We start from the raw sequence: 57,538 nt of genomic DNA on the forward strand, positions 1-57,538 counted from the left end.
CGGTCCACACCGCGTTCAATGGGCTCGAAGGCTTCGACCTGCTGGCCAATGCCTCTCCGGTAGGCATGGGCAGCCGTGCCGAGTTGCCATTGTCCGCCGCCTTGCTGGCCACCTTGCTGCCCGAAACCCTGGTAGCCGACGTGGTCACTGCGCCCGAGATCACCCCGCTGCTCAACCGCGCCCGGCAGGTTGGCTGCAAGATCCAGACAGGGCCGGAAATGGCCTTTGCCCAACTCGGCCATTTGGGCGCCTTCATGGGCGTGACGCCGCTGGAGATCTGAAGCCATGGCGACTCATGAAGCAGCTTCACATAGCTACGACCTGGTTGTGCTGGGCAGTGGCGCCGGCGGCTTTGCCACCGCCGCTACGGCCGCCTACCGTGGGCTGAAAGTGCTGGTGGTGGAGAAGGCCGGGCACTTCGGTGGCACTTCGGCCATTTCTGGCGGCGCCGTGTGGCTGTACGGCACCGACCAGGCGCGCGCGGCGGGGGCCGAAGACTCCCCCGAGGCCATGCGCACCTACCTCAAACACGTAATTGGTAACGGCTACGACGCAGCCTTGGCCGACGCCTTCATCGAGCAAGGTCACCAGGCGCTGCGCTGGCTGGAGCAACACACCGACTTGCGCTATTCCGTGCGCCCGCACTCGCCGGATTACTACCCGCACGCCCCCGGCGCCACCGAGTTTGGCCGCGCGCTGGAAATGGTCGAATACGACGGCAGGCGACTCGGTGCACATTTCAAAGCGCTGCAGATGCCACCGCCGGGCATGCTGCTGTTCGGCGGCATGATGGTCAACCGCGTGGACATCCAGCACTTTCTCAGCATGCGCCGCTCGCCCCGGTCACTGTGGCACTGCCTGAAGCTGTTGGCCCGCTATGGGCGGGACAGGCTGCAGCACCCGCGCGGCACGCGGCTGACGACCGGCAACGCACTGGTCGCCCGGCTCGCCACCAGCGCCTTCGCCCATGGCACGCAACTGTGGTTGAACAGCGCCGCCGTGGAGCTGATCACCGAGTGCGGCAGGGTCACCGGCGTGGTGATACAGCGTGACGGGCGCCGCGAACGGGTAATGGCCCGTGGCGGCGTGGTGTGCGCCATGGGTGGGTTCGCCGCTGGCGCGCTGGCCGCCAGCTACCGCCCAGCGCAAGCGGGCGCGCACCTGAGCATGTCACCGCCGAGCAACGACGGTGCCGCACTGCGCCTTGGCCAGGCAGTGGCCGCCGCGGTTGGCGACGGCCTGGCGGCGAACTTCTTCTGGGCACCGGTTTCCGAACTGCGCCATGCCGACGGTCGCCGCGAACGTTTCCCGCACCTGGTGACCGACCGCGCCAAACCGGGCGTGATTGCGGTATACGCCAGCGGCCGGCGCTTCGTCAACGAATCCGACTCGTACCACCATTTCGTGCAGACCATGTTCGCCAAAGGCATCAGCAGTTGCTGGCTGGTCTGTGATGGCCAGGCGATGCACCGCTATGGCCTGGGCCTGGCGCGGCCCAGCCCCGTGAACAATCAGGCGCTGGTCGATGCCGGCTACCTGTACCGGGCGACCACAGCGCAAGCCCTGGCCCAGGCCATCGGCGTGGACCCGGAGGGGCTTGCCCGCACCCTCGAGCAGTTCAACCGTGATGCCGCCACGGGCACCGACCGTGCGTTCGGCAAAGGCGGCAACAGCTACAACCGCTACATGGGCGACCCGCAGCACCAACCCAACCCCTGCCTGGCGCCGCTCACCCGCGCGCCGTTCTACGCCATCCGCCTCCACACCGGCGACCTCGGTTCGGCCTGCGGCCTGGTCACCAACACCGATGCCAATGTACTGAACCGCAACGGTCAGCCCATCGCCGGGTTGTACGCGGTTGGCAACGACATGAACTCACTGATGAAAGGCACCTACCCCGGGCCCGGCATCACCCTGGGCCCTGCCCTGACGTTCGGCTGGCTCGCTGCCAACCACATCGCTGCGCGCCTGCAGGCGCCCACCACCCCCACGGAGACCCCAGCATGTACTACGAACTGAGAACCTACACCTTCGACCCCCTGAAAATGGCCGACTGGCTCGCGCTGTACCAGAGCCACGCGCTGGAGGTGCAAAGCGAACATTTGGGCAACCTGGTGGGCTTTTTCACCAGCGAGTTCGGCGACGTCAACCAGGTGGTGCATATCTGGGGCTATAGCAGCCTGGACGAGCGCATGGCGCGCCGGGCGGCCATGGCGGCGGACCCACGCTGGGCGGAATTCTCGCGGCGCAACCGGGAGCTGGGGGCAGTCGTGCGCCTGCACTCACGGTTGATGCGGCCGACCGGTTTTTCGCCCTTGCAGTAAACCCTGCACCCCCCTTCTCACCGCCCTTACGGAACCACGCTATGCAACCTCTGCAATGCGACGTATTGGTCATCGGCGCTGGTGCCGCGGGCCTGGCGGCCGCCGTGACTGCGGCACACCATGGCCAGCAGGTAATCATCGCCGAAAAGGCCACCCACCTGGGTGGCACCAGCGCCTGGTCGGGCGGCTGGCTGTGGATACCCCGCAACCCGCTGGCCGTTGCCGAGGGCATCGTCGAGACGGGCGACGCCCCGGAGCGCTACCTGCGCGCGCAAACCCATGTCAGTGAACTGGATGCGCGCCAACAGGCGTTTCTGCACCACGGCCCGGAAATGGTGGCGTTTTTCCAGCGGCACACTGCCGTGCAGTTTCAAAGCGGCAGCCGCATGCCCGACATGCACGCAGGTGACGGCAGTGCGCACGGCGGCCGCTCGCTGTGCGCACTGCCCTACGACGGGCGCCGGCTGGGGCCTTGGCTGCGCAAGCTGCGCCCGCCGCTGGACATCGTCAGCCTGACCGGCATGGGCATTGCCGGGGGCGCCGACATGGCCGCCTTCTTCAACGCCACCCGCTCGCCCAAGGCGGCCATGCATGTCGGCAGGCGGCTGCTGCGCCATGGCCGCGATCTGCTGCTGCACCGTCGCGGCCAGCAGCTGGTCAATGGCAACGCGCTGGTGGCACGCCTGCTGCGCAGTGCGCTCGATCTGGGCGTGACCGTGCTGACCGGCAAAGCGGCCACGCGCCTGCTGGGCTCAGGCCGGGTCGGCGGCGCACAGTTTGCCGACGGCCAGGTGATTCATGCGCGCCGTGGCGTGGTGCTGGCTTGCGGGGGCTTTCCGCATGATCGTCAGCGTATTGCGCAACTGGTGCCGCATGCGCCGCAGGGTCACCAGCATTATTCTGCCGCGCCCCGGGAAAACACTGGGGACAGCCTGCGCCTGGGCGAACAGGCCGGTGGCCAGGTACATAGCTGCGGTGCCCATGCCGGGGCTTGGGCACCCGTGTCGCAGGTGCCACGCCGCGATGGCAGTCATGGCCACTTTCCACACCTGGTCGACCGCGCCAAACCCGGTTTCATTGCGGTACGCAGCGATGGCCGGCGCTTCGCCAACGAGGCCGATTGCTACCACGACTTCATGAATGCATTGTTCGCCGCCACGCCGCAGGGCGAGCCGGCGCAGGCCTGGCTGATCTGCGACCATGCCGCGCAACGGCGCTATGGCATTGGCTGGGCCAAACCCTTTCCGTTCCCCACCCGCATCTACCAACGCTGTGGCTACTTGCACAAGGGCGACAGCCTGGCCCAACTGGCGCAGCGCTGTGGCATCGATGCGGCGCAGTTGCAGTGCACGGTGGCGGCGTTCAACCAGCATGCGGCCCAAGGCCTGGACCCCGTTTACGGCCGCGGCGCGTCAGCCTATAACCGCGCCCAAGGGGAACCCTTGCACGGGCCCAACCCCTCGCTACGGCCCCTGCTGAACGGGCCGTTCTACGCAGTCAAGCTGTTGCCCGGAAGCCTTGGCACGTTTGCCGGCCTGGCGACAGACGCGGCGGCCCGGGTGCTGAACGAGCAGGCGCAGCCTATTCCCGGGCTGTATGCGGTGGGCAATGATATGCACAGCGTGATGGGCGGGCACTACCCGAGCGGCGGTATTACCCTGGGGCCGGGCATGACCTTTGGCTATATCGCTGGCAAGGCGTTGAGCAGTTCCGGGGCGGGTTTGCCCGACCTGCTGCATCCCTTGCCAGCGCCATTCAACGCTGTGTAAAGCCGCTATCAGGCGAAGCGGGCCCGCGCCGCATGCAGCTTCTTGTAGCTCTCGATCAACCGCAGGTGCCGGTCGAGGCCTTCGAGCTTCATGCTGGTCGGGGTCAGGCCATGGAAGCGGACACTGCCGTCAACCGAGCCCAGAACCGCGTCCATGCGCGCATTGCCGAACATGCGGCGGAAGTTGGCTTCGTAGTCGCCCAGCTCCAGTTCGTCATCCAGTTGCACCTCCAGCACCACATTCAGCGCCTGGTAGAACAGACCACGTTCGACGGTGTTGTCGTTGAACTGCAAGAACGCCTCGACCAGTTCCTTGGCCTCCTCGAAACGTTGCACGGCCAGGCAGATCAGCAGCTTGAGTTCAAGAATGGTCAGCTGGCCCCAGGCGGTGTTTTCGTCGAACTCCACGCCGATCAGCGTGGTGATGGTGGTGTAGTCATCGACATCGCAGTTGTCCAGGCGCTTGAGCAGCAGTTTCAGCGAGCGGCTGTCGAGGCTGTGCAGGTTGAGGATGTCGGCACGGAACGCCAGGGCGCGGTTGGTGTTGTCCCAGATCAGGTCTTCGACCGGGTAGATCTCGGAATAACCCGGCACCAGGATACGGCAGGCTGTGGCGCCCAGGTTGTCGTACACCGCCATGTACACTTCCTTGCCCATGTCTTGCAGAATGCCGAACAGCGTGGCGGCCTCCTGCTGGTTGGAGTCTGCGCCGTGGCCAGAGAAGTCCCACTCTACGAACTCGAAGTCGGCCTTGGCGCTGAAGAAACGCCACGACACCACCCCGCTGGAATCGATGAAGTGTTCGACGAAGTTGTTCGGTTCGGTCAGCGCATGGCTTTCGAAGGTCGGTTGCGGCAGGTCGTTCAGGCCCTCGAAGCTGCGCCCCTGCAGCAGTTCGGTAAGGCTGCGTTCCAGCGCCACTTCCAGGCTTGGGTGGGCACCGAACGAAGCGAAAACGCCACCGGTGCGCGGGTTCATCAGGGTCACGCACATGACCGGGAACTCCCCCCCCAGCGAGGCATCCTTGACCAATACCGGGAAGCCCTGCGCTTCCAGGCCCTGGATACCCGCGAGGATGGCCGGGTACTTGGCCAGGACCTCGTGCGGCACATCCGGCAGGCACAATTCGCCTTCGAGGATTTCACGCTTCACCGCCCGCTCGAAGATTTCCGACAGGCACTGCACCTGCGCCTCGGCCAGGGTGTTGCCAGCGCTCATGCCGTTGCTGAGGAACAGGTTTTCGATCAGGTTGGACGGGAAGTACACCACTTGCTGGTCAGACTGGCGCACGAACGGCAGCGAGCAGATCCCGCGCGCGGTGTTGCCGGAGTTGGTGTCGTACAGGTGAGAGCCGCGCAGCTCGCCATCGGGGTTGTAGATTTCCAGGCAATGCGCATCGAGAATCTCGGCCGGCAGCGCGTCGCGCGGGCCGGGCTTGAACCACTGCTCGTCGGGGTAATGCACGAACGCGGCATTGGCCAGGTCTTCGCCCCAGAACTGGTCGTTGTAGAAGAAATTGCAGTTCAGCCGTTCGATGAACTCGCCCAGCGCCGAGGCCAGTGCGGCCTCCTTGGTAGCGCCCTTGCCGTTGGTGAAGCACATGGGCGACTGCGCGTCGCGAACATGCAGCGACCACACATTGGGGACGATATTGCGCCATGAGGCGATCTCGATCTTCATCCCCAGCCCGGCGAGAATGCCCGACATGTTGGCGATGGTCTGCTCCAGCGGCAGGTCCTTGCCGGGGATGCAGGTGCTGGTATCGGACACCGGCATCAGCAAGCCCTGCGCATCGGCGTCGAGGTTGTCGACTACCTCGATGACGAACTCCGGCCCGGTCTGCACCACTTTCTTCACCGTGCAGCGGTCGATGGAACGCAGGATACCCTGGCGGTCCTTTTCGGAAATGTCCTCGGGCAGTTCCACCTGGATCTTGAAGATCTGGTTGTAGCGGTTTTCCGGGTCGACAATGTTGTTCTGCGACAAGCGGATGTTTTCTGTCGGTATGTCGCGGGTCTGGCAGTAAAGCTTGACGAAGTAAGCCGCACACAAGGCCGAAGACGCCAGGAAGTAGTCGAACGGGCCCGGGGCCGAACCATCGCCTTTGTAGCGGATCGGCTGGTCGGCGATCACCGTGAAGTCGTCGAACTTCGCTTCGAGGCGCAGATTGTCGAGAAAGTTAACCTTGATTTCCATGCGGGATTACCGTGATTTAAGCGTGCAAGACGAAATTGGCCGGCATTATCCGGGTTTTTACCGCGCACGTCCTGCCTGGCTGCCCAGTTGCGCATTTCAACGGATTACTTGCCTGATTCTCTGAACCTGCCACCCGGTTCAAACCGGGGGCCGCTGGCCTGTGCTAGCGTTTCCCCACCGGGGAACAATGTATTCCCCACCCGACATGACCCCGCGACAACAACCGATGACTGGCAGGTGAACCATGGAACTACGCATCAACCAGAAGACCTACCAGGTCGAGGCGGACGCCGACACGCCCCTCTTGTGGGTGATCCGCGATGACCTGGGGCTGACCGGCACCAAGTATGGCTGCGGCCTGGCCCAGTGCGGCGCGTGTTCGGTACTGGTCGACGGCAACGTGGTCCGTGCCTGCGTCACCCCGGTGGCCGGCGTGGTCGGCCGCGAGGTCACCACCATCGAAGCGATCGAAGCCGACCCGGTCGGCCAACGGGTGGTCACGGCGTGGGTCGACCACCAGGTGGCTCAGTGCGGCTACTGCCAGTCCGGCCAGGTGATGGCGGCCACCGCGCTGCTCAAGCACACGCCCAAACCCAGCGCCGAGCAGATCGACGCAGCCATGGTCAACCTGTGTCGCTGCGGCACCTACAACGCCATCCATGCCGCCATGCACGACTTGGCCCAAGGGGAGCAGGCCTGATGAATACACCCGTCGATACCCCTGCCGAACTGCTCGCCCTGCAGCACGGCGAAACGGTCAACCTGTCACGCCGTCGCTTCCTCGCCGGCACTGCCGTGGGCGCACTGGTGCTGGGCTTCGGCCTGCCGGTGGGCGTGCCGCGGGTGCAAGCCGCCGCCGTGGCCACAGCAGAACGCGGCACCCAAGTGCCGGCGTTTCTGGAAATTCGCCCAGACGGTACGGTGCGCCTGCTCAGCCCGTTCATGGAAGGCGGCCAGGGCCCGTTCACCGCCATGGCCCAGATCGTCGGTGAAGAGCTGGACGTGGACCCCGCGCACTTCGTGGTCGAAAGCGCGCCACCCGGCGAAGCCTATGTGGTGATGGAAAACGGCATGCGGATTACCGGCGGCAGCATGTCGGTACGCATGAGCTACCCCACCATGCGCCGCCTGGGCGCCCTCGCCCGGGCCATGTTGCTGCAGGCTGGCGCCGAAAAACTGGGGGTGCCGGTGGCCGAACTGTCGAGCACCCCGGGTAACGTGGTACATACCATGAGCGGCCGCTCGGTGCCTTACGGCGAACTGGCCGGGCGGGCCATGGACCTGCCGGTACCCGATCCGGCCAGCGTCGAGCTGCGCGACCCTGGCCAGTTCCGCTGGATCGGTAAGCCGGTTCGGCGCCTGGATGCCTACGACAAATCCACCGGCAAAGCCCAATACTGCATCGACATCAAGGTGGACGGCATGCTCCACGCCGCCGTACAGCATGCGCCGCGCCTGGGCATGACCGTTGGCAGCCTGCGTAACGAAGGCCAGGTCAAGGCCATGAACGGCGTGCACTCGGTGCATCAGTTGCCAGGGGCGGTAGCGGTGGTCGCTGAACGCTGGTGGCACGCCAAGCGCGCCGTCGAAGCCCTTCAAGTCGATTGGCAAGAGCCAGCCGCCGACAGCACCCTGCGGGCGATGCCGGCTGATTTTTCCAGCGACGGCTGGCGCGAGCACCTGGCCACGGTCGATGGCCCGGCGCGCGATGAAGAAAACGAAGGCGATGTAGCGGGTGCCTTGGCCAATGCCAAGACCCGGGTCGAGGCCAGCTACCACAACCAGTACCTGAACCATGCCCAGCTGGAGCCACCGTCGGCCCTTGCCCGCTTCAATGCCGATGGCACGCTGGATGTCTGGCTGCCCAACCAGGCGCCGGACATGTTCCGCGACGACATCGCCCAACGCACCGGCCTGCAAACCAGCCAGATCAACCTGCACTCGCCACTGTTGGGCGGCTTCTTCGGCCGCCACTTCCTGTACGAATCGGCCAATCCCTACCCGCAGGCCATTGCCCTGGCCAAGGCGGTGGGCCGGCCAGTCAAACTGATCTGGAGCCGCGAAGAAGAGTTTCTGCGTGATGTACTGCGCCCGGTCGCCGTGGTGAAGTTCCGCGCTGGGCTCGATGCCGACGGCCTGCCGGTGGCCATCGAAGCGGTCAGCGCCACCGAAGGCCCGACCGAGGCCCTGGCGGGCAAGCAGGGCGACAAGGTCGACCCCACCGCGCTTGAGGGGCTGTCGGGCAAGGCCTATGCCATCGCCAACAAACGCATTGCCCAGGTCTATGTCAAAGGCCCGGCCATGCTCGGCTACTGGCGCTCGGTGGGCAACTCGCTGAACGACTTCTTCTATGAGTCGTTTCTAGACGAACTGGCCGACAAAGGTGGCAAGGACCCGTTCGAACTGCGCCTGCACCTGCTGCGCGACAACCCCCGGCTGACCACCCTGCTGAACGCGGTCGCCGACTTGTCCGGTGGCTGGAAGCGCGGGCCGTTCACCGCCGAAGATGGCAGCAAGCGGGCCCGTGGCGTGGCCATGGCCTCGCCCTTCGGCTCGCACGCTGCCGTCATCGCCGAAGTGTCGATGGAGAACGGCCAGGTCAAGGTGCACGATATCTGGCAGGCCATCGACCCCGGCAGTATCGTCAACCCGGCCATCATCGAGCACCAGGTCAATGGTGCGGTGGCCTTGGGCCTGTCGCAGACGCTGGTGGAAGAAGCGGTGTACGTGGATGGCAAGCCGCGCGCGCGCAATTACGACCTGTACCCGATCCTGCCGCCTTCGCGCATGGCACGGGTACATGTGCGCATTGTCGAAAGCGGGGCGAAAATGGGCGGCATTGGCGAACCGCCACTGCCCGCAGTCGCGCCGGCAGTGGCCAACGCGGTGGCGCAACTGACCGGCCAGCGCGTACGCAGCCTGCCAATGAGCCGCCATACCTTCAGCTGACGCACAAGGATTGCCCCATGACCCATCGTTTCGCAAGAACCGCTGGTTGGCTGGCGCTGCCGTGCCTGATCGCGGCGGGCCTGCTGGCCTGGTATGTCACCCGCGAGCCCACTTCGCCGTTCACAGACGCGCAGGCGGACACCGCCGCCGCAGCGCTGGTCAGCCGTGGCGAATACGTGGCCCGGCTTAGCGACTGCGTCGCCTGCCACAGCCTGCCAGAAGGCCAACCGTTCGCCGGCGGGCTACAAATGGCCACCCCGCTGGGGGCCATTCATGCCACCAATATCACCCCCGATCGCGACACTGGCATCGGCGCCTACAGCCTGGCGGACTTCGACCGCGCCGTGCGCCACGGCGTGGCGCCCGGTGGCCGGCGCCTGTACCCGGCCATGCCCTACCCCTCGTACGCCAAACTCAGCGATGACGACGTAAAGGCGCTGTATGCGTTCTTCATGCACGGCGTGCAGCCGGCCAAGCAAGCCAACCTGCCCAGCGATATCCCGTGGCCGCTGAACCTGCGCTGGCCCATTGCGCTGTGGAACGGCCTGTTCGCCCCGACGGCGCCGTACACCGCCCAGGCGGGGCAGGACGCGCAGTGGAACCGAGGTGCCTACATCGTCCAGGGCCCTGGCCACTGCGGCAGTTGCCACACGCCGCGTGGCCTGGCGTTCAACGAAAAGGCCCTGGACGACAGCGGCACAGCGTACCTGGCCGGGGCATTGCTCGATGGCTGGTATGCACCGAGCCTGCGTGCGGACCACAACACCGGGTTGGGGCGCTGGAGCGAAGCGGAAATCGCCCAGTTCCTCAAGACCGGCCGCAACCGCCATGCCGTGGTATTCGGTTCGATGACCGAGGCATTCAACAACTCCACCCAGTTCATGACTGACGACGACCTGGCCGCCATCGCCCATTACCTGAAGTCGCTGCCCGGTGACCCTCAGCGCGATGGCGCGCCCTGGCAGTACCAGGCGGTGTCGGCTACCGAGCGGCTGGACGCCCCCGGGGCGCACACCTACGTGACCCGCTGCGCGTCGTGCCATGGCCTGGACGGCAAGGGCCAGGCGCCATCGATGCCACCACTGGCCGGGGCTACATCGGCTTTGGCCAAAGAAGACGCGTCGGCGATCAATATCACCTTGAACGGTTCACAGCGGGTAGTGTCTGCTGGAGTGCCTGATGCTTACCGCATGCCGGCCTTTCGCGAGCAACTGGGGGACAAGGAGATCGCCGAAGTGCTGACGTTCGTGCGCTCGGCCTGGGGCAACCAGGGCGGCGCGGTGGACGCGCAGGCGGTAAGCAAGTTGCGCGGGCACACCGACCCGGCCAGCAGTAGCCCCATCATCTTGCATATGCGCTGAAGGGGGCATGCCTGAGCCAACCTTCTCGACAGTGTTGTAACGGAGTTTCCATGGAAAGCATCGACCTGCTGGTGCTGCGCACCACCCGCGACTGGCTTGCCGGCGGCCACCGCGCCCTGCTTGCCACGGTCGCCCGTACATGGGGCTCTTCACCGCGCCCGGTCGGCTCGATGATGGCGCTGCGCAGCGATGGCCGGGTGGTTGGCAGCGTATCCGGTGGCTGTATCGAGGACGACCTCATCCACCGCTACACCAGCGCCTATGGCGGCCCCGGCATGCCCAGCGGCCAGCCGCAGGTGGTGCGCTACGGCGTCAGCGCCGACGAAGCCCACCGTTTCGGCCTGCCCTGCGGCGGCACCCTTGAACTGGTGCTGGAGTTCGCGCCCGCGTTGTCGCACCTGGAACAACTGCTGGCCAGCCTGGACAGCGGCAACCTGATGTGTCGCGAACTCGACTTGCACACGGGTGCTGCCAGCCTGGTTGCCACCGCCACCCCACAACTGTTCAGGTTTGATGGCCAGCGCCTGTGCAGCACCCTTGGGCCTGGTTACCGCCTGCTGCTGATCGGTGCTGGCGCCCTGGCCGAGTACCTCGCAACCATGGCCCTGTTCAACGGTTTCAGTGTCTCGTTGTGCGACCCGCGCCCGGAATACACGGCAGGCTGGAGCATCCCCGGCGTTACCCTGCTGCCAGGCATGCCAGACGATGTGGTCCGTGCCTTCAAGGCGGATGTGCGCAGCGCCATCGTTGCCGTCAGCCATGACCCGAAGCTGGACGACCTGGCCTTGCTCGAAGCCTTGCACAGCCCGGCCTTCTACATTGGCGCCATCGGCTCGCGGCGCAACAGCCAACTGCGCCGTGAGCGGCTGATCGAGCATTTCGGCGAAAGCGAAGCGTCGCTACAGCGTTTGCATGGACCGATAGGCATCTATATCGGCAGCAAGACCCCGGCGGAAATCGCCGTCAGCGTGATGGCCGAGCTGCTGGCGGCAAAAAATGATGTGCATTTGCCTGGCGCGGTCAACGTCAGCAACGCCAAGGAAGCCGAGCAGCTGGCCCACGCGCTGTAGCAACGGCCTGCGCACGGCCTGTCATTGCCATTGCTCCATGTTCTGCTTCAACAACTGCTGCGGCATGGCTCCGCCCACGATCCTGGCCATTTCCCGGGCCAGTGCTGCGCGCAGCTGTGGTTGGTTGCAGGGTGAATTATGCGAAATGGCCAGGTACAACCCTTCACTGGAGACCGGTGGCTGCAGTACCTGCACGGCACCGCCAATACCCAGTGTGCGCGCCAGGGCCATGCCAGGGTACTGTTCGTAAACCACGTAGGCACTGCGCTTGTGCACCAGTTTTTCGAACGCCTGGCGAGCAGTGGGTACCGCTTCGAGCGTGAGATGAGCCTGCGCGTACTCATCGAACTGCTGGCCATGGCTGTTGTTCACCAACGTACCGCCCTTGCGGCCCTTCAGGTCCGCCCATTGCCGGTAGGCAAAGGCGTCACCCTGGCGCACCCAGACCACGCTGGGGGTGGCCAGGAACGGTGGCTCGATGAAGTCCATGTGCTGTTGCCGCGCCTCGGTGCGAAAGTACCCGGCCAGAAGGTCGATCCGCCCAGTGCGCACTTCTTCCTGCGCGCGTGACCACGGCCCCGCGTAAACCACGTCGATCTCCAGCCCGAGCTGCTTGCCCAGGTGCTTGAGCAAATCGGCATTGGCACCCATCAACTGCTGCGGGTTGCGCGGATCGCGCCACAGGTAAGGTGGGTATTCCGGGTTACCGGTGGCGGTCAGCCGCCGGCATGTGTCATCGGCTACCGCCGCCAGGGGCAGCAGCATCAGGCACAACAAGGGCAAGGCGTGGCGCAGGCAACGCTTGATCATCAACGACCCTCGGCAGTTGTAACTTCGCCGCCCCGCTGGGTGACCAATGGCTTGAGCAATGCTGGTCGGCTGCATCAGGTGTGGGGCTGTATACAGTCTGGACCATCAGAGGCCGACTAGCGGACCTTTTATGGGCAAAAAAAGGAGTGCTGCCCATCGCCGGCAAGCCGGGCTCCCACAGGAGCAGTGCAGACCTCAAGCTTTGCGCCCCCTGTGGGGGCTGATGGGCTGCCAGCAGGGCCTAACTGACCTGCCGCTTGGCCGCCTTCTTGGCGATGGCCTTCATGCGCGTGGCCGCCCGCTGCACGGTCGCCATCTTCTCGGGGCGCTTCATGCCCCGCCATTTGCGGATTTCCTCGCGGGTACGACCGCAGCTCACGCACAGCTCACTGTTGAGCTGGCACAGCGAAACGCAGGGGTTGTCGATGTCTTTGGCCATATGCCGTTCAGCCGGGCAATTCAGCCCGCGCGCGCGCGCCAGCATCCTTGAACACTTTGCTCACTTCATCGGCCTTGACCTTGTTGACCGAGTAGGCGGCCACCAGCTCGTCGACAACGCGTAGGCCTTGCTCCAAGGCCGTCTGCAATTGGTCGGCGTCGCAAGCGTCAGCGATATCCCCAAGGTAAGGCGCGATGAGGTAAACGTAACGGTCTTGCAGCTTGAGCGCTTCCAGCGCATCGAGAGCATGCTGGAACCGCTCGGCTGCGGCAGGGCTCATGCTCAGTTTATCGAAATGAATCAGGCTCACACGGTCAGTGGCCATTATTACGAATCTCCGTTTCCTGGTACGGCCGGGCCCGCACGCGACAGCGCTTCTACGGTGCTTGATGTGCGGCCCCGGGTAATGCTCACCAGCGTACCAGAAGCCGAGACAGAAAGGGCCAATGCCCCCAGAACTAAAAGTATTTGCCAAGTCGCGCAAGGGCAGCCCCAGGACGCTATCGGGACAGGTGCCGGCGCCGACCGCGCAGGATAATCCCGCCAGCACTCCACCCGGCCGAGGCGCCAACGCCCTCGGTAGCTCACACAACTACAAGCCTGCACGAACAGGCAAGCCACACAGGGGCCTCAGCATTCATGGTAAAGGAACACATCAACGAAACACTTGACCTTGGCGTTACCGACCCCTCGAAAACCGCAGAAGCCCGCCAGGACCGGCGCTTCGAGGGCAAGCTGGACTGGGTGGTCTTCGGTTTCACCAGCATCCTGGCCATCGCTTTCGTGCTTTGGGGCTTCATCAACCAGGCCAGCCTGGCGCGCAGTGCCTCCACCGCTCAATCGTGGGTCATTCTCAACTTTGGCTGGTTCTTCGTACTGACCTCCACCCTGTTCGTGGTGTTCGTGCTGTGGCTGGCCGCCAGCCGTTACGGGCGGGTACCGCTTGGCCGTGATGGCGAACAGCCAGAGTTTCGCACGGTGTCCTGGGTGGCGATGATGTTCAGTGCCGGCATGGGTATCGGCCTGATGTTCTTCGGCGTGGCCGAGCCGCTGTCGCACTACGTGTCACCGCCGCCCGGCTCGGCCAGCGGGCAGACCAGCGAAGCGATGCAGGTCGCCATGGCGACCACCCTCTTCCACTGGACCTTGCACCCTTGGGCCATGTACGCCATCGTCGGCCTGGTCATCGCCTACGGGACCTTCCGCCGGGGCCGCTCACAGTTGATTTCCGCGGCCTTCCGGCCGTTGATCGGCAAGCACGCCAACGGCCCGCTTGGCCGGCTGATCGACATGATGGCAATCTTCGCCACGCTGTTCGGCTCGGCGGCCTCGCTGGGCCTGGGCGCCCTGCAGATCGCCGGCGGGTTGGAATACAACGGCTGGATCGAAAGCCCTGGCAAGCTGTTCTACATCTCCATCATCACCCTGCTGACCATCGCCTTCGTCTCGTCGGCGGTATCGGGCATCGGCAAGGGCATCCAGTGGTTGTCCAACATCAACATGGTGCTGGCCCTGGTGCTGGCGCTGTTCGTGTTCATGGTCGGGCCGACCCTGCTCATGCTGAACCTGCTGCCGACCTCGCTCGGCATCTACATCAAGATGCTGCCGGAAATGATGGCCCGTACCAACGCCAGCGGTGGCGAGCAGATGAACAGCTGGCTGGCCGGCTGGACAGTGTTCTATTGGGCCTGGTGGATTTCCTGGACGCCGTTCGTGGGCATGTTCATTGCCCGCATCAGCCGTGGCCGCACCATCCGCCAGTTCGTTACCGGCGTGCTGCTGGTGCCGAGCCTGGTCAGCCTGGTGTGGTTCACCATCTTCGGCGGCGCGGCCGTCGATGCCCTGCGCGAAGGTGCTTTCCAGCTGGCCAACGGGGCAGTCAACAGCAACCATGCGTTGTACCAGTTGCTGGACAGCTACCCACTGGCCTCGGCGACGTCAGTGCTGGTGATGGTGCTGGTGGGCATCTTCTTTGTCTCGGGCGCCGACGCGGCGTCGCTGGTGATGGGCACGCTGTCGGAGCACGGCACCACTGCACCTTCACGGCGCACGGTGATCTTCTGGGGCGCGCTGACCGGGACGGTCGCGGCCATCATGTTGGCGATCGGCGACCCACGGGACCCTGGCGAAGCGCTGACCGGGCTTCAGAACCTGACGATCGTGGTGGCCCTGCCGTTTGTGGTGGTGATGGTGCTGCTTTGCCTGGCGCTGTACCGCGACCTGCGCAAGGACCCGATGATGCTGCGCCAGCTGCGCGGCAACGAGCTGATCGAAAAAGCCGTGCTGTATGGGGCGGTGAAGCATGGCGAAGAGTTCTATATCGTGGTGCAGGAGAAAAAGGCGTCGGTCAAGACGGCGCAGGCTGCGAGCGAAACCGCAGACACCTGAACCCGCGCAGCGGTAACGGCTACTGCCCAAAAAAGGCGCCCCACAGGGTAATGCCTGTCAGTTGAGCGTTACTGGGGCTGCTTTGCAGCCCTTCGCGGGCACGCCCGCTCCCACAGGTTTGGCGCTGAACTCAAGAACTGCGCGATCCCCTGTACTGCCCCAAATTACTTAACTGACTTGCATTGCCCAAGGGGCGCAAAACATTCACCCAAACCAAAGGAGCTGGAAAGCTACCAAGGTGAATTCACAGGATCGACAGTGGGTACTCGACGATCAGCCGCACTTCGTCCAGGTCCGACTCGAACGCCGTGGCGCGGGTGGTGGCCTAGCGTACGCGCAGCGCCAAGTCCTTGGCCGCACCGCTCTGCACCACGTACTTGACCTCGATATCGCGCTCCCAGCGTTTCTGATCGGTCAGCGGGTTGCCATCGGCACCCCGGCGCATATATACGGCGTTGGCGTTGCTGTAGTCCGCGTCGCTACCTTTGCCGTAGCGGGTCATGAACGACAACCCAGGCACGCCATAGGCCGCCATGTTCAGGTCATAGCGCAGCATCCACGAACGCTCCTTGGGCGAGTTGAAGTCGCTGTACTGGATGGAGTTGTCGAGGAAGATCGAGTCGGCCTGGCGCAAGTAATCGAAGTCGTCGTCGCCATTGTTGCGCTGGTGGGTGAGCGCAAGGGTGTGGGCACCGAAACGCACGCCCAGCTTGGCACTCCAGATATCGTTGTCGAAAGCACCCAGGCGCTGGCGCCCCTCGTCCACGGCCTTGTAGTAATTGAAACCGCCAATCAGCGCCAGTTGCTCGCCAAGCGGCCAACTCAGGCTGGTGCCGGCGTAGTACTGGTTCCAGACATCCTTGAGCCGGCTGCTGAACAGGCTGACACTGGCATATTCGTTGAGGGTGTAGTCGCCGCCGCCGTAGGCGATCCAGGGCGAGTCCACCGGGCCGCCGTAGAATGTGGCGAAGTTTTCCCGCATGCCGCTGGACATGGGCTGGCTCATGGCATGCAGGCGCCCCGCCTGCAAAGTCAGGTCCTTGATGCTGGTGTTCTCCAGGGTCACGCCCCGAAAGCTCTCGGGCAACAGCCGTGAGTCGCCTGCGGCGACCACCGGGTTAACCGGAAACACATCGCCCACCTTCAATACCGTATCGAAGAGGCGCACCTTGGCCGCGCCGCCAACCTTGGTGTATTCATCGCGCGCCTGGCCGTCATGGTCTACCGGCAATACATCGAACGAACTGCGCCCGCCGTTACGGCCGCCGCCGGTATCGAGCTTGAGGCCGAGCATGGCAAACGCGTCCACGCCGATACCGACCGTGCCTTCGCTAAAGCCCGACTCGAAGCGGGCGATCACGGCGTGAGCCCAGGCCTCGGAGTAGCCATTGTCAGCCGCTTTGCGCGGGTTGTGCGTGGGCGCTGCAGCGTCGCGGTTGTCACGGTTGAAGTAGAAGTTGCGGTTGAGCACATCGAGGGTGCTACCTTCGATGAAGCCGTCCGTGTTCTTTTCGGCGGCCAGTGCCTGGCCACCGACGCTGGCCAAGGCCAGGCATGCAGCCAGTTTAAGGGGGTATCTGCAAGTCATCGGATGCTCCTTGAACGTCGCATTTGTTTTTATGTCGGCGTTGCGAGATTGCCCCTCGGCAGATAACGCCAGGATGATCCCCGCATTACAATTGCGTCATCGGCGGCGCCCCGGCACGGCTTGGGCGCTGCAACATCCTGCAGACATTTCCGACGCCAGGCAGTGAACCTGCTGACAAAAAAAAGGTCATTCGCTGACGGTCAACTCACCGACCGGTTCATCGGCCCAGTCACCGGCCTACTTTTTCTCCGTTGCAGCGAAGACCAACATGCCCGATTCCCGCCCAACCGCCTCCGCCCTCCCTGCCCTGCGCGGCAGCCTGATCGCCGCCCTGCTGGCGCTTGCCGCACCCGTGCATGCCGAACAGCCCGCCAGCGACGCACGCTGGGTCAGCGACAGCCTGAGCACCTATGTGCGTAGCGGGCCGACCGACGGCCATCGCATTGTCGGCACCCTCAAGTCCGGGCAAAAGCTGACCCTGCTTGGCAGCCAGGGCAAGTACAGCCAGGTGCGCGGCCAGAATGGCGACGTGGTGTGGATCCTCAGCGATGACCTGCAGGCGGTTCCCGGCCAGAACGAACGGCTGCCGCTGCTGGATGCGCAGGTGACAGAGCTCACCGGCCAACTGAAGACCATCGACGACAGCTGGAAAAACCGCGTGCAGGGCATGCAGGAAACCCTGGACGCCCGCAAGAAGCTGATCGACGAGCTGGAGGCACGCAACAAGGCGCTCAACGAGCAATACGACCAGAGCCAGTCGGAGCTGCGCGACACCCAGGCGCGCCTGGGCGATGAGAACAAACAGGTGATGATGCGCTACATGGTCTACGGTGGCAGCATCGCCGGCGCGGGCCTGCTGGCGGGGCTGATCCTGCCGGCGCTGACCCGCGGGCGCAAGAAGAATGACCGCTGGTTCTGAACGGCGTCAGGCACCGCGCTGCGACTGCAGATCTTGGAACTTCGCCAGCTCTTCGCGGCAGAACGCCACGAACAACTGCGCCGGCTTGGTCAGCTGTACACGCTTCAACCAAGCCGCGGCCAGCCCCGACAGCGCCACCGGCTCGGTGATGTCCAGCATGACCAGGCGCTGGCCGTCGTAGGTGTAGGGCGAATGCGGCCGGGTGACCAACAGCGAAAACCCGAACCCCTGCCCGACCATGCCGCGCACCATCTCGATCGAGGGCGAACTGAAGACGATGTTCGGCGTGAGGCCCAGTTCGTTGAACAGGCTGACGAAGTAAGTACGGCTGGGCGCCACGTCCAGCAAGATCATCGGCTCCGGGCACAGGTCGCGCAGCGAGACCTGGCCCTGGCTGGCAAAACGGTGGTTCTCCGGCAGCAATACGTACGGTTTTTGCGGCGGCATCAGCGGCTCGGCCTCGATGGTGCCATCGAGGTCGTGATCATAGAGAAACGCCAGGTCGAAGCTCCCTGCGGTCAGGCCCTGGATCAGGTCCTGCTGCTCGCCGTCGCGCAGGCGGATATCGACGCCAGGGTAGCGCTGGCGGAAACCGGCAATCAGCCGTGGCAGGTACAACGGCGCCACGGTTTCGAAGCAACCGATATCGATTTGCCCGGCAACGGTGTCATTGTCGGCCAGGGCGTTTTGTTCGAACTCATGGGCCATTTGCAGCAGCGACTTGGCCTTGGCGTAAAAGCGCTTGCCGCTGGGCGTCAACGACACACCCTGAGCATGGTGGCGGATGAACAACTGCACCCCGAAGCTTTCCTCCAGGCCTTTGATGGCCGTGGAAATCGACGGCTGGGCGATGTAAAGCTGGCGCGAAGCCTCCGCCACGCTACCGGCTTCTACCGTGGTGACGAAGTACTTGAGTTGTCGCAGGGTATAGGCAGCCACGTTTACCTCTCTGGCGCCGGCCTGGGCGCACGGGAATCGGGATCATGGCTGACACTTTACCCCCGCAGGCGCCCGGGCGGTGGCTGGCGGATCAAGCATTTGCCTATGGCTTGAGCAGGTTTTCCCTGGGTAGGCTCAAGCGCACTGGTCAAATGGCCGTCAGCGTCTTTACTGATGCTTATCGACCCTAGGCATACGGTGTGCACTCATGAAGATCGTCGTCACCAGCATCCTCGTCGACAATCAAGCCAAAGCCCTTGCTTTCTACCATTACGTACTCGGTTTCGAGCCCAAGCAGGACTTCCCCATGGGCGACCACCGCTGGCTGACCCTCACCTCGCCCAACGACCCCAACGGCGTTGAGTTGCTGCTGGAGGCGTACGACAGCGATGAGGCCCAGGCCAACCATGCGAGACTCAAGAAAGCCGGTACCCCTGCCACCTCCTTCGCCGTGCGTGACATTCAGGCAGAGTATGCCCGGCTCTGCGCCGCCGGCGTCCAGTTCACCCAGCACCCTACCAACAAGGGGGCGGTAACCGTCGCGGTGTTCGATGACACCTGCGGCAACCTGATCCAGATTGCACAGAAGCACTAACCCCATGCCGCTATGGCACTGCGCAACAATAAGGAAAACAGATGCGCCACGAATTCAGCGAAGTGCTCAATGACGGGGTCGACTACTTTCTGCTTGGCGATATCCAGTTGCTCGAACGGTTCAAGCAGGACCAGCAACTGCCCGATGACCTGGCCTACGCCTTCACCCATGACGACAGCGGCGACCAAGCCGTGCGTGAAGGTGTGGTGCTGCCACTGGCCGGGGTCGATAACCTGCCGTACCGCATTCTGTTCACCCTGGACAACCACACACCAGCGCTGCGCGAAGCTGGCAGCCGCCTGAAGCACCAGCGCAACGGCTATGTGCTGCGCGTCGAGCACGGGGCGCTGATGCTGTATACCTGGCGGATCCTTCAGCACTTCACGCCCAAGACGCTGGGTGACTTCTTGGCGCGCTACCAGGTACCGGGGCGGCCGATCATCGAGCTGGACAATGGCTGGTATGACGTGGAGGTGCTGGCCGGCGCAGTGGTGCGCGACGCCTTGTACGAGCCAGCGTTCGAGTTCGTGTTGAAAAAGCGCTGGAACCGGGGCCGGCCGGCCACCGTGGACACTGGCTACGCGTTCGGGCTGCGCGGCTATCACGACTGATGGTTGCCCGCTCCGGTGTGCGGCGCCGCCAGGGTTAAACCCGGAGGGGGTGCACCGCTGACACTGACGCTATCGGCCCCTTAAGCTCGACCTGGTTGCCATCCGGGTCGTAGCAGTACAGCGACGGCCCTTCGCCTTCGGCACCGTAGCGTTTCTCGGCAGGTTCCACCTGCACCCCCGCCGCTTGCAGGTAGGCCAGCAAGGCGGGCTCATCGAATGGCTCGATACGCAGGCAGAAATGATGCAGGTTGCGCCCCTCGGCGCCCGGCGCCGCACCACCGGTTCGCCCCAGCGGCCCGTCCAGCGTAACCAGGTCGATCATCGCCGTGCCCGTGGCCAGGTGCACCATGCCCAGGTCCTCACGCACGCGGCTGACCGAACAGCCAAGCAGGTCGGTATAGAACGCCACGCTGCGCGGCAGGTCCCTGACCCGCAGTACCAGGTGGTCGATGTGCTGGATGGCGAAGGGTCGCATGGCGGGCTCCTGCTGGCCTGGGGGTGTACCACCATAGCGCAGGACACCAGGCCATCACCAGCACTCGCTACTCATTCACCAGGCGTTGCAGCATGCCCCCTTCATGCCGCGCGATGATGCGCAGCAGTTGGTCGGCCAGCGCCCGGTCCGGCGCATCCAGGTGGAAATGATGACCGCCCGGGTGCCAGGACACCTTCGCATGGTCGGGCAAAGCTGCCTGGCGCTGGCTGAACGCATCGCCGGAAAATGCCCCCTGGCGGCCGAACATCAGGTACAACGGGCAGCGGATCTGGCTGAGCAGGTCGCACGCTTCGCGCTCGGTCAGCGGCATGGGTTCGGGCAGCACCAGCCGCGGGTCGTGGCGCCAGCAATAGCCCTCGCCCAGTTGCAACAGGTCGCGCATGGCCAACAAGCGGGCGGCGCCTTCGGACAGCTCGGTGTCCAGCCGCTCGCGGCGTTGCGCCAAGGCGGTGTCGAGGTCATCGAAGCGGGCGGCGCCCGGCTCGCCGAAGCCCGCTAGCTGGCTGCGCTGCACCATGCGCTTGAGCCGATAGGCCCGCGCCAGGTGCTGCACGCGGTCATCCTCGGCGACGGTGAACGGTGCCCCCATACCGTCGAGGAACGTCATGCTGGCGATGCCGCTGGTCATGGCCGCAAGCAGCGACGCCACCCCCGTGCCCATGCCGTGGGCCAGTACATGGAATTGGCTCAGGCCGAGGCTGTCGGCAACCGCCAGCATGTCCTCGGCGTGCTCCCACAGGTAATAGCCACTGTCGTGCCGGCGATGGTCGGAACGCCCATGGCCGACCAGGTCGGGGGCCACGACGAAACAGTGTTCGAGCAGCGGTGCCAAGCGGTCGAACGAGGCTGCATTGTCCAGCCAGCCATGCAAGGCCAAGACCGGCATGCCGTCCTCCCGGCCCCAGCAGCGCACCGCGATTTCGATGCCATTGTTGTCCAGCAAGTAATCCTTGGGTGTCGACGATGAACGCATGGGTAGCTTCCTGACTAAGGCCTGGCAAGGCCGCGACACCCCTACCTTGGCGCGATGCCGGCAGCCGCGTTGGTGCCGGGCCGACACTTGCATAGGCCAGACCGACACCCCTCAGCTGAACGGCGCCCCTTGCTCGCCGGCCACAGCGCCCTTCACTGCCCGCGCAGGTCCTCGAAGAATGCCTGCCGGCCATCGACCCGTGCAGACGCCCTTGGCGCCACTGCCGCTTCGCCGCTGGCGGCCTCGACGTGCCAATAGCAGTGCTGCACGGCTCGGGTCACTGCCACGTAGGCCAGGCGCTGCACTTCTTCCTTCTGCGCGGTATCGAACGGCTGGGCGTCTGCGGCCTTGCCCAACCCGGCCTGGCGGTAGACCTGGTTCTTGTAGGGGGAGCTGGTCAGGTACTGGCAGTCGCCGAGCATGAACACCGCGTCGGCCTGCAGCCCCTTGGCACTGTGGTAGGTCAGCTGGCGCAGCCGGCGTTGCTCGGCCGGCAGCGCGGCCTCGGCTTGCACCACGCTTTGCAGGTGCTCGCTCATCAGTACCCGGTCGCTGCCCTTGCGGTACAGCATCATCACCGTCTCGCCGCGCTGGTAGTGCTCCATCAGTGTCTGGCCCAAGGCTGCCTCATCCCGGTCGAAGACCTTGACCGGCGAGCCCGGCAATTGCGCGGCGGGGCCGCTGGCGCGGGCCTTCTTGCCGGCAATTGCCGGGGTGCCCTTGACCAGGTGCTCGGCGGCATCGATCACCTGTTGCCGGCAACGGTAGTTATCGACCAGCATCACGCGGGTGTTGGCCGGTGCAGCAAAGACCTTGGTGAATTCCATGAAGTACTTGGGTGAACTGCCGCGCCAGCCATAGATCGACTGCCAGTCGTCGCCCACGCACAGCAGTGACGAATGCTGGGCATGCCGCCCGGTGTGCATGGCCGGGCCGCGTCGGCGTATTTCGCGCAAACTCGCACGCAGCCAGCTGACGATCTGTGGCGACACGTCCTGGAACTCGTCGATCATCAGGTGCGCCAATGGCCGCAACAGCGGGTCGGGTAGCAGGCGCAGGTTTTCCGGGTTGTTTTCGCCGAACAGGGCGAACATGCGGTTGTAGCTCATCACCGGTGGCGACAGGCCCAGCAGGTGCGCTTCCAGGGCTTTCCAGTACAAGGCCAGGGCCTCGAAGAACAGGGCGTCGCTGTCACCGCTGGGGAAACTCATCGACGCCACGGCCGTGTTCACCTCAAGGCCAAGGTTCTCGATGAAATTGGCAGCCCCCACGAACGCATCCAGCAGTGGCGCCGCCGCCAGCTCGCCCTTGACCTTGTACTCGAAGCCAGGGCCCGCCACGGCATCACCGGCCAGCGACGCTGCCAGGCGCCGAGCCATGGCGTAGTTGTCGAGCCAGATCAGCGGCCGGTCGCAGAACGCCTGCAACAAAGTGCGTTTGACCGCCCACTCACCGCGTACCGCCAGCTTGGCGCCAGGGCGCTGGTATTGCGCGCTTTCCGTCGGGTCGAAGCCGAGCACCACCAACGGCCCACCCCCCGCCAGGCGCCCATGCACATGAAACCGGCTGCCACGGATCTCGACGGTATCGCGGCACGGTTCGATACCTGTGATCGGCCAGGCGCCGGCAGCGAACCAGAGGTCCTCGATCACATCACACAGCTCTTCGTCGCGCTGCGCAGCCAATTGCGTAACCTGGGCGCGTTTTTGCACCTCGGGGTTGTTCGGGTCCAGGGGTTTGAGCTGCAAGGCTTCGCTTCGCAGCAAGCCGACCAGCTCGGCAAAGCGTGGGCTTTCATGCAGCACGCGGCTGTAGCACTGGTTCAGTTGCTGGCGCTGGGCGTCATTCAAGCGCAGGTCGAACGGGTTGCTGTCGGCCTCGGCTTCGCGCCCGGCTGGCATGTCGCTGCCCAGCGTTTCGAAAGCACGCAGCTGGTCAAAACCCGGCAGGCTGCGCACCAGCGGCAGAATGCGTGAATGGAAGGTCCGCACCAGCTCGCGCGCCTGCGCCGGTTGCAGGTTGATCTGCCATAGGGCGAACACCTGCAACAGGCGCTTGATGAAGTCTTTGCGCGACTCGCGGGTAAAGGTGACCACGGTCATCGCGTCCAGCTCGTAGCCCAGGTAATGGCGCAACAGCAGGATGCGCAGTACCAGCGACGTCGATTTGCCCGCGCCCGCGCCGGCCACCACGCAGGTAGACGGCGTGTCGCTGAAAATCAGCTTCCATTGCGCAGCGCTGGGTTGCGCTTCGGCGGGCAGGCGCTGGGCCACATCGGCCTTGAAGCGTTTTTTCAGTTCAGCCGTCAGCGGCAGGCGCCAGTCGTCGAAGAGGTTGTCGTCGCAGCCAGGCACGGCAGCATCCTCGGGGCGGCTGTCGCGGATCACCAGCACCTGGCGCCCGGCCTCGTAGCCGGCTTCCCGGCCACGCTCGAAACCATCGCGCACACCCTCGGCATGGCCCCTGCGTTGCCCGCTGGCATGGCCCTGGAACCATGAGTCCCGGTGCTGCGCCTGCAGGCGGGTCAGGCAGTGCCCCAGCAGGCGCGCCGCCACACGGCGAAACCAGGGCAACTGGGCGGGCGGGGTAAGGTCGGCGGGGGCATGGGGTAGCTCTTGGGCCACGGTCACTCCTTGCTGAACAGAAACAATGGGCATGTTCGCCGCATCGACCCAAAATGGCCAGCGAATGCTTGCAGATCAGGGGATTAGGCGATGAAGCGGACAAGTGCTTGCAGGTTATAGAACCACTAATTCGATTGTTTTAAGCCGATATTTACGCTTATTTTCGATGTTTCTTTGGCGCATCATTGCCTCATCCACTGATTCAAGGAGCACGACCATGCTGCAACTTCGTTCGTTCGATAGCCTCGGCCATGCCAACCACGGCTGGCTCGACGCCCACCACCATTTTTCCTTTGCCGAGTACTACGACCCAGCGCGCATGCACTGGGGCAACCTGCGGGTCTGGAACGATGACCTGATCGCGGCCGGCAGCGGCTTCCCACCGCACCCACACCGCGACATGGAAATCATCACCTATGTGCGCGAAGGCGCGATCACCCACCAGGACAGCCTGGGCAACAAAGGCCGGACCGAGGCCGGTGATGTCCAGGTGATGAGTGCCGGTACCGGCATCGTGCACAGCGAGTACAACCTGGAAGACGTCGATACCCGTATCTTCCAGATCTGGATCGTGCCGGAACGCACCGGTGAAGCACCGCAATGGGGTAGCCGACCGTTCCCCAAAGGTGAACGTGGCGAAGGCTTCGTGACCCTGGCCAGCGGCCGCGCCGGCGATGAAGACAGCCTGCAGATCCGCACCGATGCACGCCTGGTGGCTGCCACCCTGAAAGCGGGTGAGACCGCCGAATACCGTTTCGATGCCGATCGCCGGGGGTACCTGGTACCCGCCAAGGGCCAGGTGCAAGTCAACGGCCTGCGGGTCGAGACGCGTGATGGTGTGGCCATCGAGCAGGAGCAGCTTCTGCGCGTGACCGCCATCGAAGACAGCGAGATCGTGCTGGTGGACGTGGCCTGACCTTCACACGGCAGGCTTGGTGGTCAGCCGGGCTGTCGTTTTCAGCAGCGAGTGCAGTCAATACCGTTTCACAAATCGTTGCGTAGCCGTAGTCTTTGCCGGTAACCGACCACGGAACGTTGACATGCTGCAGTTGCTGCTGACCACCCTGCTCCCGATCATTCTGCTGATTGCCCTGGGTACTTTCCTGCGCCTGCGGGGGTTTCTGGCCGAAACCTTCTGGCCTGGCGCTGAACGCCTTAGCTACTACGTACTGCTGCCAGCGCTGTTCCTGCATGGCCTGGCCACCGCCAACCTGGAGGGTGTGCCGGTGCTGGGCATGGTCGGCGCGCTGATGCTTTCCACCTTGGCGGGCGCGGTGATGCTGGTGCTCTACCAAGGCATGGCAGACCACGAGGGTGCCGATTTCACCTCGGTGTTCCAGGGCGGTATCCGCTTCAACAACTACATTGGTGCCACCCTGGCTGCCGGCCTCTACGGCAGCGCCGGCATAGCCCTGGCCGCGGTTGCCAACGCGGCCATCGTGCCCCTGGTCAACCTGCTCTGCGTGCTGGTGTTCGCCCGCTTCAGCGCCCGCCACAGTTCGCCAGCAACCGTGCTGAAGGCAATCTTCGCCAACCCGCTGATTGTCGGCTGCGCGGGTGGCCTGCTGCTGCGCGTGACCGGGCTGGGCCTGCCGCCGGGTATCGAGCCCACGGTCAAGGCCCTGGGCCAGGCTGCCCTGCCGCTGGGGCTGCTGTGCGGGGGGGCAGCGCTGGGCGGCGCCCGCCTCGGCCAGCAGGCGCGGCCATTACTGGCGGCTTCGGCGTTCAAGTTCCTGGTCATGCCCGTGACCACCTGGGGCCTGTGCCGGCTGCTGGGCCTGGGCGGCCAGGCCGCAGTGGTGGCGGTGCTGTTCCAGGCACTGCCGACAGCCTCGTCCTCCTACGTAATGGCGCGGCAAATGGGCGGCAATGCACCGTTGATGGCCACCATCATCGCCCTGCAAACCGTGGCCGCCGCCGCCACCCTGCCTTTGGTATTAATGCTTACGCTTGGCTAGACTGGCATCAGCCCACAGTTCGGAGTTCGACCATGCGCTTTTCGTGGATGCTGATCGGCCTGACCACCGCCCTGCTTGCCGCCCCCTTGCACGCTGCCGACCCCGCCAAAGCCGCCGTGGCCGAGGGCAAGGCCGAGGCCCTTGAAGAAAAAGTGGTCGAGGCAGCGCCCCCGCCCAAGCCCGCCGAAAAGTTGACCCCGAGCGGAGCGCAGGCCGTGGACCCGGCTGGCAAGGCACCGCTGGATGACAGCCTCACCTGCCTGGCGCGCACTCTTTACTGGGAAGCCAAGGGCGCCGATGCCTCAGACATGGCCGCCGTGGCCAGCGTGGTGCTGAACCGCCTGGGCCAGGATGGCTTTCCGGATACCATCTGTGGTGTGGTCAAGCAGGGCGTTGAAAACAAAGCCTGCCAGTTTTCCTGGTGGTGCGACGGGCGCCCCGACCAGGTCGAGGAGCCGCAGCGCTACGACGTTGCCAAGGAAATTGCGCGCAAAGCCCTCAACCAGCAGTTGTAGGATTCCACTGGCGGCGCGCTCTACTTCCATGACCGCAGTGTGCATCCAGCCTGGGCCAAGACTTATCGCCGAACGGCCAAGACCACGCACTTTTTGTTCTACAAACCCAACCAGGCGTTGGCCCGCTGACAAGGCACGTGTTAGCGCACACTGCCCTGTCACCCGACTTGTCGCCGGCTTTTAGGTTTGTTTGCCCAAGCTTCGCACTTTTGCGGCGGGCAATGGTCTACCTCCCTTCGTGTACCGCCGGCACTAATTGCCGGCGTTTTATTTGCCTTGCACCCGCCTGGGCCAAAAGCCCCGAGCTTGTGTAGGATGAGCAGCGCCTACCACGCCGCTGCCAGTCATAGGGAGATACACATGCGCGTGCTGTCATCCGTTGCCGCCTTGTCGCTTGGCCTGTTGATTTCGACCGGGGCATTGGCCGTTACCGGCGAAGAAGCGCAACTGATCGCGTCGATCAATGCCTACCGCAGCCAGGCCCAACCTTGCGGTGGCGAGGCATCGCTGGAACTGCCGCCGCTGAACAGCGATACCCGCCTGGCGCTGTCGCCGGAGGGCACCCGCGATCTGCAGCAGGCCATGACCCGGGCGGCCTACCCTATGGTCAATGTGCAGGCCATCAGCCTGTCGGGGCCGCGCGATGCGCCTGCGGCCATGCATGCCATCGAGGAAAGTTTCTGCCAGGTGGTGCTGGACCCGCAGTTCGTCGACATTGGCGTCAGCCAGGAAGGCCGCGATTGGCGTATCGTGCTGGCCCGGCCACTGCTCAGTGGCCGCCTCGGTGACTGGCAAGCCGAAGGGCAGAAAGTGGTGGAGGAAATCAACGCGGCCCGCAAGGTGGCGCGGCAGTGTGGCGGGCAACCCTTCGCTGCCGCCCCGCCGTTAAGCTGGAACACGGTGCTGGCGGGGGCTGCCGCCAACCACACGCGGGCCATGGCCAACCAGAATTTCTTCGACCACATCGACAAGGATGGCCGCACCCCCGGCGACCGGGCGGAGCTGGCCGGCTACCTGTATCAGCAGATCGGCGAGAACATTGCCGCTGGGCGTGACACTGCGCACAAGGTGGTCGAAGGCTGGCTGGACAGCCCCGGGCACTGTGCCACGTTGATGAACCCCGAGTTCCGCGACCTGGGGGCTGCCTACGCAGTGGACCCAAAGAGCGATGCGGGCATCTACTGGACCGCACTGTTCGGCACACCACAGTGAATTCGAGCCCCCTTGCAACCCTGTCAGGCGCGCTTCAGCCCTGGTGTGTAGCTGCTCGCAGCTCGAGCGCGGTACAGCCAAACCGCGCCCGCAGGCATTTGCCCAGGTAACTCGCATCGCCCAGGCCGACTTCATCGGCAATCTGCGCCAGGCTGTGCGTGGAGTTGAGCAAGCGCCAGCGTGCTTGCTGCAGGCGCATTTCGCGCCACCAGGCCTTGGCACTCAGGCCATGACTGGCGTGAAACTGCCGGTCCAGCTGGCGCCGGCTGATGCCCAACGCTGCCGCCAGTTGCTCCACCGCCAGCGGCGCCCCCAGGTGATGGCGCATCAGTGCCTGCGCCTTCTGCACCTGGCGCCCCGGCCCGCTGCCCCGCTCCAGGGAGCGCAAGGCATGGCGGCTGTCGCGGGTTTCATCCACCAGCATGTCGGCCAAGCCCTTGAGTGCCCGCGTGCGACCGCAGGCACGTGACAGCAGCGCGACAGCCAGGTCGATGGCCGCCGTGCCACCGGCGCAGGTAATACGGTTGCCATCGATGCAGTACAGTTGCTCAGGCAGTAGCTGCACATGCGGGAACGCCGCCCGGAATTCGGCTTCGTGGCGCCAGTGCACCACCACCTTATGCCCGCGCAACAAGCCGCACGCCGCCAGCAGGAAAACACCATTGTCGACCCCGACCAATTTGACGCCCGCCTTGCTGGCGCGCTTGAGCAAAGCCTGGTAGCGCGGTGCAAGTGCGGCGGTGGCCATGGCATTGCGCCCGCCGAACAGCACCAGGTAGTCGAAACTGGCCAGCTCGAGGTCGCCGGCCACGGCCTCGACCTGCAGCACTGCACCGCTGCTGGAAGGCACCGGTTCACCACCCAGCCCCGCCACCGTCCAGCTGCAATAACGCTGCTGGCTGTAGTCCTCGTCATCGGCGCTGAAGCGCAACTTGTCGAGGAACGCGCCAAACGGCAGCAAGGCAAAATCCGGTAGCGGCAAGATCAGCAAGCGAATATCGGGATACACAGTATTCACGTCCAGAAAGTACCATCGAATGTCCGGATATTACCCTGCCAGCGCCACCATTGCGCCCTAGACTGACGCCCTGTTCATCACATGGCGTTACCCGGCATGAACCTCGACACATGGCTCATCTACCTGCTGGCGAGCATCGGTTTGTCGCTCACCCCAGGCCCTAACAGCCTGCTGGCCTTGACCCACGGCGCCCTGTATGGGGCCCGGCGAACCCTGTTCACCATTGTCGGCGGCGTATTCGGCTTCAGCGCGCTCATCGCCCTGGCGATGTTCGGCCTTGGTGCATTGCTGCAGGCCTCTGCGTCGGTGCTTGGCGTACTGAAATGGCTAGGGGGTGCCTATCTGGTCTGGCTAGGTGTGCAGCTGTGGCGCAGCCCAGGCCTGCAGTTGGAACTCAATGCGGGCAACGCTGGGCTGAACAACGCAGGGTTGTTTCGCCAAGGGCTGCTGTCGGCCATGGCCAACCCCAAGGTGCTGCTGTTCTACGGCGCGTTCCTGCCACAGTTCATCGACCCACAGCGCGGGCTGCTGTTGCAGTTCGTGGTCATGGCGGCCACCTTCGCCAGCGTCGAGTTTCTGGTCGAATACCTGCTGGCGCGGCTGGCGTACCGCGTTCGGCCCTGGCTGAGCAAAGCAGGCAAAGGCTTCAATCGCTGCTGCGGGGGCTTGTTCGCCCTGATTGGCGTGGCCTTGCCCTTGAGCCGCTAGCCCCTGGCACAGGCAGGCCACTGCCACCGGCGTTGCAGCGCCTATCGAGCCTGGCGTGCCTGGAAAACGAAGACCAGCAGCGCCAGCCCCGGCAAGGCGGCGCCCACCAATGCCACCCCTGCCCAACCAACCTGGCTGAACAGCGCACTGGCCACTGCCGAACCCACTGCCCCGCCAAGGAAGATGCTGGTCATGTACACCGCATTCAAACGCCCACGGCTGGCCGGGTCCAGTGCATACACTTCACGCTGGCCGATCACCATGTTCATCTGCACCGCGAAATCCAGCAGCACACCCGTCAGGCCCAGGCCGATCACGCTGTAGCCGGGCACCGTCAAACCCAGCAGCAAGGCGGCCGGCGCCAGTAACAGCGCCAGTAACGACCCCGCCCGGGCATGCCCGGCATCGGCCAGGCGGCCGGCAATGGGTGCCGCAACCGCACCCACTGCGCCGACCAACGCGAACAAGGCAATCTGGCTTTGCGACAGGCCATGCCCTGCAGCCAGGGCCAGCGGCACCGCCGTCCAGTAAAGGCTGAATGCGGCGAACATCAAGGCCTGGTAGAGCGAGCGCTGGCGCAGCAGCGGGTAACGGCGCAGCAAGGTGAGCAGCGACAGCATCAGCCCTGCGTAACTGGCCTTGTGCTCGGGCCGACGCTGCGGCAGGGTCGACGCCAGCAGCAGGATGATCGCCAACATCACCCCGGCAGCGCCGATGAACACCGCACGCCAGCCGAAGTGGTCGGCCACCAGGCTGGACAACGGCCGGGCCAGCAGGATGCCCAGCAGCAACCCACCCATGATGTTGCCCACTACCCGACCGCGCTGGTGCTCGGGCGCCAGGTGCGCCGCCAGCGGAATCAGCATCTGCACTGCCACTGAACTGAAGCCGATCAGCAGGGCGTAACCCAGGAACAACTGCCCCTGGCCACTGCCACTGGTACCTGCCAACAGCAGGCTGATGCAGGCCAGAACGGCGGTGGCCACCATCAGACGACGGTTTTCCAGCAAGTCGGCCAACGGTACCAGCAACAACAGGCCCAAGGCATAGCCGAGCTGGGTGAGGGAAACGATCAGGCTGGCATGTTCGGTAGACAGCCCCAGGTCCGGGGCGATCAGCCCCACGATGGGTTGGGCGTAGTAGATGTTGGCGACGATAGCGCCGCAGCAGAACGCCAGGAGTACCACCAGGGCCCGGCTCAGGCCGGCAGTGGCCGGTTGCGCTGAAGCGACGGAAGGGTTCATGCGAGGTTCCTCGACAAGGTATGGGGATGACGGCCACCTTACCTGCGGGCAGCGGCGCCGAGAATTGGGCAGCTACGCAACGCGCCTTTGCGTATAGCGCAACGCTAGCGGCCAGTTTTCAGAACATTTTCGCAAAAACCGATGAAAGCGCTGACCCGTCGCGAACCCCGGTGGTTGGGCAGGTACAGGGCGTTGATACAGTCGTTGGCGGTGCCAGGGTTGGCTTGCCATTCAGGGAAGAGGCGCTGCAGCCGACCGCCTTCAACGTCTTCGCGTACCAGCCAGTCGGCCAGCAATGCAATACCGCTGCCCGCCAGCGCCGTTTCGCGCAACATGTCGGCGTTGGCACTGCGCAGCGGCCCGCTTACGTCCAGCTCCAGGCTTTCCTGGCCACAGGTCAGCCGCCAGGGCCGTGCTTTTTGCCCGTAGCGAAAACGCAGGCAGGGGTGTTCAAGCAACTGCCGGGGATGCAAGAGCGGCCCGCGCTCGGCCAGGTAGCCCGGGCTGGCGACCAGCCAGCGTTGGAAGCGGCCCAGTGGGCGGCACACCATTTCATCGCTGGGCGCTGGGTCACCCAGGCGGATCGACAGGTCATAACGCCCGTCGAGCAGGTCGTCGATGCGGTCGCTAAGGTCGATGTCCAGCTCCAGCGCCGGGTGGCGCGCCAGAAACGGCCCCAGGTGCGGGGCGATGACCCGCCTGCCGAACTCCACCGGCAAGCACAGGCGCAGCACACCGACCGGTTCCTCACCGCGGTCCGAGATGCTGGCATCGGCCTCGTCCAGCGCCTCGAAGATGCCTCGGGCGCGCTGGTAGTAGCGCGCGCCTGCCTCGGTCAGACTGACCTGGCGCGTCGAACGATTGAGCAAGGTGGCGCCCAGCGCCGACTCAAGGGCATCGACCAGGCGCGTCACCGATGAGGCCGCCACCCCCAGCCGGCGTGCAGCCGCTGAAAAACCCTGGGCATCGACGGTGGCCACGAACATTTTCATCGCCAAAAGTTTGTCCATGTCAGGCCGTCCTCGAAAAATCGCAAAGGTCTAATAAACCGCCAGCCCGGTCAAGAAGCATGGCGCCAAGCAAACAGGGCCATGGCGGGCGCACGCCCAACCGGCGTTAAGCCTACAAATGAACGTAGCCGCGATAAAAAACCTTGCCCGCCATACCCGGGGTTTTCATGCATTTTTCCAGACACGATCTAGGATTTTAGACACACCGCGTTAAGTTCAGCCCTGCGACAATCAGCCTCACAGAATTATGTACCAACTTGTTAATTAGCAAGCTAAGAGATTAAACTGCGCGCATTCCACCTGCTGAGATCCCTGGCATGAACGAAACACCGCGCGCCTCTGGCGCCTCTAAAATCATCCTGATTGGCCTGGGCGTGATCATCGCCCTGCTTGGCCTGCTCCTGGCTGCCGGCGGCGTCAAACTCGCCGGCCTGGGCGGTTCCTGGTACTTCCTGATCGGCGGCCTGGCCATGGCCATCGCCGGTGTGCTCATTGCCCGCCGTAAAAAAGCGGGCGCCTGGCTGTACGCGCTGTTCTTGGTTGGCACTGCCCTCTGGGCGCTGGTCGACGCCGGCCTGGTGTTCTGGCCGCTGTTCTCGCGCCTGTTCATGTTCGGTGTCATCGGCATGGTGGTAGCGCTGGTGTACCCACTGCTGGCCCGCGCCAATGGCGCCAGCGCCGGGCGCGGTGCCTACGGCGTTGCCGCGGTGATGGCCGTGGTGCTGGCGGTTGCCGCCGGCAACATGTTCGTCGCCCACCCAAGCGTGGCCCCTACTGGCAAAGGCCCGGGCATGACCGCGGTCGAGGCCGGCAAGGAACAGAAGGACTGGGCCCACTACGGTAATACCGAAGGTGGCAGCCGCTTCGCCGCGCTGGACCAGATCAACCGTGACAACGTGAACAAGCTGAAGGTGGCCTGGACCTACCACACCGGCGACGTCGCCATCAGCGACGGCAACGGTGCCGAAGACCAGCTGACACCCCTGCAGATCGGCAACAAGGTATTCATCTGCACCCCGCACAACAACCTGATCGCGCTGGATGCCGACACCGGCAAAGAGCTGTGGAAGAACGCCATCAATGCCCAGTCCAAGGTCTGGCAGCGTTGCCGTGGCCTGGCCTATTTCGATGCCACTGCGGCCGTCGCCCAGCCGACCCAGCCCAACAGCTCGCCGGTCACCGGCGGTAGCGTGCCGGCCGGCGCCAACTGCCAGCGTCGCCTGCTGACCAACACCATCGATGGCCGCCTGATTGCCGTCGATGCCGACACCGGCGAGTTCTGCCAGGGCTTCGGCAACAACGGCCAGGTCAACCTGATGGCCGGCCTGGGCGATGTGCCAGACTCTTACTACCAGCTGTCCTCGGCACCGCTGATGGCCGGCACCACCGTGGTGGTCGGCGGCCGCGTTGCCGACAACGTCCAGACCGACATGCCAGGCGGCGTGATCCGTGGCTTCGACGTGATCACCGGGGAAATGCGCTGGGCCTTCGACCCGGGCAATCCGGAAGACCGCCAGGCCCCGCAGGGCGACAACACCTACGTGCGCAGCACCCCGAACAGCTGGGCACCGATGTCCTACGACCCGGCGATGAACACCGTATTCCTGCCGATGGGCTCGTCGTCCACCGACATCTACGGTGTTGAACGCAGCAAGCTGGACCACACCTACGGCGCTTCGGTGCTGGCCCTGGACGCCACCACCGGCAACCAGAAGTGGGTGTACCAGACCGTGCACAACGACCTCTGGGACTTCGACCTGCCGATGCAGCCGAGCCTGATCGACTTCACCAAGGACGACGGCCAGACCGTACCTGCGGTAGTGATCGGCACCAAAGCCGGGCAGATCTATGTGCTCGACCGCGCCACCGGCAAACCGCTGACCCAGGTCGACGAAGTTCCGGTCAAGCCAAGTAACATTCCAAACGAGCCGTACTCGCCAACCCAGCCCAAGTCGGTGGGCATGCCGCAGATCGGCGCGCAGACCCTGACCGAGTCGGACATGTGGGGTGCTACCCCGTATGACCAGCTGCTGTGCCGCATCGACTTCAAGAAGATGCGCTATGACGGCTTGTACACAGCACCCGGCACCGACCTGTCGCTGAGCTTCCCGGGTTCGCTGGGCGGCATGAACTGGGGCAGCCTTTCCACCGACCCGGTGCACGGTTTCATCTTCGTCAACGACATGCGCCTGGGCCTGTGGATCCAGATGATTCCGTCGCAGAACAAAGGCAATGCAGCGTCCGGCGGCGAAGCCCTGAACACCGGCATGGGTGCAGTACCGCTCAAGGGCACCCCGTATGCGGTGAACAAGAACCGCTTCCTGTCGGTAGCCGGTATTCCATGCCAGGCGCCGCCGTTCGGCACCCTCACCGCGATCGACATGAAGACCCGTCAGGTGGCCTGGCAGGTACCGGTGGGCACCGTTGAAGACACCGGCCCGCTGGGTATCCGCATGCACCTGCCGATCAAGATCGGCCTGCCCACCCTGGGCGGCACCCTGTCGACCCAAGGCGGCCTGGTGTTCATTGCCGGCACCCAGGACTTCTACCTGCGCGCCTACAACAGCGGCAACGGTGACGAAATCTGGAAGGCGCGCCTGCCAGTGGGCAGCCAGGGCGGCCCTATGACCTACGTTTCGCCGAAAACCGGCAAGCAGTACGTGGTCGTGACAGCGGGCGGTGCGCGCCAGTCGACCGACCGTGGCGACTACGTGATCGCTTACGCCTTGCCGTAACACAGCGTCGCCCCGTTCGCGGGTGAACCCGCCGTCACAGGAGGATCACTGCCCCGGCAAATGGTGCAGCCCCTGTGGCAGCGGGTTCGCCCGCGAAGAGGCCCGAACAGACAACCCGAGACACAGCAATGCCATCCGTAATTCGCTTCACCCCCACCCTGCTGCTGGCGTTGGCCAGCAGCACTGCACTCGCCAACGACGACCTCCTCACCCGCAGCACCCTCACCGGTGACTGGGGCGGCCTGCGCCACCAGCTGGAACAGGACGGGGTGAAAATCACCGGCGACTACAGCGGTGAAACCGCCTACAACGCGCATGGCGGCCTGCACCGCTCGGCGCGTTACTCGCAGAACGTCAAGCTGGGCGTGCAGTTCGACCTGTCGAAGCTGTATGGCCTGGACAACGGCGGCAAAGTCCAGCTGACCATCAACGACCGTCGCGGCAACAGCGCGTCGGACGATCTGGTCGGCAACCGCCTGCCGATCCAGGAAAACTACGGCGGTCTGTACACCCGCCTGACCGAGCTGAGCTACGAACGCACCCTGTTCACCCCTGCGCTCAACGTCAAGCTGGGCTACATGGCCATGGGCAACGACGTCGGCGGCCTGGACAGCGGCATCCTGTGCAATTTCATGAACGCCGGCTTCTGTGGCCACCCGCTGAACATGTCGGGGGGCAGCGGCTGGACCAACTACCCCAACGCCCACCTCGGCGTGCGCGTGAAGTACGACCTGTCGCCCGCCTGGCAACTGCGTGTGGCAGCGTTCAATGTGGACCCCGAGAGCAACGGCAATTCCAGCCGTGCCTGGCACCTGGGGCCCAAGCACACCACTGGCACCGTGGTCCCGGTGGAGCTGGTGTACAAGCTGCAGGGCGAGCTGCCGGGCGAGTACAAGCTGGGGTACTACTACGACAGCTCCGACGTGAAGCGCATCGGCAGCGACGACGAAGTGTCGGGGCGCGGCGGGCACTACCTGCTGGTCGACCAGGCGCTGTGGAACGATCAGGCCTCGCCAGGCCGCAGCCTGCACGCCTTCGGCCAGTATTCGGCGTCGAGCAAGGCCGCTTCGCCGTTTACCAAGTGGTATGGCGCCGGGGTGGTGCTGTACAAGCCGTTCGAAGGCCGCCCGAGAGATACCGTGGCACTGGGTTACGGCCGCGCCGTACCCAACCCGCGGAGCCGCGATGTGCTGGAAGATGCTGCATTCAACGCCGGCCAGCCGTTCCCCGATATCGACAGCGCCGAGCAGTTGATCGAGCTGAGCTACGGCTACCAGGCAACGCCATGGCTGAACCTGCGCCCGGATGTGCAGTACATCATCGAGCCAGGGGCGTTCACTGGCAAAGACATCGACAACGCGCTGGTGGTGGGCCTGCAGGTAAAAGCAACCTTCTGAGTCGCCGGGGGCCGCACTGCGGCCCATTCGCGGGTGCACCCGCGCCCACAGAGCCCCGGCAGCTCAACCGTCAAGCCTGCCTGAGGTGATCCACCAGCCTGAGCAGCATGGCATCACAGCCCTGCAACTGTTCGACACTGACGAATTCATCCGGCTTGTGCCCCTGCTCCATGCTCCCGGGCCCGCACACCACGGTGGGGATGCCCGCCTGGTCGAACAGCCCGCCTTCAGTACCAAACGCCACGGTGCCGAACTTATCCGAACCACTGAGCAGCGCCACCAGCTGCGCAGCTTCGCTGTTCTGCGGTGTAGCCAACCCCGGATAGGCACTCAGCGGCTGCAGGCGAATGGCGCTGTCGGCGTGGACCTTGCGCATGCGCGGCAGCAACTCGGTCTCGGCATAGGCCTGTAGTTGGTCCGCCACCGCCTGTGCCTCGAACCCCGGCAAGGCACGCACCTCGAAATCGAATTCGCACTCGGCCGGCACGATGTTCAGCGCCCTGCCCCCTTTGATCACCCCGGTCTGCACCGTGGAGAACGGTGGGTCAAAACGCTCGTCGTGATGCTGCGGCAAGGCCAGCGCGTCGCCGATATCACCCAGCTTGCCGATAAGCCTGGCGGCATACTCGATGGCATTCACGCCATACGGTGCATACGCTGAATGGCAAGCAGCGCCATGCACCTGGCAGCGCATCGCCAGTTTGCCCTTGTGCCCCAACACGGGTTTGAGTTCAGTGGGCTCACCGATCAGGCACAGCCGCGGTTTGTGCCGGCGTTGTTCGAGCGCTGCGAGCATCGAGCGTACACCCAGGCAGCCGACCTCTTCGTCATATGAAAATGCCAGGTGCACCGGCATGCGCAGCGGTTGGGCGAGAAATGCGGGTACCGCTGCCAGCACTGACGCGATGAAGCCTTTCATGTCGGCTGTGCCACGGCCATACAAGCGGCCATCGTGTTCGCTGAGGGCGAACGGTTCGACCGACCAGGCCTGGCCGTCTACCGGCACCACGTCGGTGTGCCCGGACAGCACCACGCCGCCAACATCCTTGGGGCCGATGGTGGCAAACAGGTTAGCCTTGGTTCTCTCCGGGTTGTGGAACAGCTCGCATTCCACGCCCAACCCGGCCAGGTAATCGCGAATGAAGCCGATCAGCGCCAGGTTGGAATCACGGCTGACCGTGGCAAAGCCGACCAGCCTGGCCAGCAGCGTGCGGCTGGCAAACTCACTCATCGCCCGGCACCCCGTAGCTTGGCGCAGAGGTCGGGTTGAGGGCGCGGGTAACGTAGTCCTGCATTTGTGGGCGGTAGGCTTGCCACAGGCCATCGAGCGCTCCGATCGGGTCGTTGTCGGCCCAGTCGACGCGCAGGTCCACCAGTGGCCAGGTCAGCTCACCCGCAATTTTCAGCGCCGCCGAGTGTACCGGCCCTGCCTCACCGCCCGCAGCCATCGCCGCGTGCATGGCCGCCAGCAGGCGGTCGGCCAGGTGCCCACCGGCCTGTTCGAAGGCCAGCACCATCGCTTCGATCACCTGGGTGGAGGACAGCAGGTTGCCCGCCGCCGCGCATTGCTCGCCGGCCACGGCATGGTGTGTGCCAAGCGCCTCGCGCCCCGTGAACAAAGCCACCTGGCCGGTGCTGTCGATGACCGTCACCTGGCGGTACTCGCTCCAGCCATTGGCGCTCAACACCCGGTCCAGCGCTGCGGCGGGTGGCAACTGGCCCTGCTCCATGGCGTCGAGAATCTGCGGGCCCAGCGCCGGCAGGGTGATGTTCTGGGTAGCGACCGCGCCCACGCCGGCACGCACCCACGGGCAACGGGCCCCTACGGCGATGCTCGATGAACTGATGGCGATACCGACCTGGCCGGTTTCCTGGCAGCGACCAATGATGGAGAAGGTCATGGCATGGTTCCTGTTGTGCTGTGCAATGCAGGCCATTCTGGGTGGAACCTTCGGGCAGGCGAAACCACCTTTTTCCGAGGGGCTAGGCAGGAAAAAACTAGGGTCTGAGGCCCGCTCCCACAGCGAGTGCGCGAGCTTTCAACGTTCCAACACCACAGTTGCGTTCACAAGATCCGGGCCTTCGCCGTTTTATCGGCAAGCCCCAGCTAAATACTATTTTCGCCATTTGCGCAGCATCCCTAGTCTGGCCCCAGGCAACGGCGGTCCCCGAACCGACCTGACAAAAACCGCCTGAACAAGGGCTCGGACATGACACTGAACAACTTCGAAATCGACACCCTCGTGGTCGGCGCCGGCCAGGCTGGCGTGGCCATGAGCGAACACCTGAGCAAGCTGGGCGTGCCGCACCTGGTGCTGGAGCGCAACCGCATTGCCGAGGCCTGGCGCAGCGGCCGCTGGGATTCGCTGGTGGCCAATGGGCCGGCCTGGCACGACCGCTTCCCAGGGCTGGAATTCAACCTCGATGCCGACGCCTTCGCCGGCAAGGACCAGGTGGCCGACTACTTCGAGCAGTACGTACGTAAGTTCAACCTGCCGGTGCGCACCGGCATCGAAGTGAAGAAAGTACAGCGCAACAGCGACCGCCCTGGCTTCACCATCGAAACCAATGAAGGCGTGATCCGCGCCAACCGCGTGGTGGCGGCGACCGGCCCGTTCCAGAAGCCGGTGATACCGGCGATCGCGCCAAAAGACGCCAACCTGCACCAGATCCACTCGGCCGCCTACTTCAACCCCGAACAACTGCCCGAAGGTGCAGTGCTGGTGGTGGGTGCAGGCTCGTCCGGCGTGCAGATCGCCGAAGAGCTGATGCGTGCCGGCCGCCAGGTGTACCTGTCGGTCGGCGCTCATGATCGCCCGCCACGGGCTTACCGCAACCGCGACTTCTGCTGGTGGCTTGGCGTATTGGGTGAATGGGACGCAGAGATTGCCAAGCCTGGCCGCGAGCACGTGACCATTGCCGTGAGCGGCGCCCGTGGGGGCCATACGGTCGACTTCCGTGCCCTCGCCCACCAGGGCATGACCCTGGTTGGCCTGACCCGGTCGTTCGAAAACGGCGTGGCGCACTTCCAGGACAACCTGGTCGAGAACATCACGCGGGGCGATGAGAACTACCTGGCCTTGCTGGACGCCGCCGATGCCTATGTGGAGCGCAACGGCCTCGACCTGCCGCAAGAGCCTGAAGCGCGCCGGCGCCTGGCCGACCCGGCCTGCATGCTCGACCCACTGCAGCAGCTGGACCTGGCCAAGGCCGGTGTCCGCAGCATCATCTGGGCCACCGGCTACGGCGTGGACTTCAGCTGGCTGCAGGTGGACACCTTCGACGCCAACGGCAAGCCCCAGCATCAGCGCGGTGTCGCTCGCGAACCAGGTGTGTATTTCCTTGGCCTGCCGTGGCTGTCGCGCCGTGGCTCGTCGTTCATCTGGGGCGTATGGCACGACGCCAAACACGTCGCCGGCCACATTGCCACGCAACGCACCTACAGCGCCTACCGCGACCGCGACCAGCGCGCGGCCGACCGGCAGCAACCTGCCGCATTCAGCAACGTCAGCACCCTCGGAGCCCACTGATGCCTACCCATACCCGCATCCGCATGTTCAACACCAAGGCCACCTACCCCAACCAGACCCTGGACAACGACCTGTGCCAGGCGGTGCGGGCCGGTAACACCATTTATGTGCGTGGCCAGGTCGGCACCGACTTCGAAGGCAGGCTAGTGGGCCTGGGTGACCCGCGGGCGCAGGCCGAACAGGCGATGAAGAACGTCAAGCAACTGCTCGAAGAAGCCGGCTCGGACCTGTCGCATATCGTCAAGACCACCACCTACATCACCGACCCACGTTTNNGGTTGCGGGGAGCCGGTGTACAAGGAAGTGGGCAAATGGCTCAAGGGCGTGTTCCCGATTTCCACCGGCCTGGTAGTGGCCGGCCTGGCCCAGGCCGAATGGCTGATGGAGATCGACGTGATCGCCGTGGTGCCGGACCAGGCGTGACCGGCAATTGCCAGGCGCTTGCCCTGTAGGAGCGGCCTTGTGTCGCGATGGGGCGCGAAGCGGCCCCGTTTTTTTGCGACGAAGCTGAAGTTGCGGCGAAGCTGAAAATTTAGGGCCGCTTCGCGCCCCATCGCGACACAAGGCCGCTCCTACAGGGGACGGTGCAAGGCTTAGAAGCCGACCGTGGCAGACAGCAGATAGGTGCGTGGGGTCGACAGGGTCAGGCCCGGCTCGCTGTCATCCGGGGCCCCTGTCGAGCTCCAGTAGCGGTCATCCAGCACGTTCTCGACGCTGGCACGCAATGTGACCTCGGTCTCATCCACCTTGAACGCGTAGCGCGCCCCCAGGTCATAGCGCTCCCAGCCATCGATCTTCTTGCTGTTGTTCTGGTCCAGGTACTGCGAGCTGGAGTGGATACCGCGTGCTGTCAGGGTCAAGCCTTTGACCCCCGGCACGTCCCACTCGCCCCCCAGGTTCACGTTGTACTTCGGCGTGGCCGGGGCGCGGTTGCCGTCGTAGGCGCCATCGACCGTGTCGGTCAGCTCGCTGTCGATGTACATCACCCCACCCAGTACCCGCACACCCTGCACAGGCTCACCGAACACACTCAGCTCGATGCCGCGGTTATCACGCTTGCCATTGGGGCCGAACACCCGCGAAGCCGGGTTGGTTTCGTAGGCCGGCTGGCGAATGCGGAACGCGCTGGCGGTGAAGGCCACCTGGCCAAAGTCATACTTGGCCCCGACCTCGACCTGGCGGCTGGTGAATGGCGGAAATATCTGGTCTTCGTTGACCGAGGTCGACGGGGCGATCTTGCCTTGGCTCAGGCCTTCCATGTAATTGGCGTACAGCGACAACTGCTCGGTGACCTTGAGCAGCACCCCGCCAGAGGGCGAGACCTTTTCTTCGTCATAGGCGGTGTCGCCTTTGACGCCATCACTCCAGTCATCCACTTGCACCCGCTGCCAGCGCGCGCCCAGGGTCAGCAGAAGGCGGTCGTCGAAAAAGCCCAGGGTGTCGGCCAGGGCCACGCCGGAGAAGCGGTTTTCCGTGTAGACCTTCGAATCGAAGCGGGTGGGTGTGCCCGGCGTGGGTGTGGCCACCGGGTGGTAGAGGTTGCTGGGTGCGGCGGCATAACGGGCGCCGCCGTTGGTGAAGTCCATGTAGTAATAGCTGGCGGCCAGGTTCAGTTCGTGGCTGACCGGCCCGGTCTGCAGCCACTTGCGCAGGCCAGCCATGGCAGTACGCACAGATTCATCGCGGGTAAAGTCGCGGGGCTGCACACTGAAATTGCCGGCGTCATTGATGACCGACACGTTGTGGCGCAGGAAGTCATGGTTGCTCTTGCGCGCGCCGACCGCACCATAGGCCAGCAGCGAATCACTGATATCGTATTCGGCATTCAGTGCGCCAAAGGTGTCATTGGTGCGCGCCTTGCTCCAGGCCTGGGCATAGTTGTGGCGCACGTCATCGGCATCCGGCACCTTGGCGTTGGCGCCGATCAGCACACGCTCCTGCGGCGCATCGGTATCGCGCTCGGTGTGGCCCAGGTCGGCCGAGAGGCGCAGGCGCTCGCCGCGGAAATCCAGGCCCAGCACCGCCATCTGGCGATCGACAGACTGGTGGTCCCAGGCAGTATCGCCGGCTTGCTTGACGCCGTTGAAGCGCACACCGAACTGGTCACCTTCGCCGAAGCGCCGGCCGATATCCACGGCACCCCCCACCTGGCTGTCGGAGGCATAGCTGCCGGTGAACGTGGTAATCGGCTTGTCGCCAGCGCGCTTGGGTTGCACGTTGATGCCACCGCCTACGCTGCCCCGGGGCGATATGCCGTTGAGCAACTGGTTGGGGCCTTTGATGATATCGACCCGCTCGGCCATTTCCATGTCGATCGAATAGGTCGGCAAGATCCCGTACAAGCCATTGTAGGCGACATCACTGTTGAACAGGCTGAAGCCGCGAATGGTGAATTGTTCGAAGCGCCCGCCGGCGGGGTTGGTGGCGCGTACCGAGGGGTCGCTGGCAATCAGCTCGCCCAGGGTGCGGGCCTGCTGGTTCTTGACCACCTCGCTGGTGTAACTGGTGATGCTGAAGGGGGTTTCCATGAAGTCCCGCGAGCCGAGCAGGCCTTGTGCGCCCTGGCGTGCCACCTGGCCGCCAGCGTAGGGCTGCGATTGGCCAGGGGCGACCAGCCCGCCGACGATACTGGTAGGGGCGATTTCCAGGGCGCTACCGGCCTGGGGGGCCGGCACCAGGGTGAAGGCCCCTTCACCCACCGGGAGCCATTGCAGGCCGCTGCCACGCAGCAATTGGGCAAACCCTTCGTCAACACTGTAGGCGCCAGACAGGCCAGCGCTCTGCCGGCCTTGCACCAGTGCCGGGTCCAGCGAAAGGCTGACGCCCGCCTGGTCGGCGAAGCGGGTCAACGCGGCCCCCAGGCTGGCGGGCGCTACCTGGTAAGTGCGGCGCACGGGCTCATCGGCCCAGGCCGGTGAACACAGCAACAGGCTCATGGCGAACAACGGATGCGCGGCGCGCGCCAGTGGGCGCAGGCGGCAAGACTTTACTGCAGGCATTGAACAAGGCTCCCCTTTATTTTCTCCTACCGGTAATGACCGGCGAGTGAAAAAAAGGGGACAGCCTCATGCACGATTTTCTCGCGCAGACAAACTGACCCAGTAACGGGTGCGTGACTGCACCTGCAACGGCAGGCTTGCAGCCAGCAAGGCCAGCACCCGGTCGGTGTCGTCAAGGCGGAACGTGCCGGTGACGCGCAGCCGCTCCAGCGCGGGCGCCCAGCGCAGCACCCCGGGGCGGTAGCGACGCAGCTCGTGCAACAGTTCGCCCAGCGGCCGGTCGTCCAGCCGCAGCACCCCTTCGCGCCAGCCCAGCCGCCAAGGGTCCAGCCCGCTGACCGCGCCGACGCCAGTTGCCTGCAAGCTGGCCTGCTGCCCTGCCAGCAGCGTGCGTGCCGGGCCGCGGGCCGGCTGAAGCTGGGCCCTGCCGTTGAGCACCGACACCCGGCAGGCGTCGCCCAACAGGCGCAAGCACACCTCTGCATCGCCCAGCAGCACCTGGCCCTCGGGCACGTGCAAGGTCAGTTGCAGATGCGCGGGCACCTTTACCGCAACCTCCCCGCGCAGCAAGGTCAGGCGCCGTGCACCCAGGTCGAGATCGACCGCGCTGTCGGTATTCAACTGCAGGAACGTCCCGTCGCTCAACAGCACCTGGCGCTGCTCTCCCACCGCGGTACGCAGGTCGGCAGCCCAGGTTTCCAGGGGCAGCTCACGGCTTGCCAGCCACGCCGCCGGCAGCACCGCCGCCACGCCCAGGGCGCGCTTGAGCAGCGCCCGTCGGCCGGCATCCGGGCGGTCCAGCGTGGCCATTGCCAACGCCCCTGGCAGCCCGGAGAAGCGCGCGCGCAACAAGGCTGCCTTGTGCCACGCCTGCTCATGCAGGCTGCTGCTGGCGCGCCATTGCGCGAGCCGCCGCAGGTCCTTGTCGCTGGCGGCGCCGGAATCCAGCAGTGCCAGCCAACGGGCAGCGGCACGCACGGCCTTGCGGGTTTCGGCGCTAGGTTGGGTCATTGCAGATCGGCCAACAGGCAATGCTCGTAAGCCTGCGCCATGTAACGTTTGACCGAGCGCTCGCACACACCCAGCCGCTTGCCGATTTCGGCATAGCCCAGGCCTTCCAGCTGGCTCCAGAGAAACGCCCTGCGCACCGGCGGCTTCAGGCCGTCGAGCAGTTCATCCAGTGCTTGCAGGGTTTCCAGCACGATCCAGCGCTGCTCGGGCGACGGTACATGCTGCTCAGGCAACTGCGCCAAGGCATCCATGTAGGCCTGCTCCAGGCTGCGGCGCTGGTGGAAGTTGCTGAGCAGGCGCTTGCCCACGGTAAGCAGGTAGGCGCGTGGCTCGCGGATGTCTGCCAGCGGCTGAGCACTGGCCAGTACCCGCAGGAACGTATCCTGGCTGAGGTCGGCGGCATCCCAGGCATTGCCCATGCGCCGGCGCAGCCAGCTTTCCAGCCAGCTGCGATGCTCCCGATACAGGGCAGGCAGGCTAGGCTCTTGTGGCGGCGCGGCGTCGATCATGGGAAGGCCCTGCGGCGGCGTAAATAGGATTAATTCTAATTTACATCGCGCCGCAGTTCCAAGTGCTTTGTTGCCGGTCAGGCGATGGCAGCGTCCACCAGCACCTGCGCTTCCTGCACCAGGCGCTGCAGGTGGGCTTCGTCGATGAAGCTTTCGGCGTAGATCTTGTAGATGTCTTCGGTGCCTGACGGGCGTGCGGCGAACCAACCGTTGGCAGTCATCACCTTCAGCCCGCCAATCGCCTGGCCATTACCCGGGGCGTGGCTGAGGATCTGCACGATCGGCTCACCGGCCAGCTCGGTGGATTTCACCTGCTCCGGTGCCAGCTTGCTCAGCAGCGCCTTCTGCCGCGCATCGGCCTTGGCCTCGACGCGGGTGGCATAGGGTTTGCCCAGTGCCTCGGTCAGGTCGGCATAGGCCTGGCTAGGGTTGCGCCCGGTGCGGGCGGTCATCTCGGCAGCCAGCAGCGCGGGGATCAGGCCGTCCTTGTCGGTGGCCCACACCGAGCCATCGCGGCGCAGGAACGATGCCCCTGCACTTTCTTCGCCACCAAAACCGAGTGTGCCGTCGAACAGGCCTTGGGCAAAGAACTTGAAGCCCACCGGCACTTCATACAGCTCGCGGCCCAGGCGCTGGGTAACCCGATCGATCAGGCCGCTGGACACCACGGTCTTGCCAACCGCGGCATCGCTGCGCCATTGCGGGCGATGGCGGTACAGGTAATCGATGGCCACGGCCAGGTAGTTGTTCGGCTGCAGCAGGCCATCGGCCGTGACGATGCCATGGCGATCGTGGTCCGGGTCGCAGGCGAACGCCACGTCGAAGCGGTCGCGCAGGCCGATCAGGCCCTGCATCGCATACGGCGAGGATGGGTCCATGCGGATCTGGCCATCCCAGTCGACGGTCATGAAGCGGAAGGTCGGGTCGACCTCGGTATTCACCACTTCCAGGTCGAGTTGGTAATGCTTGGCGATCGCCGACCAGTAACGCACCCCTGCCCCACCCAGGGGGTCTACGCCCAGGCGCAGCTTGGCAGCACGGATGACGTCGAAGTCGATGACGTTTTCCAGGTCGGCCACATAGTGGCTGACGTAGTCATGGCGCTGGGTGGTGGCCGCCTGCAGGGCCTGGGCATGGTCCATGCGCTTGACGCCGGCCAGGTTGGCCGCCAGTAGGTCGTTGGCCTTGGCTTCGATCCACTTGGTCACGTCGCTGTCGGCCGGGCCGCCATTGGGCGGGTTGTACTTGAAGCCACCGCTTTGCGGCGGGTTGTGCGACGGGGTGATGACGATGCCGTCGGCCAGGCCCTGGGTACGGCCACGGTTATGGCAGAGGATGGCGTGCGATACGGCCGGGGTTGGCGTGTATTCGTCATCCTTGGACAGCATGACCTGCACGCCGTTGGCGGCCAGCACTTCCAGGGCGCTGGCGGCGGCAGGGGCCGACAGGGCGTGAGTGTCGGCGCCGATGAACAGCGGGCCATCGATGCCCTTTTCCTTGCGGTACAGGCAGATCGCCTGGGTGATGGCCAGGACGTGGTACTCGTTGAAACTCAATTCAAGCGAAGTGCCGCGGTGCCCCGAGGTGCCGAAGGCCACCCGCTGGGCCGCCACGGCGGCGTCTGGGCGGCCGGTGTAGTAGGCGGTGAGCAGCCGGGGAATATCGACCAGCACGCTGGCTGGTGCCGGCTTGCCTGCCAAAGGACTGAGCTTCATGCAAAAACCTCGAGTTCAACAGATGTTGGTGTTGGAACGTGCAGTGTACTGAGAGTTGCAAGGGTGTGCGATGGGCGCCAGCAAACAACACCGGCGTTGCCGCCGGCCACCCTGCCGCTGCCGGCCTGAAGCGCCAGGTGACCTGCCACCGGGTTGGCCACGACAGGCTAGAGTGATAGCCATATCGACCGAGAAATAGGCCCCATGGCTTTCCACCGCCTGACCCGTACACATCCCCGCCTGAGCATCGCCGCCGTGGTCGGCCTGCTCGGCGGCTGGCTGATACCCGCTGGCGACAGCGTGCAGCATATCCTCGCTGGCTGGAACCTGGGGGTCTGGCTGTATCTGCTGCTCGTGCTGTACCTGAGCTGCAGCGCCAACCCGGAGAAAGTCCGCCAGGTGGCCCGCATCGAAGATGAAAATGCCGGCCTGGTGCTGCTGACGGTGTGCATTGCCGCCATCGCCAGCCTGGCCGCAGTGACGCTGCAACTGGTGTCCAGCCGCGGCCTGCAGGGCAGCGCCCAGGCCCTGCACTACCTGTACACCGGCCTGACGGTGGCGGGGTCCTGGTTGATGATCGGTTGCATCTTCAGCCTGCACTATGCGCGGTTGTTCTACACCGGGCGGCAGCATGAACCCCCCCTGCGATTTGCCGATGGTGAACGCAACCCCGACTACTGGGACTTCCACTACTTCTCGTTCACCATCAGCGTGGCCGTGCAGACCTCCGACGTGGGGGTGGCCGGGCGTGGCTTGCGCCGGGTAGTGCTGGCGCATTCCCTGGTGGGGTTCGTGTTCAACACGGCAATCCTGGGGTTCACCATCAACATCGCGGCCGGTTTGCTGGGTTGAGCACGCCGTTCGTCTGAAAGCGAGGGGCCAGGGCCGACAGTGCAACCCGCAGAAAACCTGCGCCGGGGCGCACATCCAACAGGCGAAAACGTTTGCCCCGAGGGCTTTGGCACTGCGCCGGCGGGGCCGCAGATGTGACCGTTGTCATGCATCAATACATTTGTCATGTTCGCCGCTGAGAATCGCGCATTGCAGGTGCTATGTTTACTTACCCGGCGGCCGCATCGATGTGGCCACCCGCCCACTACGTCCAGGCACGGACCAGGAGGCTGGCATGAACAAGATGACGTTCCCCAACGCCTGCCAGGTGATGCGCTGGCATTTCCACCCGCTGGGCTTCGAGGCCAGCATGGATGCGCCACGCAGCATGGTCGCGCGGTTGTTCGACCGGGCCACCGGAGAAACCGTGCTGGCGATTGCCGGCATCCCGTGTGCGGCAATCATGGCCGCCGCCGATGTCGAACGCATCATCGAGGCCGTCGAGGCCGAGATGGATGCCTTCGCCCCCGCCTTTACCTTGCGCGACGCCGGTTAACCGGCAGACTTGGCCCCCGGGCCCATCGCTTGCAGCTTGCTCAGAAATTGCTCGGCCGGTACGGGTTGCCCCAACAGGTAGCCCTGCAGCGAGTCACAGCCCAGGCGGGTCAGAAACGCCTGCTGCCGGTCAGTTTCTACCCCTTCGGCGACGATTCGCAGCCCCAGTGCCTGGCCTAGCGCGACAATCGCCGACACGATCGCGGCGTCATCGCTGTCCTGTTCCAGTTCGCGCACGAAGCCGCGGTCGATCTTCAGTTCGTTGGCGGGCAGGCGCTTGAGGTACATCAGGCTGGAATAACCGGTACCGAAATCATCAATGGACAGGTCCACGCCCATATCGGACAAGCGCTGCAGCACTGTGAGGCTGGCATCGGCGTCATGCATGGCGGTGGTTTCGGTAATTTCCAGGGTCAGGCAGTTGGCTGGCAGGCCATTGTGCTGCAAGGCCTGGGCCACGCTGTCGACCAGCCCGCAATGGCTGAACTGGATAGCCGACAGGTTGACCGCCATGCGCCACTGATGATGGCCTTGGTCCAGCCAGAGACGCATCTGCCGGCAGGCTTCGTTGAGCACCCATTCGCCAATCGGGATGATCAGGCCGGTTTTTTCTGCCAGCGCGATGAAGCGGTCAGGCATCAGCAACCCCTGCTGCGGGTGCTCCCAGCGCAACAAGGCTTCGGCACCGATGGGCTGGCAAGCCTGGGCGTCGAACTTGGGCTGGTAGTGCAAGCGGAACTGGCGCTGCGCCACGGCCTGGCGCAAGTCCTGCAGCAGCTGCAACTGCTGGCGGGCGTTGCTGTTCATCGACACGTCGAAGAACCTGTAGCCATTCTTGCCGGCGCTCTTGGCGTGGTACATGGCCGCGTCGGCATTGCGCAGCAGCTCGTGCTGGTCCTGGCCATTGCCCGGGTAAAGGACGATACCCAGGCTGGCCGACAACTGCAGGTCGTGCTCGGCCACCCGGAATGGCCGTGACACCAGGTTGACCTGCTTGACCGCCACGTCCATGGCATCGTCGGGTTCCTGCAACTGCACCAGCAGCACGAACTCATCGCCACCGATCCGTGCCAGGGTGTCCTGGCTGTGCAGGTGGCCGCGCAGGCGGGCGGCCACGGCCTTGAGCAGCAGGTCGCCAATGTGGTGGCCAAACGCATCGTTGACCGGTTTGAAACCGTCCAGGTCGATGAACATCAGGGCAAAACAGCCGCCCTGCTCCGCCACCCTGGCAATCGCCTGCTCGATGCGGTCAGCCAGCAAGGTGCGGTTGGGCAGGCCTGTCAGGGTGTCGTGCAGGGCCAGCTGGGTCAGTTCCTGGTTGGCCAAGGTCAGCGAACGGGCCAGCTCTGCGGTGCGCACCTCCAGGCGCGCGTCCAGCACCGAGGTCAACAAGGCTACCGCCAACACTGACAAGGTGGTGATGAGCACCAGGTAGACCAGGCCATCGCCTTGCAGGCCACCGCCCGCCAGCGCCCCGCAGAAGCTGCCATCCGGGAAGTTCGCCGCTGCCATGCCGGTGTAGTGCATGCCCACGATGGCCAAGCCCATTACCACTGCTGCCAGGCCGCGAATCTGCCGCACATAGGGTGTGTGCGCACGCAGGCGGAAGGCGATCCACAATGCCGCCGCCGAGGCACCGACAGCGATCAGCAGCGAGGCGCCGAACAGTGTCGGGTCATAATCGATGCCTGGCAGCATGCGCATCGCCGCCATGCCGGTGTAGTGCATGCAGGCAATGCCTGCACCCATGATCAGCGCGCCAAACGCCAATTGCAGACTTGGCAGGCTTGGCTGGCTGACCAGCCACAAGGCAAAGCCCGATGAAAGCACGGCGATCAACAGCGAGAACGCGGTCAGGCCCAGGTCATACCCCAGGTCGATGGGCAGGCTGAAGGCGAGCATGCCCACAAAGTGCATGGACCAGACGCCCATCCCCATGGCCAGTGCGCCACCGAACATCCACAAGTGGGCAGCCCGGCCTTTGGCCGTGGCGATGCGGCCGGCCAGGTCAAGGGCGGTATAGGACGCCAGGATCGCCACGCACAGCGAAATCAACACCAGCGAAGAGGAGTAGCTACCGGTCAGCATGGGGGTTTCCAGCACTGGGACGGGAGTCCCGGAAAAAGCTGACGATTGTACTCAAGCTTAGGCGAAACGCACGGGGTTTTTGCGAATGGGAATGGATCCAAAAAAGCCTGTGGCGGGTTTGCCAACGGAGCCGGTGCCGCGGCGGATCGCACCGGCTTTGCGGGTGTGTGCGGCTAACCTTGCAAGGCCCGCGGGCGGTGGCTGCGTTCCTCGGCTTGCGGCGCCGTGGCCGCCTGCAGATGGAAGTCGAAGGCCAGCTCGGCAAAGCGCCCACCCTGCACGCCACGGTCATGCGCTGCCGCGGCGTCCTCGACAAAGTGCAGCTCGCCGATCAACCCGTCGCGGGTGGCATAGGCGAAGTCATCCCACAGATACCGGTCGCCGGCAAAATTGATCTGGGTGGTCAGGTGCCGGTGCCCAGGTGCCGAAATGAAGAAGTGCACGTGCGCCGGGCGCTGGCCGTGACGACCGAGCTGGTCCAGGCACTCCTGGGTAGGCCCCTGTGGGTCGCAGCCGTAGCCCGACGGCACGATCGAGCGCGCCCGGTAGCGGCCCTCGGCATCGGTGACGATGCGGCGGCGCAGGTTGTACGCGGACTGGCTCGAATCGAAGTACGAGTACGTGCCTTGGGTGTTGGCGTGCCACAGGTCGACGGTCGCGCCCGCCAACGGCCGGCCGTCGGCAGCAAAGACCTGGCCGTGCAGGAACATCACCACCCCGGGGTCGGTGCCGTCATCCATGCGCGCCTCCCCTTCTGCCAGCGGGGCACCGGCAACGTACAGCGGCCCTTCGATGGTGCGCGGGGTGCCCCCGCCCAGGCCGGCCTCGGCATCCTTGGCATCCTGCAGCAAGTCGAGGAAGTGCTCGATGCCCAGGCCGGCGGCCAACAGCCCTGCCTCGTTACGGCCGCCCAGGCGGTTGAGGTAGTCGATGGCGTGCCAGAACTCATCCTCGCTGACCTCCAGGTCTTCGATCAGGCGTGCAGTGTCCTGCAGCACGCGGCGGATGATCTTCTTGAAACGCGGGTTGCCTTCGGCATGGTCCAGCCCGGCGACTTGTCGAAGAACGCCTGGATGTCAGCAGTGTGGGAAATGTTCACGGTCATCGTACTCACCTCGTATTGTTCTTGTTCAGCAGCAATCAGCGGTCGTCGCTGTGGACCGACGAGGGGTGCCGGCACAAGCCGTCAATCTCGATGTCCATGTACGGGAACAGCGGCAACTGCATCAGGGTGTCGTGCAGGGTCTCGACGCTAGGCACATCGAACACGCTGTAGTTGGCGTAGTGCCCGGCAATGCGCCACAAGTGGCGCCAGGTGCCTTCGCGCTGCAGCCGCTGGGCCAACGCCTTTTCATCGGCCTTGAGCTGGGCAGCGGTGGCCGGGTTCATGTCGACCGGCAGTTTCACCGTCATCTTCACGTGGAACAGCATGCAGGTTTCTCCTTTCTTGCGTCAGCTTCAAAAGCTGGCAGGGCTTTGCCCAAGTGGGCTCCCCGCCGTGGTGTGCGCGTGCGCCTGCAGCCTGCAGTTCAGCGCCTGGCGAAGCGCGCCAGGCGCGTTTCGTCCAGGGTCAGCCCCAGCCCGGGGGTGCGCGCAATGTGCAAGTGGAAATCGCGATACTGCGGCGGCTCGTTGACGATTTCCTCGGTCAGCAGCAATGGCCCGAACAATTCCGTACCCCAGGTCAGCTGGCGCAGGGTGAGGAAGGCATGGGCCGAGGCCAGCGTGCCTATCGAGCCTTCCAGCATGGTGCCGCCGTACAGGGCGATACCGGCAGCCTCGGCGATCTGCGCGGTGCGCAGCACAGCGCGGGGGCCACCGTTCTTGGCGATTTTCAAGGCGAAGATGCTGGCGGCGCCGTCGGCAGCCAGGCTGAAGGCGTCTTCGACGCTTTCGATCGACTCATCGGCCATGATCGGGGCCGGGCTGCGCTGGTTCAGGCGCACCTGGCCAGCGCGGTTGATGCGCGAAATCGGCTGCTCGATCAGGTCGATGCCGTTGTCGCCCAGCACCTGGCATGCCCGCAGCGCCTGGGACTCGTCCCAGTACTGGTTGACGTCGACCCGCACGCTGGCGCTGTCGCCCAGTTCGCGCTTGATCGCCACCACATGCCTGAGGTCCTGGTCCACCGGGTTGGCACCGATCTTCAGCTTGAACACCCGGTGGCGGCGTATTTCCAGCATGTGCTGGGCTTCGGCGATGTCACGCGCGGTGTCGCCGCTGGCCAGGGTCCAGGCCACCTCCAGGCTGTCGCGTACACGGCCACCCAGCAGTTCGCTGACCGGCAGGCCCAGGCGCTTGCCCTGGGCGTCGAGCAACGCGCTTTCGAGCCCGGACTTGGCAAAGGTGTTGCCTTTGGCCAATTTGTCCAGCTTGAGCATGGCCGCGTTGATGTTGTCTGCCGGCAGGCCGAGCAGCGCCGGGGCCAGGTACGCGTCGATGTTGGCCTTGATACCCTCGGGGCTTTCGTAGCCATAGGCCAGGCCGCCAATGGTGGTGGCCTCGCCCAGGCCTTCCACGCCATCGCTGCAGCGCACGCGCAATACCACCAGGGTCTGCTGCTGCAGGGTGTGCATTGCCAGCTTGTGCGGGCGAATGGTGGGCAGGTCGACGATGACTGCCTCGATACGTTCAATCAGCGCGCTTGTCATTGTTGCCAGGTCTCGTCAGGTCGGGCGGGCGAAGGCCAGCCCGAATGGTGCATGTGCTTGCTTGTGCGAAGATTGCGCGAGACCCTGCGCAGCGTCCAATATCATATGAATCTCTCACCATACCCTGGAGGTCTGATGGAGCTACGCCACCTGCGCTACTTCAAGGTCCTGGCAGAAACCTTGAACTTCACCCGCGCCGCTGAGCTGCTGCACATTGCCCAGCCACCGCTGAGCCGGCAGATCAGCCAGCTCGAAGACGAGCTCGGCACCCTGTTGGTCGCGCGCGAACGCCCGCTGCGGCTGACCGATGCAGGCCGTTTTTTCTATGAGCAAACCTGCACCGTGCTGCAGCAGTTGCAGAGCATCAACGACAACACCCGGCGTATCGGCCAGGGCCAGCGCCAGTGGCTGGGCATCGGTTTTGCCCCCTCCACCCTGTACACCGTGCTGCCCGACTTGATCCGCGAGCTGCGCCAGGACAGCGACCTGGAGCTGGGCCTGAGCGAAATGACCACGCTGCAGCAGGTGCAAGCCCTGAAAAGCGGGCGTATCGACATTGCCTTTGGCCGCATCCGCATCGACGACCCGGCCATTGAGCAGCAGGTATTGTGCGAGGACCCACTGGTAGCGGTGCTACCCAAGGGCCACCCGCTGTCTGCCAGCCCATTGAGCCTGGCGCAACTGGCGGCGGAGGCGTTCATCCTTTACCCGGCCAACCCCCGGCCCAGTTATGCCGACCATGTGCTGGCGCTGTTTGCCCAGCACGGTATGAGCATCCGGGTCAGCCAGTGGGCCAATGAGTTGCAGACAGCGATCGGCCTGGTGGCAGTAGGTGTCGGTATCACCCTGGTGCCGGCATCGGTGCAGCAGCAGCACCGCACCGACATTGAATACGTGGGCCTGCTGGACAGCAGCGCGGTCAGCCCGATCATTCTCAGCCGCCGCCAGGGGGATATCAGCCCGATGGTGCAGCGTTGCCTGGCCTTGCTGGCACGGCAGGCTGGCTGAGCCCACTGCGTGCAGCCCGCCCCCGTATACCCATCGGTATATGGATGTTCCCGTTGATCTGTTTCATGCTCGGCCACGCGAATCGCGAAACGCCCGGGCAACAAACACTTCAACAAAGATCTTCGGGAGTCGAACATGGCGGGACGTCTAAACGGCAAGGTAGCGCTGATCACGGGTGGCGCGGGTGGCTGCGGGCTGGCCGCCTCGCAACTGTTCGCGGCAGAGGGGGCGCAGGTCGGCATTGTCGACCTGCCCGGCAGCGACGGCGCAGCGGTTGCGCGACAACTGCGCGAAGCCGGCCACCAAGCGGTTTTCGCCGCAGCCGATGTGTCGGACGCGCAGCAAGTCAAGGCCGCTGTCGCCACCGTGGAGGCAGCCTTCGGCCACATCACCGTATTGATGAACCACGCCGGCATCCTTTCGGCTGTCCCCTTCCTCGACACCAGCGAAGAAGAATGGGACCGGATCATGGCCGTGAACGTGAAAAGCATGTTCCTGGTCACCCGTGCGGTGCTGCCGGGCATGCTCGCAGCCGGCGGCGGCAGCATCGTGTGTACCTCCTCCATATCGGCCGTGGTGGGCACGCCAATGGAAGTCCTGTATTGCACCAGCAAGGGCGCCACCCATATGTTCGCCCGGGCCATTGCCGTGGAGTTCCGTGACCGCGGTATCCGCGCCAATGCCATTTGCCCGGGTTTCATTGCCACAGCCCACGGCCTGCGGGAAATCGACATGCTGCGCAAGCACGGTGTGGACGTCAGCGAACAGGCCATCGCGACCGCCCAGGGGCGCCTGTGCCAACCCGCCGAGGTAGCCAGCGCCGCCTTGTTCCTGGCCAGTGACGACGCCAGTTTCGTCAACGGCGCGCACCTGTTCGCGGATAACGGCTACACCGCGGTCTGACCTCAAGCACGCCAAGCAGGAGAATGACGTGAGCACTTCCTCCAACAACATGCACATCAACGAATTCGGCCTGGACCACGCGCACTGGCGCAACTGGGCCGGTAACCAGTCCTGCATTCGCGCGGCACGCGGGGCGCCGGCCAGCGAAGACGAACTGTGCACGCTGGTCAACCAGGCCAGCCGCAACGGCATGAACGTTCGGGTGGCCGGGTCCGGGCATTCGTTCACCCCGGTAGCGCTGACCAATGGCCTGCACCTGACGCTGGCCAACATGAGCGGCATACGCCATGTCGACCACGCCAGAAAGCGCGTCACCGCCGCAGCCGGCACCACCATCAATGCCTTCGGCAAGGCCCTGCGGGCGGCCGGCCTGTCGATGGTCAACCAGGGCGACATCGACAGCCAGTCGATTGCCGGGGCACTCACCACCGGTACTCACGGCACAGGCCTTACCCTGGGCAACCTGGCCTCGTCGATAGTGGGCATGAAGCTGGTGCAACCCAACGGCGACATTCTCGTCGTCGATGAAAGCACCCCTGACCTGCTGCAGGCGGGCCGCGTTTCCCTGGGTGTGCTGGGCATCGTCAGCGAACTGACCTTGCAGGTGACCGACAGCTTCAACCTGCACGAGCGCATTTGGCGCGAAGACTTCGAGAGCGTGATGGACAGGCACGACGAACTGGCGCGCAAGCATCGCCATTTCAGTTTCTTCTGGTGCCCCACCGAGCAGAGCCGGCACTGCTATTGCCTGCCCGACACCGCGGCCACCAGTAGCAGCGGGCGCACCACCGACGTGTGCGAAGTCAAGGTCATGGACATTACGGATCGCCCCGCCTGGGAAAGCGCATTCGAGAAGGTCGCGTACAGCTCGGATGTGTACCCGATCGAGTACCTGCCCAATTTCCATGAACTGGAGTACGCCGTGCCGCTGCGCCACAGCAAGGAAGCCCTGCGGGCAGTGCGCAAGCTGATGCTGGAAGACTTCCCGCAAGCCATCTACCCCATCGAGTACCGGTTCACGGCAGGTGACGGCGCCTGGATGAGCCCGTTCTTCGAACAGGACAGCGTGACCATTTCGGTATCCGGCGAGCCGGGCACCGATTACTGGGACTACTTGCGCGCGGTGGACCAGATCCTGCGGTCGTATGGCGCCCGGCCGCATTGGGGCAAGTTGCACTTCCTGACGGGCGAGGATGTAAGCGCCATCTACCCGCGTGCCGAGGACTTCCGCAAGCTGCGCCGGCAGCTGGACCCGCAGGGCACCTACCTGAGCGAACATCTCAGCCCGCTGTTCAAATAAGCACCCCGCTCCTGGCGCACCTGGCAACGTGCCGGGGCGGGCTTGCACCGCGTACGGGCCGCGCAGCGGCCCACTGCCGGCAACGCGCGGTGCTATGCCTTGGCCAGATAATCGATGAACAGGCGAAACAGTTCGGCGTTGGTGGAAATGTCCAGCCGCTGGTAGATGTTGTGCTTGTGCACCTTCACCGTCCCCTCCGAGATATTCAACTGCCGGGCAATCGAGGCGTTGCTGTGCCCTTGCAGCAACAGCTTGGCGATCAAACGCTGGGTCTCGGTCAACTGCCCCTGCAGGATTTCCACGAAGGCATCCTCCAGCACGGCGCCTTCCGGCGAAGCCCGCAGGCACTCGGCAAAACGCAGCCGACAGTGCTGGCCGAACAGCGCGGCCAGCAATGGCGCCAGGTCCGCCAGCAGCGCCATTTCCGCCGCGCTGAAGTCCCCACTGCGCTGATGGCGCATCAGCGAATAGACCATGGCCACCTGGGGCTGCAGCGGCATGATGAACCCCACCTCTTCCACTGCCGTGCCGTAGCCGGAGGCCACGCAAGGGTGGATATCACGGGAGATGGCGAAACCTGAAGAGAAGAAGCAGTCGGGCGCCAGTTCACTCATGCGCCACAGCCCGGCTGGGTGCTCGTTGACGCAGGCCACATAAAACGGGTCCAGCAAGTAACCGCCGCGCACATAGGCGTTCAGGGTGCGCTCGCTGACGCTGTGGTTGTAGCCGTTATGCACCAGCACGGCCGGCTGGTTGAACTGGAACAGGTACGCACAGCTCATGTCGAACGCCAGCTTGTCGCCTATCACCTTGTCCAGCGCCGGCCCGAAGTGTTCGCTGCCGATCGCTTCGATCAGCGCCGCCAGCCCGTTCGCTTCGTCTTTTGTCATTGTTCACCACGCTCTCATGCACCAAAGCCTCATGACCTTACCGTCTTGGCCAGCCAAAAGCACAAAATCCGGGGCGCCCTGGGCGCTCCGGATCAAATGCACGACGCTTTGCGCTCAGGACGGCTCGGGCGCCACCGCGAAGGCGCCTGCGGCGTCGTCCTGGCGCCCCATTTCCTGCGCCTTGGGCACGGCCAGCCAACTGGCCAGCAGCATGGCAATCAGGCCGCCACTGAGCTTGCCAATCATCAGCGGCAGGATCAGCGAGGGCTGGAAGTTTGCCGAGAAGGCCATGTGGTCGCCGAAGGTGAAGGCCGCGCACACCGAAAAGGCTATCACCAACACCTTGTCCTTGGGCGGCATCTCGCTGACCAGGCGGAACATGGCGAGGATATTGGCCGAAGCCGCCAGCACACCCGCAGCCCCGACCCCAGACATGCCGAAGCGCGATGCCACGCGCTCGATCGGCCGCGCCAGAAAGCGCTTGAGCAAATGCACCATGGGGAATGCCCCGCACAGCATCAGGCCGACGTAGCCGGCAATCTCCAGGGCGCGGAACTGGTCATCGGCATCGGCGATGATCGGCGCGAAGCCCCAACTGCCGAATACATGGCTGAACAGCCCGGTGAAGTACTGCACGATCGACGCCACCAGTACCAGCACCACGGCGATGTACATGAACTGCCCGAGCTTGAGGAACAGGTACACCATCAGTGCCGGGCAGTAACGCAGCGCCGCCGCCAGGGCAATGCAGAACAGGATCAAGGGCATCAGGTTGCGCAGCAGCATCGCCCAGGAAAAATGCAAGGCCTGGGTGGCGGCACCGGTGGTTGCGATATCCGGGCGCACCCCCAGGTCCAGTCCCTGCATGGCCATGGCGATGATCATGATGCTCAAGGGAATGGCCAGCAGCCCAGCCATGATGCCCAGTGCCATGTACTTGTGATCGACCTTGCGCAGCATGGCCAACCCGACCGGGATGACGAAAATGATCGTCGAACCACTCTGGAACCCGGTGATCAGGCCGAGGATCCAGCCTTCCGGGCTTTGCGCCAAAGCCTTGGCCAACTGGTAGCCGCCCATGTCCGAGGCGATGAAGATAGGCCCCGCGGTGCCAGGGTCGGCGCCCATCAACTGGAACAGCGGCGCGATCACCTGGCTGATGCCGGCTGAAATGTACGGGATCGCGGCCATGATGCCAGCGACCGGGATGAAGATCGGGCCGATGCTGTGCAAGCCCGGCGATGAACTCCTGGCCCAGCTCGCCTTCGGGGTTATAGATGGATGCCAATGCACCCAGTACCGCACACACCATGATCACGTAGATGACATAGGTACCGATGCTTTCCATTTGCCGCCTCATTTTTAGAGTTGTGGGGTTGGCAGGTCTGAAAGGTCACAGGGGCATCGTTGTTTTTATGCTGAGCAAGGCGTGCCCCGTTGAGCATTCAAGCTAAGCGGCGGGGGGTGGGCTGTCCATATACCGGGAGGTATATGCCCCTGCAAAAGAGAGTGCCGTGCCCGGTTCGAAATGCTTAATACCCGGTCATTTCCAGGTACCCACGGCCACCGGCACTGCCGCTCAAACGCACCGGCCCTTCCCAATACGGGAAGCGCGTCTGCATCCACGCCTGCGGCTGAACAGCATCGACCTGCACATCCACCCCGTGCTCAGGCACCTGCACCCGCCAGCGGGTCGGCAGC

At 64.6% G+C, this 57,538-nt stretch carries 46 protein-coding genes and 5 pseudogenes (2 of these 51 only partly in view); 26 read left to right on the forward strand and 25 right to left on the reverse strand.

The genetic code is table 11. The annotated features are described in order from the left end of the window. The 4 genes in view from G1E_RS03905 to G1E_RS03920 are tightly spaced (at most 41 nt apart) and all read left to right on the forward strand, a layout consistent with a single transcriptional unit that may run on beyond the window. Positions 1-281, forward strand: partial view of a shikimate dehydrogenase gene (locus G1E_RS03905; RefSeq protein WP_009686569.1) — the end only. 529 nt of this gene lie to the left of the window's left edge; 281 of the gene's 810 nt are visible here — the last part of the coding sequence; the start codon falls outside the window, past its left edge; its stop codon occupies positions 279-281. A gap of 4 nt (positions 282-285) precedes the next feature. Then, positions 286-2,019: an FAD-dependent oxidoreductase gene (locus G1E_RS03910; RefSeq protein WP_009686568.1), complete on the forward strand. Its 1,734-nt coding sequence runs from the start codon at positions 286-288 to the stop codon at positions 2,017-2,019. Further along, positions 2,004-2,324, forward strand: coding sequence for an NIPSNAP family protein (locus tag G1E_RS03915; protein WP_009686567.1), 321 nt, complete (start codon positions 2,004-2,006; stop codon positions 2,322-2,324). Before G1E_RS03910 ends, G1E_RS03915 begins: the two co-directional genes overlap by 16 nt. Before the next feature lie 41 nt (positions 2,325-2,365). Beyond that, positions 2,366-4,093: an FAD-dependent oxidoreductase gene (locus G1E_RS03920; RefSeq protein WP_047149644.1), complete on the forward strand. Its 1,728-nt coding sequence runs from the start codon at positions 2,366-2,368 to the stop codon at positions 4,091-4,093. A gap of 8 nt (positions 4,094-4,101) precedes the next feature. Here G1E_RS03920 and G1E_RS03925 read toward each other — a convergent pair whose 3' ends face one another. Then, positions 4,102-6,288: an OsmC domain/YcaO domain-containing protein gene (locus tag G1E_RS03925; RefSeq protein ID WP_009686564.1), complete on the reverse strand. Its 2,187-nt coding sequence runs from the start codon at positions 6,286-6,288 to the stop codon at positions 4,102-4,104. A gap of 244 nt (positions 6,289-6,532) precedes the next feature. Here G1E_RS03925 and G1E_RS03930 point away from each other — a divergent pair, with 244 nt between their 5' ends. The 4 genes from G1E_RS03930 to G1E_RS03945 are packed head-to-tail and all read left to right on the forward strand — an operon-like array spanning position 6,533 to position 11,668. After that, positions 6,533-6,988: a (2Fe-2S)-binding protein gene (locus G1E_RS03930; protein ID WP_009686563.1), complete on the forward strand. Its 456-nt coding sequence runs from the start codon at positions 6,533-6,535 to the stop codon at positions 6,986-6,988. Next, entirely contained in the window at positions 6,988-9,237 is a 2,250-nt protein-coding gene (locus tag G1E_RS03935; RefSeq protein ID WP_009686562.1) for a molybdopterin cofactor-binding domain-containing protein, read from the forward strand. The genes G1E_RS03930 and G1E_RS03935 overlap by 1 nt, the downstream gene beginning before the upstream one ends. 17 nt (positions 9,238-9,254) lie before the next feature. After that, positions 9,255-10,598: a cytochrome c gene (locus G1E_RS03940; protein WP_009686561.1), complete on the forward strand. Its 1,344-nt coding sequence runs from the start codon at positions 9,255-9,257 to the stop codon at positions 10,596-10,598. A 50-nt stretch (positions 10,599-10,648) separates the two neighbouring features. Next, complete coding sequence (locus tag G1E_RS03945; RefSeq protein WP_047149645.1) at positions 10,649-11,668, forward strand: XdhC family protein; 1,020 nt, start codon at positions 10,649-10,651, stop codon at positions 11,666-11,668. A 21-nt stretch (positions 11,669-11,689) separates the two neighbouring features. Here the strand turns inward: G1E_RS03945 and G1E_RS03950 are convergent, their stop codons facing one another. The 3 genes from G1E_RS03950 to G1E_RS03960 all read right to left on the reverse strand — a co-directional run bounded on the left by G1E_RS03950 (position 11,690) and on the right by G1E_RS03960 (position 13,242). After that, a complete protein-coding gene (locus G1E_RS03950) occupies positions 11,690-12,478 on the reverse strand; it encodes an ABC transporter substrate-binding protein (RefSeq protein WP_047149646.1) in 789 nt (262 codons plus the stop codon). Positions 12,479-12,719: 241 nt separating this feature from the next. Next, entirely contained in the window at positions 12,720-12,917 is a 198-nt protein-coding gene (locus G1E_RS03955) for a DUF1289 domain-containing protein (RefSeq protein ID WP_029887314.1), read from the reverse strand. 7 nt (positions 12,918-12,924) lie between these two features. Next, positions 12,925-13,242, reverse strand: a complete 318-nt coding sequence (locus tag G1E_RS03960) for a hypothetical protein (RefSeq protein ID WP_009686556.1) — start codon at positions 13,240-13,242, stop codon at positions 12,925-12,927. Positions 13,243-13,556: 314 nt separating this feature from the next. On the opposite strand from G1E_RS03960, the gene G1E_RS03965 reads away from it, so the two are divergent. Next, positions 13,557-15,305, forward strand: coding sequence for a BCCT family transporter (locus G1E_RS03965; protein WP_047149647.1), 1,749 nt, complete (start codon positions 13,557-13,559; stop codon positions 15,303-15,305). A 244-nt stretch (positions 15,306-15,549) separates the two neighbouring features. Here G1E_RS03965 and G1E_RS03970 read toward each other — a convergent pair. Then, a pseudogene (locus tag G1E_RS03970) lies at positions 15,550-16,893 on the reverse strand (OprD family porin). A gap of 268 nt (positions 16,894-17,161) precedes the next feature. Between G1E_RS03970 and G1E_RS03975 the strand changes: the two are divergent. Then, positions 17,162-17,812: a TIGR04211 family SH3 domain-containing protein gene (locus tag G1E_RS03975; protein ID WP_009686551.1), complete on the forward strand. Its 651-nt coding sequence runs from the start codon at positions 17,162-17,164 to the stop codon at positions 17,810-17,812. Between the two features lie 6 nt (positions 17,813-17,818). Here the strand turns inward: G1E_RS03975 and G1E_RS03980 are convergent, their stop codons facing one another. Beyond that, positions 17,819-18,751 (reverse strand): LysR family transcriptional regulator, encoded by a 933-nt coding sequence (locus tag G1E_RS03980; RefSeq protein WP_009686550.1) that lies wholly within the window; start codon positions 18,749-18,751, stop codon positions 17,819-17,821. 208 nt (positions 18,752-18,959) lie between these two features. Between G1E_RS03980 and G1E_RS03985 the strand changes: the two genes are divergently transcribed. Continuing rightward, on the forward strand, positions 18,960-19,346 hold the full coding sequence (locus tag G1E_RS03985; RefSeq protein ID WP_009686549.1) for a VOC family protein: 387 nt from the start codon (positions 18,960-18,962) through the stop codon (positions 19,344-19,346). 41 nt (positions 19,347-19,387) lie between these two features. Next, positions 19,388-19,957 carry a hypothetical protein gene (locus tag G1E_RS03990; RefSeq protein ID WP_009686548.1) on the forward strand — a complete coding sequence of 190 codons (570 nt, stop codon included), beginning with the start codon at positions 19,388-19,390 and terminating at the stop codon, positions 19,955-19,957. 34 nt (positions 19,958-19,991) lie between these two features. Here the strand turns inward: G1E_RS03990 and G1E_RS03995 are convergent, their stop codons facing one another. From G1E_RS03995 to G1E_RS04005, 3 genes are all read right to left on the reverse strand, one after another. Beyond that, on the reverse strand, positions 19,992-20,432 hold the full coding sequence (locus G1E_RS03995) for a VOC family protein (protein ID WP_047149648.1): 441 nt from the start codon (positions 20,430-20,432) through the stop codon (positions 19,992-19,994). A gap of 67 nt (positions 20,433-20,499) precedes the next feature. After that, positions 20,500-21,426 carry an alpha/beta fold hydrolase gene (locus G1E_RS04000; RefSeq protein WP_009686546.1) on the reverse strand — a complete coding sequence of 309 codons (927 nt, stop codon included), beginning with the start codon at positions 21,424-21,426 and terminating at the stop codon, positions 20,500-20,502. Positions 21,427-21,578: 152 nt separating this feature from the next. Then, positions 21,579-24,083 carry a UvrD-helicase domain-containing protein gene (locus G1E_RS04005; protein WP_033691156.1) on the reverse strand — a complete coding sequence of 835 codons (2,505 nt, stop codon included), beginning with the start codon at positions 24,081-24,083 and terminating at the stop codon, positions 21,579-21,581. Between the two features lie 184 nt (positions 24,084-24,267). On the opposite strand from G1E_RS04005, the gene G1E_RS04010 reads away from it, so the two are divergent. The 4 genes and pseudogenes from G1E_RS04010 (at position 24,268) to G1E_RS04025 (ending at position 27,735) form a co-directional block, all read left to right on the forward strand. Continuing rightward, a complete protein-coding gene (locus G1E_RS04010) occupies positions 24,268-24,966 on the forward strand; it encodes a pirin family protein (RefSeq protein WP_009686543.1) in 699 nt (232 codons plus the stop codon). A gap of 124 nt (positions 24,967-25,090) precedes the next feature. Continuing rightward, entirely contained in the window at positions 25,091-26,008 is a 918-nt protein-coding gene (locus G1E_RS04015) for an AEC family transporter (protein WP_047149649.1), read from the forward strand. A gap of 32 nt (positions 26,009-26,040) precedes the next feature. Next, positions 26,041-26,652 (forward strand): annotated as a pseudogene (locus G1E_RS04020) (cell wall hydrolase). A 231-nt stretch (positions 26,653-26,883) separates the two neighbouring features. After that, positions 26,884-27,735 carry a CAP domain-containing protein gene (locus tag G1E_RS04025; RefSeq protein WP_047149650.1) on the forward strand — a complete coding sequence of 284 codons (852 nt, stop codon included), beginning with the start codon at positions 26,884-26,886 and terminating at the stop codon, positions 27,733-27,735. A 34-nt stretch (positions 27,736-27,769) separates the two neighbouring features. Here the strand turns inward: G1E_RS04025 and G1E_RS04030 are convergent, their stop codons facing one another. Next, entirely contained in the window at positions 27,770-28,744 is a 975-nt protein-coding gene (locus G1E_RS04030) for a GlxA family transcriptional regulator (protein WP_009686537.1), read from the reverse strand. Positions 28,745-28,849: 105 nt separating this feature from the next. Between G1E_RS04030 and G1E_RS04035 the strand changes: the two genes are divergently transcribed. After that, entirely contained in the window at positions 28,850-29,461 is a 612-nt protein-coding gene (locus G1E_RS04035) for a LysE family translocator (RefSeq protein ID WP_009686536.1), read from the forward strand. A gap of 41 nt (positions 29,462-29,502) precedes the next feature. Here the strand turns inward: G1E_RS04035 and G1E_RS04040 are convergent, their stop codons facing one another. Together G1E_RS04040 and G1E_RS04045 are read right to left on the reverse strand one after the other, a co-directional pair. Next, on the reverse strand, positions 29,503-30,705 hold the full coding sequence (locus G1E_RS04040) for an MFS transporter (protein ID WP_009686535.1): 1,203 nt from the start codon (positions 30,703-30,705) through the stop codon (positions 29,503-29,505). A 104-nt stretch (positions 30,706-30,809) separates the two neighbouring features. Further along, positions 30,810-31,715, reverse strand: coding sequence for a LysR family transcriptional regulator (locus G1E_RS04045; protein WP_009686534.1), 906 nt, complete (start codon positions 31,713-31,715; stop codon positions 30,810-30,812). Positions 31,716-32,032: 317 nt separating this feature from the next. Between G1E_RS04045 and G1E_RS04050 the strand changes: the two genes are divergently transcribed. Next, positions 32,033-34,450, forward strand: a complete 2,418-nt coding sequence (locus G1E_RS04050) for a glucose/quinate/shikimate family membrane-bound PQQ-dependent dehydrogenase (RefSeq protein ID WP_009686533.1) — start codon at positions 32,033-32,035, stop codon at positions 34,448-34,450. A 128-nt stretch (positions 34,451-34,578) separates the two neighbouring features. Beyond that, positions 34,579-35,847 (forward strand): carbohydrate porin, encoded by a 1,269-nt coding sequence (locus G1E_RS04055; protein WP_009686532.1) that lies wholly within the window; start codon positions 34,579-34,581, stop codon positions 35,845-35,847. Between the two features lie 70 nt (positions 35,848-35,917). On the opposite strand, the gene argE is transcribed toward G1E_RS04055, so the two are convergent. After that, positions 35,918-37,078, reverse strand: a complete 1,161-nt coding sequence (argE, locus tag G1E_RS04060) for an acetylornithine deacetylase (protein ID WP_009686531.1) — start codon at positions 37,076-37,078, stop codon at positions 35,918-35,920. After that, the gene (locus G1E_RS04065) at positions 37,071-37,748 is read right to left on the reverse strand and encodes a DUF1028 domain-containing protein (protein ID WP_009686530.1); all 678 of its coding nucleotides are present in this window, start codon (positions 37,746-37,748) and stop codon (positions 37,071-37,073) included. Before G1E_RS04065 ends, argE begins: the two co-directional genes overlap by 8 nt. Before the next feature lie 309 nt (positions 37,749-38,057). Here G1E_RS04065 and G1E_RS04070 point away from each other — a divergent pair, with 309 nt between their 5' ends. Both G1E_RS04070 and G1E_RS04075 read left to right on the forward strand, forming a co-directional pair. Next, complete coding sequence (locus G1E_RS04070; RefSeq protein ID WP_009686529.1) at positions 38,058-39,377, forward strand: NAD(P)/FAD-dependent oxidoreductase; 1,320 nt, start codon at positions 38,058-38,060, stop codon at positions 39,375-39,377. Next, positions 39,377-39,800, forward strand: a pseudogene (locus G1E_RS04075) (RidA family protein). Before G1E_RS04070 ends, G1E_RS04075 begins: the two are co-directional and overlap by 1 nt. 170 nt (positions 39,801-39,970) lie before the next feature. On the opposite strand, the gene G1E_RS04080 reads toward G1E_RS04075, so the two are convergent. The 4 genes from G1E_RS04080 to pgm form a co-directional block, all read right to left on the reverse strand. Further along, positions 39,971-42,376 (reverse strand): TonB-dependent receptor, encoded by a 2,406-nt coding sequence (locus G1E_RS04080; RefSeq protein ID WP_009686526.1) that lies wholly within the window; start codon positions 42,374-42,376, stop codon positions 39,971-39,973. A gap of 66 nt (positions 42,377-42,442) precedes the next feature. Continuing rightward, the gene (locus tag G1E_RS04085; RefSeq protein WP_047149651.1) at positions 42,443-43,387 is read right to left on the reverse strand and encodes a FecR domain-containing protein; all 945 of its coding nucleotides are present in this window, start codon (positions 43,385-43,387) and stop codon (positions 42,443-42,445) included. After that, on the reverse strand, positions 43,384-43,896 hold the full coding sequence (locus tag G1E_RS04090) for a sigma-70 family RNA polymerase sigma factor (RefSeq protein ID WP_009686523.1): 513 nt from the start codon (positions 43,894-43,896) through the stop codon (positions 43,384-43,386). Before G1E_RS04090 ends, G1E_RS04085 begins: the two co-directional genes overlap by 4 nt. A 77-nt stretch (positions 43,897-43,973) precedes the next feature. Further along, complete coding sequence (gene pgm / locus G1E_RS04095; protein WP_009686522.1) at positions 43,974-45,611, reverse strand: phosphoglucomutase (alpha-D-glucose-1,6-bisphosphate-dependent); 1,638 nt, start codon at positions 45,609-45,611, stop codon at positions 43,974-43,976. 204 nt (positions 45,612-45,815) lie between these two features. On the opposite strand from pgm, the gene G1E_RS04100 reads away from it, so the two are divergent. Further along, a complete protein-coding gene (locus G1E_RS04100; protein ID WP_009686521.1) occupies positions 45,816-46,463 on the forward strand; it encodes a DUF1345 domain-containing protein in 648 nt (215 codons plus the stop codon). A 274-nt stretch (positions 46,464-46,737) separates the two neighbouring features. Next, on the forward strand, positions 46,738-46,998 hold the full coding sequence (locus G1E_RS04105; RefSeq protein WP_009686520.1) for a DUF1652 domain-containing protein: 261 nt from the start codon (positions 46,738-46,740) through the stop codon (positions 46,996-46,998). On the opposite strand, the gene G1E_RS04110 is transcribed toward G1E_RS04105, so the two are convergent. The 4 genes and pseudogenes from G1E_RS04110 to G1E_RS04125 all read right to left on the reverse strand — a co-directional run bounded on the left by G1E_RS04110 (position 46,995) and on the right by G1E_RS04125 (position 51,736). Continuing rightward, entirely contained in the window at positions 46,995-49,085 is a 2,091-nt protein-coding gene (locus tag G1E_RS04110) for a bifunctional diguanylate cyclase/phosphodiesterase (RefSeq protein ID WP_047149652.1), read from the reverse strand. The genes G1E_RS04105 and G1E_RS04110 overlap by 4 nt on opposite strands. A gap of 173 nt (positions 49,086-49,258) precedes the next feature. Continuing rightward, a pseudogene (gene catA, locus G1E_RS04115) lies at positions 49,259-50,190 on the reverse strand (catechol 1,2-dioxygenase). Positions 50,191-50,225: 35 nt separating this feature from the next. Beyond that, on the reverse strand, positions 50,226-50,516 hold the full coding sequence (catC, locus tag G1E_RS04120) for a muconolactone Delta-isomerase (RefSeq protein ID WP_009686516.1): 291 nt from the start codon (positions 50,514-50,516) through the stop codon (positions 50,226-50,228). Positions 50,517-50,614: 98 nt separating this feature from the next. Then, on the reverse strand, positions 50,615-51,736 hold the full coding sequence (locus tag G1E_RS04125) for a muconate cycloisomerase family protein (protein WP_009686515.1): 1,122 nt from the start codon (positions 51,734-51,736) through the stop codon (positions 50,615-50,617). A 135-nt stretch (positions 51,737-51,871) separates the two neighbouring features. On the opposite strand from G1E_RS04125, the gene G1E_RS04130 reads away from it, so the two are divergent. The 3 genes from G1E_RS04130 to G1E_RS04140 all read left to right on the forward strand — a co-directional run bounded on the left by G1E_RS04130 (position 51,872) and on the right by G1E_RS04140 (position 54,947). Then, positions 51,872-52,744 carry a LysR family transcriptional regulator gene (locus G1E_RS04130; protein ID WP_009686514.1) on the forward strand — a complete coding sequence of 291 codons (873 nt, stop codon included), beginning with the start codon at positions 51,872-51,874 and terminating at the stop codon, positions 52,742-52,744. A gap of 135 nt (positions 52,745-52,879) precedes the next feature. Continuing rightward, positions 52,880-53,647, forward strand: coding sequence for an SDR family NAD(P)-dependent oxidoreductase (locus G1E_RS04135; protein WP_047149653.1), 768 nt, complete (start codon positions 52,880-52,882; stop codon positions 53,645-53,647). Between the two features lie 28 nt (positions 53,648-53,675). Then, positions 53,676-54,947, forward strand: coding sequence for a D-arabinono-1,4-lactone oxidase (locus tag G1E_RS04140; protein WP_009686511.1), 1,272 nt, complete (start codon positions 53,676-53,678; stop codon positions 54,945-54,947). A 92-nt stretch (positions 54,948-55,039) separates the two neighbouring features. On the opposite strand, the gene G1E_RS04145 is transcribed toward G1E_RS04140, so the two are convergent. The 3 genes and pseudogenes from G1E_RS04145 to G1E_RS04155 form a co-directional block, all read right to left on the reverse strand. Beyond that, positions 55,040-55,837 carry a helix-turn-helix transcriptional regulator gene (locus G1E_RS04145; protein ID WP_009686510.1) on the reverse strand — a complete coding sequence of 266 codons (798 nt, stop codon included), beginning with the start codon at positions 55,835-55,837 and terminating at the stop codon, positions 55,040-55,042. A gap of 114 nt (positions 55,838-55,951) precedes the next feature. After that, positions 55,952-57,185: pseudogene (gene eutH / locus G1E_RS04150) on the reverse strand (ethanolamine utilization protein EutH). 184 nt (positions 57,186-57,369) lie between these two features. Next, positions 57,370-57,538 carry the end of a lipocalin-like domain-containing protein gene (locus tag G1E_RS04155; protein WP_009686508.1) on the reverse strand. The gene runs 887 nt beyond the window's last position, so 169 of the gene's 1,056 nt are visible here — the last part of the coding sequence; the start codon falls outside the window, past its right edge; the stop codon is at positions 57,370-57,372.

The organism is Pseudomonas sp. TJI-51, from assembly GCF_000190455.2.
Taxonomy (GTDB): Bacteria; Pseudomonadota; Gammaproteobacteria; order Pseudomonadales; family Pseudomonadaceae; genus Aquipseudomonas; species Aquipseudomonas juntendi.

Bases quoted from the DNA above. Each gene is read 5' to 3' on its own strand.
- G1E_RS03910 (WP_009686568.1), top strand. From the start codon at position 286: ATGGCGACTCATGAAGCAGCTTCACATAGCTACGACCTGGTTGTGCTG.
- G1E_RS03915 (WP_009686567.1), top strand. From the start codon at position 2,004: ATGTACTACGAACTGAGAACCTACACCTTCGACCCCCTGAAAATGGCC.
- G1E_RS03920 (WP_047149644.1), top strand. From the start codon at position 2,366: ATGCAACCTCTGCAATGCGACGTATTGGTCATCGGCGCTGGTGCCGCG.
- G1E_RS03925 (WP_009686564.1), bottom strand. From the start codon at position 6,288: ATGGAAATCAAGGTTAACTTTCTCGACAATCTGCGCCTCGAAGCGAAG.
- G1E_RS03930 (WP_009686563.1), top strand. From the start codon at position 6,533: ATGGAACTACGCATCAACCAGAAGACCTACCAGGTCGAGGCGGACGCC.
- G1E_RS03935 (WP_009686562.1), top strand. From the start codon at position 6,988: ATGAATACACCCGTCGATACCCCTGCCGAACTGCTCGCCCTGCAGCAC.
- G1E_RS03940 (WP_009686561.1), top strand. From the start codon at position 9,255: ATGACCCATCGTTTCGCAAGAACCGCTGGTTGGCTGGCGCTGCCGTGC.
- G1E_RS03945 (WP_047149645.1), top strand. From the start codon at position 10,649: ATGGAAAGCATCGACCTGCTGGTGCTGCGCACCACCCGCGACTGGCTT.
- G1E_RS03950 (WP_047149646.1), bottom strand. From the start codon at position 12,478: ATGATCAAGCGTTGCCTGCGCCACGCCTTGCCCTTGTTGTGCCTGATG.
- G1E_RS03955 (WP_029887314.1), bottom strand. From the start codon at position 12,917: ATGGCCAAAGACATCGACAACCCCTGCGTTTCGCTGTGCCAGCTCAAC.
- G1E_RS03960 (WP_009686556.1), bottom strand. From the start codon at position 13,242: ATGGCCACTGACCGTGTGAGCCTGATTCATTTCGATAAACTGAGCATG.
- G1E_RS03965 (WP_047149647.1), top strand. From the start codon at position 13,557: ATGGTAAAGGAACACATCAACGAAACACTTGACCTTGGCGTTACCGAC.
- G1E_RS03975 (WP_009686551.1), top strand. From the start codon at position 17,162: ATGCCCGATTCCCGCCCAACCGCCTCCGCCCTCCCTGCCCTGCGCGGC.
- G1E_RS03985 (WP_009686549.1), top strand. From the start codon at position 18,960: ATGAAGATCGTCGTCACCAGCATCCTCGTCGACAATCAAGCCAAAGCC.
- G1E_RS03990 (WP_009686548.1), top strand. From the start codon at position 19,388: ATGCGCCACGAATTCAGCGAAGTGCTCAATGACGGGGTCGACTACTTT.
- G1E_RS03995 (WP_047149648.1), bottom strand. From the start codon at position 20,432: ATGCGACCCTTCGCCATCCAGCACATCGACCACCTGGTACTGCGGGTC.
- G1E_RS04000 (WP_009686546.1), bottom strand. From the start codon at position 21,426: ATGCGTTCATCGTCGACACCCAAGGATTACTTGCTGGACAACAATGGC.
- G1E_RS04005 (WP_033691156.1), bottom strand. From the start codon at position 24,083: ATGCCCATTGTTTCTGTTCAGCAAGGAGTGACCGTGGCCCAAGAGCTA.
- G1E_RS04010 (WP_009686543.1), top strand. From the start codon at position 24,268: ATGCTGCAACTTCGTTCGTTCGATAGCCTCGGCCATGCCAACCACGGC.
- G1E_RS04015 (WP_047149649.1), top strand. From the start codon at position 25,091: ATGCTGCAGTTGCTGCTGACCACCCTGCTCCCGATCATTCTGCTGATT.
- G1E_RS04025 (WP_047149650.1), top strand. From the start codon at position 26,884: ATGCGCGTGCTGTCATCCGTTGCCGCCTTGTCGCTTGGCCTGTTGATT.
- G1E_RS04035 (WP_009686536.1), top strand. From the start codon at position 28,850: ATGAACCTCGACACATGGCTCATCTACCTGCTGGCGAGCATCGGTTTG.
- G1E_RS04040 (WP_009686535.1), bottom strand. From the start codon at position 30,705: ATGAACCCTTCCGTCGCTTCAGCGCAACCGGCCACTGCCGGCCTGAGC.
- G1E_RS04045 (WP_009686534.1), bottom strand. From the start codon at position 31,715: ATGGACAAACTTTTGGCGATGAAAATGTTCGTGGCCACCGTCGATGCC.
- G1E_RS04050 (WP_009686533.1), top strand. From the start codon at position 32,033: ATGAACGAAACACCGCGCGCCTCTGGCGCCTCTAAAATCATCCTGATT.
- G1E_RS04055 (WP_009686532.1), top strand. From the start codon at position 34,579: ATGCCATCCGTAATTCGCTTCACCCCCACCCTGCTGCTGGCGTTGGCC.
- argE (WP_009686531.1), bottom strand. From the start codon at position 37,078: ATGAGTGAGTTTGCCAGCCGCACGCTGCTGGCCAGGCTGGTCGGCTTT.
- G1E_RS04065 (WP_009686530.1), bottom strand. From the start codon at position 37,748: ATGACCTTCTCCATCATTGGTCGCTGCCAGGAAACCGGCCAGGTCGGT.
- G1E_RS04070 (WP_009686529.1), top strand. From the start codon at position 38,058: ATGACACTGAACAACTTCGAAATCGACACCCTCGTGGTCGGCGCCGGC.
- G1E_RS04080 (WP_009686526.1), bottom strand. From the start codon at position 42,376: ATGCCTGCAGTAAAGTCTTGCCGCCTGCGCCCACTGGCGCGCGCCGCG.
- G1E_RS04085 (WP_047149651.1), bottom strand. From the start codon at position 43,387: ATGACCCAACCTAGCGCCGAAACCCGCAAGGCCGTGCGTGCCGCTGCC.
- G1E_RS04090 (WP_009686523.1), bottom strand. From the start codon at position 43,896: ATGATCGACGCCGCGCCGCCACAAGAGCCTAGCCTGCCTGCCCTGTAT.
- pgm (WP_009686522.1), bottom strand. From the start codon at position 45,611: ATGAAGCTCAGTCCTTTGGCAGGCAAGCCGGCACCAGCCAGCGTGCTG.
- G1E_RS04100 (WP_009686521.1), top strand. From the start codon at position 45,816: ATGGCTTTCCACCGCCTGACCCGTACACATCCCCGCCTGAGCATCGCC.
- G1E_RS04105 (WP_009686520.1), top strand. From the start codon at position 46,738: ATGAACAAGATGACGTTCCCCAACGCCTGCCAGGTGATGCGCTGGCAT.
- G1E_RS04110 (WP_047149652.1), bottom strand. From the start codon at position 49,085: ATGCTGACCGGTAGCTACTCCTCTTCGCTGGTGTTGATTTCGCTGTGC.
- catC (WP_009686516.1), bottom strand. From the start codon at position 50,516: ATGCTGTTCCACGTGAAGATGACGGTGAAACTGCCGGTCGACATGAAC.
- G1E_RS04125 (WP_009686515.1), bottom strand. From the start codon at position 51,736: ATGACAAGCGCGCTGATTGAACGTATCGAGGCAGTCATCGTCGACCTG.
- G1E_RS04130 (WP_009686514.1), top strand. From the start codon at position 51,872: ATGGAGCTACGCCACCTGCGCTACTTCAAGGTCCTGGCAGAAACCTTG.
- G1E_RS04135 (WP_047149653.1), top strand. From the start codon at position 52,880: ATGGCGGGACGTCTAAACGGCAAGGTAGCGCTGATCACGGGTGGCGCG.
- G1E_RS04145 (WP_009686510.1), bottom strand. From the start codon at position 55,837: ATGACAAAAGACGAAGCGAACGGGCTGGCGGCGCTGATCGAAGCGATC.